The 57,671-nt window shown below is 32.8% G+C and carries 55 protein-coding genes (2 of these 55 running past the window's edge); 30 read left to right on the top strand and 25 right to left on the bottom strand.

Going from position 1 to position 57,671, the window contains the following annotated elements; genetic code table 11:
* Window positions 1-199 carry the start of an SLC13 family permease gene (locus GKP30_RS04730; RefSeq protein ID WP_216828255.1) on the bottom strand. Its footprint begins 1,571 nt before the window's first position, so the window shows 199 of its 1,770 coding nt (coding positions 1-199); the start codon lies at window positions 197-199; its stop codon lies beyond the left edge, outside the window.
* A 722-nt stretch (window positions 200-921) separates the two neighbouring features.
* Window positions 922-1,737: an ATP-grasp fold amidoligase family protein gene (locus GKP30_RS04725; RefSeq protein WP_216828254.1), complete on the bottom strand. Its 816-nt coding sequence runs from the start codon at window positions 1,735-1,737 to the stop codon at window positions 922-924.
* 764 nt (window positions 1,738-2,501) lie between these two features.
* Between GKP30_RS04725 and GKP30_RS04720 the strand changes: the two genes are divergently transcribed.
* The 6 genes from GKP30_RS04720 (at window position 2,502) to GKP30_RS04695 (ending at window position 8,023) form a co-directional block, all read left to right on the top strand.
* Window positions 2,502-3,257, top strand: a complete 756-nt coding sequence (locus GKP30_RS04720; protein ID WP_216828253.1) for a sugar phosphate nucleotidyltransferase — start codon at window positions 2,502-2,504, stop codon at window positions 3,255-3,257.
* Window positions 3,254-4,216: a dTDP-glucose 4,6-dehydratase gene (gene rfbB / locus GKP30_RS04715; protein WP_216828252.1), complete on the top strand. Its 963-nt coding sequence runs from the start codon at window positions 3,254-3,256 to the stop codon at window positions 4,214-4,216. Before GKP30_RS04720 ends, rfbB begins: the two co-directional genes overlap by 4 nt.
* A 6-nt stretch (window positions 4,217-4,222) precedes the next feature.
* Window positions 4,223-5,071, top strand: coding sequence for a dTDP-4-dehydrorhamnose reductase (rfbD, locus tag GKP30_RS04710; RefSeq protein WP_216828251.1), 849 nt, complete (start codon window positions 4,223-4,225; stop codon window positions 5,069-5,071).
* Window positions 5,064-5,519 (top strand): dTDP-4-dehydrorhamnose 3,5-epimerase family protein, encoded by a 456-nt coding sequence (locus GKP30_RS04705; protein ID WP_216828250.1) that lies wholly within the window; start codon window positions 5,064-5,066, stop codon window positions 5,517-5,519. The genes rfbD and GKP30_RS04705 overlap by 8 nt, the downstream gene beginning before the upstream one ends.
* Window positions 5,520-5,589: 70 nt before the next feature.
* Complete coding sequence (locus tag GKP30_RS04700) at window positions 5,590-7,233, top strand: LamG-like jellyroll fold domain-containing protein (protein WP_216828249.1); 1,644 nt, start codon at window positions 5,590-5,592, stop codon at window positions 7,231-7,233.
* Window positions 7,234-7,315: 82 nt separating this feature from the next.
* The gene (locus GKP30_RS04695) at window positions 7,316-8,023 is read left to right on the top strand and encodes a sulfotransferase family 2 domain-containing protein (protein WP_216828248.1); all 708 of its coding nucleotides are present in this window, start codon (window positions 7,316-7,318) and stop codon (window positions 8,021-8,023) included.
* A 271-nt stretch (window positions 8,024-8,294) separates the two neighbouring features.
* On the opposite strand, the gene GKP30_RS04690 is transcribed toward GKP30_RS04695, so the two are convergent.
* From GKP30_RS04690 to GKP30_RS04675, 4 genes are all read right to left on the bottom strand, one after another.
* Entirely contained in the window at window positions 8,295-9,434 is a 1,140-nt protein-coding gene (locus GKP30_RS04690; protein ID WP_216828247.1) for a glycosyltransferase family 4 protein, read from the bottom strand.
* Between the two features lie 2 nt (window positions 9,435-9,436).
* Window positions 9,437-10,393: an NAD-dependent epimerase/dehydratase family protein gene (locus GKP30_RS04685; protein ID WP_216828246.1), complete on the bottom strand. Its 957-nt coding sequence runs from the start codon at window positions 10,391-10,393 to the stop codon at window positions 9,437-9,439.
* 894 nt (window positions 10,394-11,287) lie between these two features.
* On the bottom strand, window positions 11,288-12,016 hold the full coding sequence (locus GKP30_RS04680) for a glycosyltransferase family A protein (protein ID WP_216828245.1): 729 nt from the start codon (window positions 12,014-12,016) through the stop codon (window positions 11,288-11,290).
* A gap of 97 nt (window positions 12,017-12,113) precedes the next feature.
* Entirely contained in the window at window positions 12,114-12,839 is a 726-nt protein-coding gene (locus GKP30_RS04675; RefSeq protein WP_216828244.1) for a glycosyltransferase, read from the bottom strand.
* Window positions 12,840-12,941: 102 nt separating this feature from the next.
* Here GKP30_RS04675 and GKP30_RS04670 point away from each other — a divergent pair, with 102 nt between their 5' ends.
* The 10 genes from GKP30_RS04670 (at window position 12,942) to GKP30_RS04625 (ending at window position 24,967) form a co-directional block, all read left to right on the top strand.
* Window positions 12,942-13,700, top strand: coding sequence for a sulfotransferase domain-containing protein (locus tag GKP30_RS04670; protein WP_216828243.1), 759 nt, complete (start codon window positions 12,942-12,944; stop codon window positions 13,698-13,700).
* Between the two features lie 22 nt (window positions 13,701-13,722).
* Window positions 13,723-14,460: a sulfotransferase gene (locus GKP30_RS04665; RefSeq protein WP_216828242.1), complete on the top strand. Its 738-nt coding sequence runs from the start codon at window positions 13,723-13,725 to the stop codon at window positions 14,458-14,460.
* Between the two features lie 661 nt (window positions 14,461-15,121).
* Window positions 15,122-16,060, top strand: coding sequence for a glycosyltransferase family 2 protein (locus GKP30_RS04660; RefSeq protein WP_216828241.1), 939 nt, complete (start codon window positions 15,122-15,124; stop codon window positions 16,058-16,060).
* 42 nt (window positions 16,061-16,102) lie between these two features.
* On the top strand, window positions 16,103-17,983 hold the full coding sequence (locus GKP30_RS04655; RefSeq protein ID WP_216828240.1) for a glycosyltransferase: 1,881 nt from the start codon (window positions 16,103-16,105) through the stop codon (window positions 17,981-17,983).
* A 1-nt stretch (window position 17,984) separates the two neighbouring features.
* Complete coding sequence (locus GKP30_RS04650) at window positions 17,985-19,214, top strand: glycosyltransferase (RefSeq protein ID WP_216828239.1); 1,230 nt, start codon at window positions 17,985-17,987, stop codon at window positions 19,212-19,214.
* A 37-nt stretch (window positions 19,215-19,251) separates the two neighbouring features.
* A complete protein-coding gene (locus tag GKP30_RS04645) occupies window positions 19,252-19,944 on the top strand; it encodes a sulfotransferase family 2 domain-containing protein (RefSeq protein WP_216828238.1) in 693 nt (230 codons plus the stop codon).
* Between the two features lie 23 nt (window positions 19,945-19,967).
* Window positions 19,968-20,654: a glycosyltransferase gene (locus tag GKP30_RS04640; RefSeq protein WP_216828237.1), complete on the top strand. Its 687-nt coding sequence runs from the start codon at window positions 19,968-19,970 to the stop codon at window positions 20,652-20,654.
* Between the two features lie 21 nt (window positions 20,655-20,675).
* Entirely contained in the window at window positions 20,676-22,064 is a 1,389-nt protein-coding gene (locus GKP30_RS04635; protein WP_216828236.1) for an adenine nucleotide alpha hydrolase family protein, read from the top strand.
* Window positions 22,065-22,363: 299 nt separating this feature from the next.
* Entirely contained in the window at window positions 22,364-23,566 is a 1,203-nt protein-coding gene (locus tag GKP30_RS04630; RefSeq protein ID WP_216828235.1) for a glycosyltransferase family 2 protein, read from the top strand.
* A gap of 30 nt (window positions 23,567-23,596) precedes the next feature.
* Complete coding sequence (locus tag GKP30_RS04625) at window positions 23,597-24,967, top strand: GMC oxidoreductase (protein WP_216828234.1); 1,371 nt, start codon at window positions 23,597-23,599, stop codon at window positions 24,965-24,967.
* A 3-nt stretch (window positions 24,968-24,970) separates the two neighbouring features.
* Here GKP30_RS04625 and GKP30_RS23720 read toward each other — a convergent pair whose 3' ends face one another.
* From GKP30_RS23720 to GKP30_RS04600, 5 genes are all read right to left on the bottom strand, one after another.
* Window positions 24,971-25,966, bottom strand: a complete 996-nt coding sequence (locus tag GKP30_RS23720; protein ID WP_216828233.1) for a glycosyltransferase family 4 protein — start codon at window positions 25,964-25,966, stop codon at window positions 24,971-24,973.
* A gap of 17 nt (window positions 25,967-25,983) precedes the next feature.
* On the bottom strand, window positions 25,984-26,676 hold the full coding sequence (locus GKP30_RS04615; protein WP_236034898.1) for a glycosyltransferase family 2 protein: 693 nt from the start codon (window positions 26,674-26,676) through the stop codon (window positions 25,984-25,986).
* A gap of 95 nt (window positions 26,677-26,771) precedes the next feature.
* Window positions 26,772-27,569, bottom strand: a complete 798-nt coding sequence (locus tag GKP30_RS04610) for a sulfotransferase family 2 domain-containing protein (RefSeq protein ID WP_216828232.1) — start codon at window positions 27,567-27,569, stop codon at window positions 26,772-26,774.
* A 51-nt stretch (window positions 27,570-27,620) separates the two neighbouring features.
* Window positions 27,621-28,664, bottom strand: a complete 1,044-nt coding sequence (locus GKP30_RS04605; protein ID WP_216828231.1) for a YheC/YheD family endospore coat-associated protein — start codon at window positions 28,662-28,664, stop codon at window positions 27,621-27,623.
* Window positions 28,665-29,017: 353 nt separating this feature from the next.
* Window positions 29,018-30,145 (bottom strand): YheC/YheD family protein, encoded by a 1,128-nt coding sequence (locus GKP30_RS04600; protein WP_216828230.1) that lies wholly within the window; start codon window positions 30,143-30,145, stop codon window positions 29,018-29,020.
* 161 nt (window positions 30,146-30,306) lie between these two features.
* On the opposite strand from GKP30_RS04600, the gene GKP30_RS04595 reads away from it, so the two are divergent.
* Window positions 30,307-30,822 (top strand): hypothetical protein, encoded by a 516-nt coding sequence (locus GKP30_RS04595; RefSeq protein WP_216828229.1) that lies wholly within the window; start codon window positions 30,307-30,309, stop codon window positions 30,820-30,822.
* 368 nt (window positions 30,823-31,190) lie between these two features.
* Here the strand turns inward: GKP30_RS04595 and GKP30_RS04590 are convergent, their stop codons facing one another.
* The 3 genes from GKP30_RS04590 to GKP30_RS04580 form a co-directional block, all read right to left on the bottom strand.
* Window positions 31,191-31,490, bottom strand: coding sequence for a hypothetical protein (locus tag GKP30_RS04590; RefSeq protein WP_216828228.1), 300 nt, complete (start codon window positions 31,488-31,490; stop codon window positions 31,191-31,193).
* Between the two features lie 370 nt (window positions 31,491-31,860).
* Window positions 31,861-32,175: a hypothetical protein gene (locus GKP30_RS04585; protein WP_216828227.1), complete on the bottom strand. Its 315-nt coding sequence runs from the start codon at window positions 32,173-32,175 to the stop codon at window positions 31,861-31,863.
* A gap of 243 nt (window positions 32,176-32,418) precedes the next feature.
* Window positions 32,419-32,751 (bottom strand): hypothetical protein, encoded by a 333-nt coding sequence (locus tag GKP30_RS04580; RefSeq protein ID WP_216828226.1) that lies wholly within the window; start codon window positions 32,749-32,751, stop codon window positions 32,419-32,421.
* Between the two features lie 317 nt (window positions 32,752-33,068).
* On the opposite strand from GKP30_RS04580, the gene GKP30_RS04575 reads away from it, so the two are divergent.
* The 3 genes from GKP30_RS04575 (at window position 33,069) to GKP30_RS04565 (ending at window position 36,035) form a co-directional block, all read left to right on the top strand.
* A complete protein-coding gene (locus tag GKP30_RS04575) occupies window positions 33,069-34,352 on the top strand; it encodes a glycosyltransferase family 2 protein (protein WP_216828225.1) in 1,284 nt (427 codons plus the stop codon).
* Window positions 34,353-34,567: 215 nt separating this feature from the next.
* Window positions 34,568-35,221 (top strand): NeuD/PglB/VioB family sugar acetyltransferase, encoded by a 654-nt coding sequence (locus tag GKP30_RS04570; RefSeq protein WP_236034897.1) that lies wholly within the window; start codon window positions 34,568-34,570, stop codon window positions 35,219-35,221.
* Window positions 35,202-36,035 carry a BKACE family enzyme gene (locus GKP30_RS04565; protein ID WP_216828224.1) on the top strand — a complete coding sequence of 278 codons (834 nt, stop codon included), beginning with the start codon at window positions 35,202-35,204 and terminating at the stop codon, window positions 36,033-36,035. Before GKP30_RS04570 ends, GKP30_RS04565 begins: the two co-directional genes overlap by 20 nt.
* Window positions 36,036-36,247: 212 nt before the next feature.
* Here the strand turns inward: GKP30_RS04565 and GKP30_RS04560 are convergent, their stop codons facing one another.
* The 7 genes from GKP30_RS04560 to GKP30_RS04530 all read right to left on the bottom strand — a co-directional run bounded on the left by GKP30_RS04560 (window position 36,248) and on the right by GKP30_RS04530 (window position 42,918).
* Entirely contained in the window at window positions 36,248-37,216 is a 969-nt protein-coding gene (locus GKP30_RS04560; RefSeq protein ID WP_216828223.1) for a CgeB family protein, read from the bottom strand.
* A gap of 379 nt (window positions 37,217-37,595) precedes the next feature.
* Entirely contained in the window at window positions 37,596-38,276 is a 681-nt protein-coding gene (locus GKP30_RS04555; protein WP_216828222.1) for a BMQ_0737 family morphogenetic spore coat protein, read from the bottom strand.
* A 149-nt stretch (window positions 38,277-38,425) separates the two neighbouring features.
* Window positions 38,426-38,917 carry a hypothetical protein gene (locus tag GKP30_RS04550; protein WP_216828221.1) on the bottom strand — a complete coding sequence of 164 codons (492 nt, stop codon included), beginning with the start codon at window positions 38,915-38,917 and terminating at the stop codon, window positions 38,426-38,428.
* Between the two features lie 100 nt (window positions 38,918-39,017).
* Window positions 39,018-39,995 (bottom strand): BMQ_0737 family morphogenetic spore coat protein, encoded by a 978-nt coding sequence (locus GKP30_RS04545; protein ID WP_216828220.1) that lies wholly within the window; start codon window positions 39,993-39,995, stop codon window positions 39,018-39,020.
* Between the two features lie 336 nt (window positions 39,996-40,331).
* On the bottom strand, window positions 40,332-41,063 hold the full coding sequence (locus GKP30_RS04540) for a BMQ_0737 family morphogenetic spore coat protein (protein WP_216828219.1): 732 nt from the start codon (window positions 41,061-41,063) through the stop codon (window positions 40,332-40,334).
* A 172-nt stretch (window positions 41,064-41,235) separates the two neighbouring features.
* Window positions 41,236-41,964 (bottom strand): BMQ_0737 family morphogenetic spore coat protein, encoded by a 729-nt coding sequence (locus tag GKP30_RS04535; protein ID WP_236034896.1) that lies wholly within the window; start codon window positions 41,962-41,964, stop codon window positions 41,236-41,238.
* Window positions 41,965-42,159: 195 nt separating this feature from the next.
* Window positions 42,160-42,918, bottom strand: a complete 759-nt coding sequence (locus GKP30_RS04530) for a BMQ_0737 family morphogenetic spore coat protein (RefSeq protein WP_216828218.1) — start codon at window positions 42,916-42,918, stop codon at window positions 42,160-42,162.
* A gap of 362 nt (window positions 42,919-43,280) precedes the next feature.
* On the opposite strand from GKP30_RS04530, the gene GKP30_RS04525 reads away from it, so the two are divergent.
* The 5 genes from GKP30_RS04525 to GKP30_RS04505 all read left to right on the top strand — a co-directional run bounded on the left by GKP30_RS04525 (window position 43,281) and on the right by GKP30_RS04505 (window position 48,937).
* Complete coding sequence (locus tag GKP30_RS04525; RefSeq protein WP_216828217.1) at window positions 43,281-46,127, top strand: hypothetical protein; 2,847 nt, start codon at window positions 43,281-43,283, stop codon at window positions 46,125-46,127.
* Complete coding sequence (locus tag GKP30_RS04520) at window positions 46,114-46,542, top strand: Mov34/MPN/PAD-1 family protein (RefSeq protein WP_216828216.1); 429 nt, start codon at window positions 46,114-46,116, stop codon at window positions 46,540-46,542. The genes GKP30_RS04525 and GKP30_RS04520 overlap by 14 nt, the downstream gene beginning before the upstream one ends.
* A gap of 209 nt (window positions 46,543-46,751) precedes the next feature.
* Window positions 46,752-46,928: a hypothetical protein gene (locus GKP30_RS04515; RefSeq protein ID WP_216828215.1), complete on the top strand. Its 177-nt coding sequence runs from the start codon at window positions 46,752-46,754 to the stop codon at window positions 46,926-46,928.
* 238 nt (window positions 46,929-47,166) lie between these two features.
* Window positions 47,167-47,937 carry a CsxC family protein gene (locus GKP30_RS04510; protein ID WP_216828214.1) on the top strand — a complete coding sequence of 257 codons (771 nt, stop codon included), beginning with the start codon at window positions 47,167-47,169 and terminating at the stop codon, window positions 47,935-47,937.
* 253 nt (window positions 47,938-48,190) lie between these two features.
* Window positions 48,191-48,937 carry a CsxC family protein gene (locus GKP30_RS04505; protein ID WP_216828213.1) on the top strand — a complete coding sequence of 249 codons (747 nt, stop codon included), beginning with the start codon at window positions 48,191-48,193 and terminating at the stop codon, window positions 48,935-48,937.
* 165 nt (window positions 48,938-49,102) lie between these two features.
* Here GKP30_RS04505 and GKP30_RS04500 read toward each other — a convergent pair whose 3' ends face one another.
* Window positions 49,103-49,405 (bottom strand): hypothetical protein, encoded by a 303-nt coding sequence (locus tag GKP30_RS04500; RefSeq protein WP_216828212.1) that lies wholly within the window; start codon window positions 49,403-49,405, stop codon window positions 49,103-49,105.
* Between the two features lie 436 nt (window positions 49,406-49,841).
* Here GKP30_RS04500 and cysQ point away from each other — a divergent pair, with 436 nt between their 5' ends.
* The 4 genes from cysQ (at window position 49,842) to GKP30_RS04480 (ending at window position 54,227) form a co-directional block, all read left to right on the top strand.
* Window positions 49,842-50,648 (top strand): 3'(2'),5'-bisphosphate nucleotidase CysQ, encoded by an 807-nt coding sequence (cysQ, locus tag GKP30_RS04495; protein WP_216828211.1) that lies wholly within the window; start codon window positions 49,842-49,844, stop codon window positions 50,646-50,648.
* 186 nt (window positions 50,649-50,834) lie between these two features.
* Window positions 50,835-51,644 carry a UTP--glucose-1-phosphate uridylyltransferase gene (locus GKP30_RS04490; RefSeq protein WP_216828210.1) on the top strand — a complete coding sequence of 270 codons (810 nt, stop codon included), beginning with the start codon at window positions 50,835-50,837 and terminating at the stop codon, window positions 51,642-51,644.
* A 136-nt stretch (window positions 51,645-51,780) separates the two neighbouring features.
* Window positions 51,781-53,493 (top strand): glycosyltransferase family 4 protein, encoded by a 1,713-nt coding sequence (locus GKP30_RS04485; protein ID WP_216828209.1) that lies wholly within the window; start codon window positions 51,781-51,783, stop codon window positions 53,491-53,493.
* Window positions 53,494-53,747: 254 nt separating this feature from the next.
* Window positions 53,748-54,227, top strand: a complete 480-nt coding sequence (locus tag GKP30_RS04480; RefSeq protein WP_216828208.1) for a hypothetical protein — start codon at window positions 53,748-53,750, stop codon at window positions 54,225-54,227.
* A 26-nt stretch (window positions 54,228-54,253) separates the two neighbouring features.
* Here the strand turns inward: GKP30_RS04480 and GKP30_RS04475 are convergent, their stop codons facing one another.
* The 3 genes from GKP30_RS04475 to GKP30_RS04465 are packed head-to-tail and all read right to left on the bottom strand — an operon-like array spanning window position 54,254 to window position 57,166.
* The gene (locus GKP30_RS04475) at window positions 54,254-55,075 is read right to left on the bottom strand and encodes an ABC transporter ATP-binding protein (protein ID WP_216828207.1); all 822 of its coding nucleotides are present in this window, start codon (window positions 55,073-55,075) and stop codon (window positions 54,254-54,256) included.
* Window positions 55,076-55,091: 16 nt separating this feature from the next.
* Window positions 55,092-56,153 carry a FecCD family ABC transporter permease gene (locus tag GKP30_RS04470; protein WP_216828206.1) on the bottom strand — a complete coding sequence of 354 codons (1,062 nt, stop codon included), beginning with the start codon at window positions 56,151-56,153 and terminating at the stop codon, window positions 55,092-55,094.
* Window positions 56,150-57,166 carry a FecCD family ABC transporter permease gene (locus GKP30_RS04465; protein WP_216828205.1) on the bottom strand — a complete coding sequence of 339 codons (1,017 nt, stop codon included), beginning with the start codon at window positions 57,164-57,166 and terminating at the stop codon, window positions 56,150-56,152. The genes GKP30_RS04470 and GKP30_RS04465 overlap by 4 nt, the downstream gene beginning before the upstream one ends.
* A 108-nt stretch (window positions 57,167-57,274) precedes the next feature.
* On the opposite strand from GKP30_RS04465, the gene GKP30_RS04460 reads away from it, so the two are divergent.
* Window positions 57,275-57,671 carry the start of an ABC transporter substrate-binding protein gene (locus tag GKP30_RS04460; protein WP_216828204.1) on the top strand. The gene runs 614 nt beyond the window's last position, so only the first 397 of its 1,011 coding nucleotides appear in the window; its start codon is at window positions 57,275-57,277; its stop codon lies beyond the right edge, outside the window.

Raw genomic sequence — 57,671 nt, 5'->3', positions numbered from 1 at the left:
CAATAACCATTAATAAGGCAATGGTATGGACGGCAGGGTTCGCAAAACCTTGAAATGCCTCATCGATAGGGAGAACTCCTAATACAATAAGCAAAGAGAAAGCAGTAAAAACAGTTAGTTCGGGTGTAAACCACTCTTTGATTAGACTTATAAACATTAGAAATAAAACAATACTGACAGCAATTGCAGCAAAGGACATAATAACACTCCATACTCTTTCCAACATATTACTTATTTAGTATGTATTGAATACAAAATTTGTCCTGTCTTTTGCCTAATTTTTGTAAAAACTTCACTATGTAATGTCAAATAGTTTTCCCTAGGAAGTAATTATATTATTTTTAATTGTTCGATATAAATTCTCCTCGGCAAATAAAAATAATATTGAGATTAAAGTTATAGTAATATTCATTGGTTTGGACAAAGTATCTAAAGTAAAGCTTCTAGATACTTTGTCCGTTTAATTTTGTAAGTTACTAAAAACAGGATGATTAGTAAATGAGAGGAACTACTGTTACAGCAATAACAAACAAGCCGAAGATTATGTTATTTGAACCTAAATTAGTCTTTGCGCCAGAAACAGATTATGGAGGTTATTAAAGTTAACAAGTAGTTAGCGACCCATGAAAATTATGGTAGCCATCACATGTGAAATAGGGTTTGTATTGTACATGTGAGTGGCTGTTCAGGTAGTGTTTATGAATGAAGGTGAAATTGTGGAATAGGCAGAGCGTAACAGTTTTTGATCAACACATTATAATAGAATGAAATGTTTATATTCGGAACTTATATTTGTTTTTTAAATAGTTTTGAGAGATGATTGAGGGTTCTGTATAGAAGATCATATCCATATATCCTTCTAAACCTTGTCATGTAGAAAAGTGCTTCATTCATAATTAATTCCGACCTTTAAATAGTCAATTAATAGCGACTTAAATCAAGATGCGACCCTAACCACTTCTGGTATTCATATGGGTGATTTAGGAGACCACCACTTGGTAAAAAGGTCAATTCACCAAAATATATTTTGTTATTGGTATAATACAGATCAACACGAACATAAGCGAAATCCTGTGAAAGTTTTTTTGCAACATCTATCATTTCACTAAAACGCTTTGGACGCTCGGGTGGGATTGAAAACGAATTATTTTGAGTATCAAAAGGAGGTTGTTTCCAATCCATATCTAATATTTGAACTTTTAGGTTACTAAATCGATCCCCCATTACTGCTACAACCATTGGTTTACCGTGGATACAATGAAATTTGTAATCTTTTAAATCGCCAGAAGGGTCCTGTAAGTATTTTTCGATAATTGCGCGCCCTTTTAATGGTTTATAATTGCGTTCTCCAGTTATATTAAAATAATTTAAATTCAACCATTCATTCATTTGTTTCTTTGCTTTGTACCAATCTAAATTGGTCTTGTCTTTTACGAGGATATTCCAACCACAGCCATGGGTGGCTTTGAGTACAAAACTTTGAGGAAGATTATCTATATTTATGTCATCAACATTTGTGTACATACCATACAGTGGAACAAGATATTTTTCACCGATTTTTCCTTTTACATATTGCCGAACCTCATATTTATCTGTATATTTTGCAAATCGTTCAATTTTTCCATTTACCCTTATCCATAAAAGTTTCTCGGACATGACTTGAGGGTTTTCTATGTTAGGTTCGAAACCAAGTATTCTTCTAACCTTTCTTTTCTTCGCATTAAGTTTATGATCCATGTAATAAGCCCCGTCCTTTCAAACTTTAATTTTTAAAGTCGTTTTATATTAAATATGGTTTTATCTCATTTTAGAATATGTTTGAACTTTTATTTTAGTGTTGGCTCCTTAACTTTAAATAAGCAAAAATAGTAATTAAACTGTGTAAATGATAATTTTCCTGTTTATTGTCTGAAATAGGAAGAAGGAGGTCTAATGGTATTGTGCATATAAAATGGTAATAATGATGTTTAATACTTTTTCCTAACTAGTTAGTAATATGAGTTCGATAAATTGACTTTAGAGTAAACGATACTCACAAAGGTTGGACCCGAAAACCTAGCGCCCCAGTGACTTAAAATTTCACAATTGCTTCATCAAAAAAAGTGGAAGCCAAATATCTTATAATACTTTAGTTCAACAGCTACAGTTGTTAAAACTAAATTTCCTCCATTTCCATTTCCACATATTCATTCCAAATTTATCCTTAAAAATATCAATAAAAAACACAATTGGTGGCTTGTGACAATATTTCAGCGTTTCAATTGAAATGGATACAGTCCTAATTATATCTATATAAAAATAAATTTTATTATTCGTATAAAGGCTAGATTATCAATTTATTGTTATAAGGGATAAATGTACTGTCCTCCACACTTAGTAAACATACAATTTTATTAGTGGGTAAAATGAAAGGATCTATAGTTAGCTCCCGCTTCACAAATTTTATGTAGGAACATATTTTATGGAAAAAACATCTTTTGTAAAAGAGGACGTGAATAGCTATGAAAGGAGTTATACTCGCAGGAGGAAAGGGAACGAGGCTTACCCCCTTAACTAAGATAATAAACAAACATCTTCTACCGATTGGCCCGTTCCCAATGGTTTATTGGTCAATCATTAAATTAAGGGAAGCTGGGATAAAGGATATATTAATCATAACGAATGGTACACATTTGAACTCATTTACTACGTTATTTGGTAACGGTGAGGAATTGCAAGTCAATTTATTATATAAAGTACAAGACGGGGCAAAGGGGATTGCAGATGGTGTATCATACGCAAAATCTTTTGTTGAAGATGAAAAATTTATCATGGTCTTAGGAGATAATATTTTTGAAGATTCCATCGTACCGTATATTGAAAGGTTTAAACAACAAAAAAGCGGAGCGAGAGTTTTATTAAAGGAAGTATCAGATCCATCGCGGTATGGCATTGCTATATTAAATGAAGAAAAGAGTATTATTAATTCTATTATAGAGAAACCGAAAATCACCAATTCACCATACTGCGTAACGGGGATCTATATGTATGATCATCAAGTCTTTGATTTTATTAACTCTATCAAACCATCTGCTCGTGGGGAACTAGAAATTACAGATGTAAATAATTATTATATTAGACAAAGTGAGTTGCAATATGATGTTTTGGAAGGCTGGTGGATTGATGCAGGCACCCATGAATCACTTTTTAAAGCTAATACATTGATATATGAACAAATGAACAATCAAATAGAAACAAAAAAGGGGGGAGGAAATTGAGCAAACACCTTCTAATTACAGGTGGTGCAGGTTTTATTGGGTCAAATTTCATCGAATATATGCTAAAGAATTCCGCCTATTCAATTACAAATATTGATGCTTTAACCTACGCAGGCCAGATAGATAATATGATGACTTTCAAAAAGTATCCCAACTATCGTTTCATGCATTGTGATATTGGAAATCGTGATAGTTTAATTAAGGCTTTTGATCGAAACTACGAATTTATTATTAATTTTGCTGCTGAATCTCATGTCGACCGTAGTATTGAGAATGCACAACCTTTTGTTGATACAAACGTATCGGGAACACTTAACCTTCTCTATGCTCTACTTGATGGGAAAGCTAAAAAAATGATTCAAATATCTACCGATGAAGTATACGGTTCTCTCAGAAGTGATGATCTGCCATTTACTGAAAATTCACCACTAACTCCAAATAATCCTTATTCAGCCAGTAAGGCAAGCGCTGATTTGCTCGTTCGCTCCTTCTACCAAACCTATAAATTACCTCTTATAATCACTCGCTGCAGTAATAATTATGGTCCAAGACAACACAATGAAAAGTTTATTCCTAAAGTTATAACCAATGCTTTAAATGAACAAAAAATCCCTCTTTATGGGGATGGAAAAAATATTCGTGACTGGCTTTTCGTAGAAGATCATTGTCGTGCTATTCGTATGGTCTTAGAGCATGGGGAACCAGGTGAAATATACAATATAGGTGGTGGACATGAAAGGACAAATCAAGAAGTAATTACATTTATTCTTGATTATTTAAATAAAAGTCACACCTTAATTCAATTCGTAGAAGATCGAAAAGGTCATGATAGGAGATATGCTATTAACTGGGGGAAAATTCACAAAGAATTAGGGTGGATGCCACAAGTTACTTTTAGAGAAGGGCTAATACGTACGATCGAGTGGTACAAAAATAATAATGGTCAACAGAAAAGGTGATTATCTGTGAGGGTTTTGATTACAGGTTCAAACGGCCAATTAGGAAAAGAGATTACAGAGAAAATGGGCAAAACCATGTCCATTAAAGCCTATGGAAAAGACCAGCTAGATATTACTAATGAGTTGCAAGTTTCTAAAATTGTTAATCATATGAAACCTGACGTAATTATACACACAGCAGCATATACATCAGTGGACCAATGTGAGTTTGCACAAAAACAAGCTTTTGAAGTTAATAGTTTAGGAGCCTTTTATGTTGCAAAAGCAGCGCAGAATGTTGGGGCAAAGATGGTTTGTATTAGTACGGATTATGTTTTTAGTGGTGATAAAAACAAACCATATGTAGAAGGAGATATACCGAATCCAAAGAGTGTTTATGGCATAAGTAAATGGATGGGGGAAAAGCTCGTTCAAGCAACATTAAAAGAATGTTATATCGTTAGAACATCATGGCTTTACGGTGGTGGTGGAAATAATTTCGTAAAAACAATGCTTAAATTAGCGAAGCAAAAAAGGGAAATTAAGGTAGTTGATGATCAGGTTGGCTCACCAACATATACGAAAGACCTTGCCGAGGTAATTATTCAATTAATTGGAAAAAGCTATGGAATTTATCATGTTAGTAATTCTGGGTCCTGTAGTTGGTATGAGTTTGCAAAACATATATTAAAACAAGCAGGTTTTGATGCTAATATGATTAAGTCAATAACAACTGCATCTTATGGAGCACCAGCACCAAGACCAGCTTATTCGGTTATGGCTCATGATGCCTTACAAAGAGAAAGTATACCCCTTCCCAGGTGCTGGGAAGAGGCTGTAAATGATTTTTTACGGGAGGAGTTAAAAGATGATTGAAGGAGTGAAGGTGAAGAAACTGCTAAAGCACTGCGATGATCGAGGTTTTTTTGCTGAATTAATTAGAGATGATGATGATTTATTAGAACAATTTGGGCAAGCGTCTTGGTCAATGAATTATCCAGGAGTAATAAAAGCCTTTCATTACCATGAGGAACAAGATGATGTATGGTTTTTCCCTTCTGGTCATGCTCAAGTTGTATTATATGATTTACGGAAAAGCTCAGCTACTTACGGAGAAACGGATGTTTATTATATGGGTGAAGACAATCCAGTCGTGTTACTAATCCCTAAGGGTGTGGCCCATGGATATCGAGTATTAGGTCAAAAACCAGCAACAATTATTTATTTCACAACGAAGTCTTATAATGCTTTAAGTCCTGATGAGAAAAGAATACCGTGGAATGACCCAACTATCGGTTTTAATTGGGAGACTAAAAACCGGTAAAGATGAAAAAGAAACAGACTACGTCTACCTATTAGTCAAGATGAACGAGGTGAAAAAGGAGGGGATAGAAATGGAAAATAAAGATGATGGCGTACTTTTTACAGGGATAGAAGTTATTCAAACTAAGTCTCTTTTTGAAGAAGTTTCTAATACTTTTACAATTGAATTTTGGGCTCAACCAAGTGCTAGACAAGACATGGAGAAAAAGGAGAGTACGAGTGGAACGGGTGCGATTAACGGCCAAAGGTTCGTTATAGGTCCTGGAAATGCAATGGAGAAAACTGCAGCAGGAGTTGGTGTATCTGTAGGGACAAATGGGGTTATAGTTTGTGAACATAGTGTAAATTACCTTCCACCTATACTTGTATATAAAAGAAATATTTCAGAATGGACCCATGTAGCAATAGTCTATCGAAATAAAACTCCATCGCTTTATATTAATGGCAAGCTTGTTAAAAATGGGTTAACTAGTAAAAAAGTCAATATTTACCCATCAGGATCTATAGGGGGACATAACCCTTATGGCCATTATGAGGGGTTATTAAAAGATGTTCGAATTTGGAATTTTGCAAAAACAGATAAGGAAATAAGTGAACAAATGAATGAATTTTTAGCTGGTAATGAAAAAGGGTTAATTGCGTATTGGAGTTTGACTAAAGATAAAGAAATAACTTCTAACCAAACAAATGCTATCGGGACCAAAGAAATACTAGATAACACAACGAAGGTTGTTGCAAGTACTGAACAAACACTAGAAGATGAGCTTATCTTTTGTACTTCAATATGTGCTAACTATTTACCAAAAGCAAAGGTGTTGGCAAAGTCAATTAAAAAGTTTCACCCTAATTCGAAAGTAATTATTTGTTTAGTAGAATCGGACATACACCCGACAGCTGAAAAGTTTTCTTATTTTGACAAGGTTATTTTGGCAAAGGATTTAGAGATTGAAAATTTCAATAAATTTATTATGAAATATAATGCGCTAGAAGCATCAACTGCTGTTAAAGGAGCACTGTTTAGTTATTTATTAAGAACCTATAAACACAATAATAAATTTATTTATCTAGACCCAGATATTTATGTTATGGATACTTTTAATGAGCTTAATTCCATATTAGAAAAGCATTCGATCGTTGTTACTCCACATACATTAGAACCTGAAGATAAAAATCATATTACAGCCATTAGAGGCAATGAAATTCAATTACTTCAAAAAGGAACATTTAATCTAGGTTTTCTTGCAATAAGTAGAAGTCCTAATTCTGAGAGGTTTATATCTTGGTGGTCTGATCGGTTATCTCAATATTGCTATGATGATACTCCGAACGGGTTATTTACAGATCAAAAATGGGTCAATCTAGCACCTTGTTTTTTTGATGTATTTATTCTAAAGCATCCTGGTTATAATGTTGCTCCTTGGAATTTATCGAAACGTTCTATTCATAGGTCTGAGAATGAGCTCCTTGTAAACAATAAAAGACTGAAATTTGTGCATTTCTCGGGCTTTGATTCAGGAGCAAATTTAAAGGTTACAAAATTATATGTTCCAGATCAATCAAACCCAATATACACGATCTATAATCAATACGTAAATGAACTAATAGAAATGGGACAAGGCAAAATGAAAAATATCCGTTGGAGCTATGAGCGCAATAAAAATGATAAAAAGGTAAAAAAAGCGCCACAAATTAAATATCAGATTAAGAAAAAGTAGAATAAACTTAATCTCCGATAAGTATTATTCTTATGATTGTTAGGAAAGGGAGAATTAATTATGTTAAAAAAAGGTGGAAATTATGATTTTTAATAAAGAAAAAGAGACAAATAGTGTGATCATTTTTTTGCATATTCCAAAAACTGCGGGCTCTACATTTAATTCGTTAATTGAAAAGCAATATGAAAATAATTATACGATGATCTCACCAAAGTATGGCGAAGAAAAAGTTGCGGATTATTTTAACGCAATTGGACCTAAAGAAAAATTAGAAGTAGTGAGAGGACACTTCCCTTTTGGAGTACACAAATATTTACCGCAGAAAAATTTCACCTATATAACTTTTCTTCGTGACCCAATAGAAAGAGTAATCTCAGCCTACTATTATATGAAATCAAACCCTATCCATCCGTATTATTATAAAATGAATCAGACCTCGTTATATGAGTTTGTTTCTGAAAAGGCATTTCATTGGGCAGTATATAATCGCCAAACTTGTTTATTAAATGGGCATGGTTGGAATTACGATTTAGACGTTGCTAAAGAAAATATAACTAAGTATTTTTCGGTAGTGGGAATTACTGAGCGATTTAATGAGTCAATTAAATTGTTAAACGATTCGCTAGGGTGGAATATTTGTAATATATCAAAAGTAAATGTTAACCCTAATAAACCCAAAAAAAGTGAAATAGCTAATGAAGTTAGAGAAGTCATCAAAGAAAAAAATCAGAAGGACATCGAACTTTATCAATTAGCAACTCATTTATTGGATCGAAAACTAAAAAATTAACATGGCCAACACTGTGAGTTTGAGCAAGGGAAGGCTAGAATAAGTTTGAGGAGCGCTAGTGCCAAGACCAGAGGATACGGTGTTGGCACATGGTGCGCTTCTTAAAAGGTTTTATTAATGCCGATAGGGGATGGAATTTAATTTGTTTCAGAAAGTTTAGGGTGGAATATTTGAGTAAATGTAACTATAAAAATGAATATTAAAAATATAAAACAAGGGGATTGTCATGGAGAACGTTTTATAGTCAATCCCTTATTGCTAATTTATTTTATTATACTTTCTTTACAGACTCATAAGCTGTTTCAAGCCTCTTAACGGTATGTTTATATTGAAAATGTTCTTCGACGAGTAATCGACCATTTACAGCAAGCTTTGAAGCGACTGTCGGATTCGATAAATAGTAATCAATCGCATCTGCAAACGCCTCTGGTTGATTGTAATCATCAATAACGTATCCATTCTTTAAATGGCTAATGACTTCGGTGTTGCCGCCTCGGTTTGTCGTTATAATCGGAAGTCCAGTAGCCATAGCTTCATAATGCACTCTGGCAAGTGGTTCCTCCCATTGTGAACTACAAACAAAAAGATCAGCCATAAGGAAGAATTTCGGTATCTCTTGTGCTGGAATAAATTTTGTGAAAATAACTTTGTTCTTTAATGGTTTAGCTAATTGGTGGAGAAAATGTACATAATGGTTAACCGAATTATCACTAAACCATTTCCCGCCAGCTATAACTAAAACGGCATTAGGTTGTCTTTTTAATATACTTTTCATTGCTTGAATTAGCAGGTGGGGTCCTTTAGATTTACAGAGGCGTCCAGCAAACAATATAACTTTTTGATCTTTAACGCCATACTTTTCTCGATAATGTTGCCGAATAGGTTGAATATGAGAAGACCAAACTGGTGAAAAATCTTTTAAGTTAACACCAGAATAGGCAACGGTTGTCTTCTTCTCCCCTTCTGGGAACCGTTTTATGACTTTTTCCTTAATAAAATGACTAATTGTTAAGATTCGATCGCAAACATCGATTACTTTTTTTCCTAGTTCATAAGGTATTTTATCCTCGCGCATCACATCATTATGAAGGCTTAGAATAAACTTACTGTTAGGGGCTACTTCTTTATAGTGAAGTATGGCTTTTGGACGATTGTATACTTGGATAATATCAAACTGGGATTTTGATAAATATTTTTTTACTTCCCGTAAATAATTTTTATAAGGCACTCGGATATAATGAATGTTATCGATGATTTCTTGTTTCGGTAGAATATGATCAGCTACAGAAAAGATCGTAATATCATATTTTTCGCCTAATAAGGGTACTATTCCGTCAATCAAAACTTGAATGGCACCACCTTTTATTGCAGGAGAGGGGAGGTTTTCCGTACATACTAAAGCAACTTTCATAGTTACACCACCCCCTCGTAAAGTAATCTGATATCACCAATTTCTTTTTGTAATCCTAATTTGAGAGAGACCTTTGGCTGGTAGTGAAGTAACATTTGAGCTTTTGAGATATCAGCCCAGGTATGTTTCGGTTCACCACGAGTATTTCCCGTAAACTCTATTTTAGCTTCTTTTTGCAAATGTTTTTCTATTATCGAAATGGTCTCTAAAACAGAGGCTCTTTCTTTTCCACCTATGTTAATTGTTTCTCCAATAATTGGTTTGTTTGTATAAAGTGTAGCTGCAGTTCCTTTAACGCAATCAGAAATATACGTAAAATCTCTAGTCTGCTTACCGTCACCATAGACTTGAATAGGTTGATCTAATACCATTTTTTTTATAAAACGGTGAAAGGCCATATCAGGTCGTTGTCTAGGTCCATATACAGTAAAGTACCTTAAAATTACAATGGGTACACCGTCATTTTCATGATAGACTTTACACAAATATTCTCCAGTTAGTTTTGTCACACCATATGGGGATAGAGGTTTGCAAGTTGCATCTTCAGTCACTTTTCCTGTCCTATCACCGTACGCAGAAGAAGTAGAAGCATAAATGAATTTCTTAATAGGCAGTGTACGGCAGGCTTCTAGTAACCGCTGGGTGACATTAATATTATAAGAAACATAAATGTCGAATTCCTTACCCCAACTAGATCTCACTCCTGGCATCCCAGCTAAATGGTAGATGATATCTATATCCTTTAAATACTCTTCCCAGTTAATATGAAGTAGGTCATGTTTTATCAGTTGGAATCGTGGATTTTTTATGAGATGATGAAGGTTACGTTGTTTGATGGAAGAGGCGGTAAACCCTAAAAAGCCATCCACACCAATCACTTCATTCTCTTTATCAAGTAATAGGTGTTCACATAGGTGTGAACCGATAAAGCCTGCAGCACCTGTCACTAATATCTTCATAATTGCCCCACCCCTAAATAGTGGAAGCCGATGTATCTAATTTTTTTTGTAAATCCTACACACCCTGCTCCAATTTCGTAAGTACTCATCTGCGAACTCCTTCCTTACAACAATAAAAAATACAATTAGTGGCTAATATATCGTATTAATGGGCAGGGGATAGACGTGACAATATCCTAGTGTAACAACAGAAAATGGGTAAAGTCCTAGTTATTTTTTAAAAAATCATACTTTCATCCAAAAATTTTAGGAATATAGTATTCAGGTTACTGTGTAAAACGGGGGGCTTAGAGAAGATTAGTTTTTAAAATAGCTATTTACAGGGATAGCCTTTTTCTTACTAGGACAACTTTCTTACCGTTAAGGTTGGGAATAGTGTACTAACAAGGAAATAGAGGGATGATAAAAGGATGTGAAAAGATAAAGGGGTTAATTTAAGCAGGTGGGGGCGGAACATGGTTAAAACCCTTTACTAATATAATTAATAACATCTTCTTACAGTAGGGCAAAAGGAGTTTATATGCTTGATGAGCATGTTTTTTATGGAGAAAAATCTGTCAACAAGAGACGAATTAGAAATTACCAATGTCAACAATGGGTATATAAAAGAAAGCCATGTACATTTTGGTATATTATAAGGTTGGTGGATTGTACGGGAACTCATAAACCACTTTTAAAAGTAAAACCGTTTAGTTTATAGGATAATTTGAAAGTAAGCAAAAGGTGATTAATAGACTTAAACGACTTGGTGGTGAGAAATTCTTTTTTAAATGTGGTGGTAAGTTCATTGTTGTGCATTTTATTAGGGTTATTAAACTTACCACACTTAGCGCTCAAATGTATAAATCAGAAATTTTTTCATTAAACAAGACAGGAATAATAAAAGAAGACAATTTATTGAATTAAGTCATTAGGCTTCTTGATTACAAAGCTTTCAAAATCCTTAGTTCGTGACACAATTTGGCATCTTTTTAGTATGCTTTCCTCCTTTTCTTTCCAAGTATGGGATGATAAATCGCTCCTTCTAATTTGGACAAAATCGTATTTATTTGTGGAATAGAATTGAAAACCATGCGCTAAACAATCTTTAATAAATTGTGTATCTCCACCTTGATGGATCTTCTTAAACTGTACCCTTTCAAAAATTTTCTTTTTAAATATTAAAGTTGCTCCTTTTACAAGTTGATAATGCCCAAGTAATTTTTTTGTAATAAACATATTCTCATAGTTTGGTGTGTGAAGCGCTAACACATTCTCCCTTTCAAAATAAACGAAAGCTGTTCTTTTTCCAACAACAGAAGCGTTTGTTTGTTTGAAAGAATTCATAGAATGTCTAAGGTAATACGGCCCATAATAATCGTCATCATCAAATTTGGCAATATAGTCAAATTTTGCTTTTGTTATGCCAAAGTTTAAACATTCTCCAAGTGTCAATATTTCTGGTTTTTGATAAATTGTTACATTTTTCATTCTATGAGCTTTCTCTTTCCATTTGTTAATATCCATATCGTCTTTATTTAGGATTACAATTAATTCCTTTGGTTCCCATAGTTGATTTTGAAAGTTTTGAAAAACATAATCTATTTGGGCTTGCCTATTGGTACAAGTAATTATAGAAACCATATTAAAAAACTCCTTACAAATAAATTTCTCTCTAACCCTAAGTTAAATAACGTTGTACTCACCTGTTCATTCTATATACTTATTGAAACACATTATATCAATTTAGGTTTTCGGGTTTTCTTACTACAAATTGCTGATAGTTGTTAGTTTGTGCAATAGTTCTGCATTTTTTTAAAATTTTTTTCTCTGTACCCTTCCAAGTATGATCTGATAAGTTTTTCCTTCTTATATTTACATAATCGTATTTACTAGTTGAATATATTTTTAATCCATTGACCACACAATCTATTAAGAAGTCAGTATCTTCTCCTAAATTCTTTTTTTGAAATTGAACTTTTTTTAATAATTCCTTTTTAAACATTAAAGTTGAACCTTTTAATAGTTGATAGTGTCCAAATATGTTCTTAGTCATAAATCTTTTTTCAAAATTAGGTGTATGTAATGCTAATAAATTTCTGCTCTCAAAATAAATAAAAGCAGTTCTTTTTCCAACAATATCAGCATTTGTTTGATTAAAAGCGTGCATTGAATGATTAAGATAATATGGGCCATAATAATCATCATCATCAAATTTCGCAATATAGTCAAATTTTGCTTTTGTGATTCCAAAGTTTAAACATTCCCCGAGTGTTAGATCTTCTGGCATCTGATAAATGGTTACATTCTTAAATTGTTTTGCTTTTACTTCCCACTTAACAATATCCATTTCATTTTTATTTAAAATTACAATTAACTCTTTAGGTTCCCAAATTTGATTTTGATAATTTTGAAAAACATTATCTATAAGATTATCTCTAATAGTACTCGTTACGATAGAAACCATTATCAAAACTCCTTTAAATAATGTTAACAGCCGTTTCAATTAAAATTAAAGTACATATGATGATAGTAACGTTACTCTAAAGGAAGGAGGTCCATTAATACTATGTTAAAAGATTATTATTTTGATTATGAACAAACTAATCAACTGCCCGACTTCCTAATAATTGGCGCACAAAAAAGCGGAACAACCTCTCTTTTTAGATATATAATTCAACATCCTAATGTTATTCCTGCAGTAAAAAAAGAAATTCATTTCTTTAATAACCCAGACCATTTTAATAAAGGTATTGATTGGTACAAAGCTCAATTTCCACAGTTAGATAAAAATGAAATTAGTATAACTGGAGAAGCAACACCAAATTACTTGGAACACTCTCATATTCCTAAAAAGGTCTTTAAATTAATGCCTAATGTCAAGTTAATTGTTATATTAAGGAATCCAGTTGATAGAGTTTACTCAAATTATCATTATAGAATAAAGAGAGGACTTGAAAATTTATCCTTTGAGCAAGTAATTAGTAATGAAGAAAAACTAATTAAAAAAGGAAAAACAACCCAAGCGAGATATTTATATAGAGGTTTTTATGCTGAACATCTTAAAGAATGGATGAGATACTTTCCAAAAGAACAATTTCTTATTTTACAAAGTGAAGAGTTTTTTAAAGATCCATCTAAAAACATAAATCAATTAATAAGCTTTTTAGAATTACCATCCTCAAATATAGAAACTAGTAGAAAATATAATGTTGGTAAGTATTCCCCTATGTATGAAGAAACAAGAAATCGCTTAAATGAATTCTATAAACCTCATAACGATAGATTGTGTAACTTATTAGGAAGAAACTTTGGATGGAACTATTAATATATTATAAAGAGGTGAAAATATGGATCTTATTATATCATCGGCTACACACCGCTCTGGCTCAACAATGCTGCAACGCATCTTTAATTCAAGAAAACAAACGATGATTTGGGGGGAACATTTAGGTTGTTTAAAGGAATTCTGTATCATTTATAATAAAGTAAAAACCTTTTCCATAAATAGTCGTAGGGAAAGAAGAAATTATTTTGGAAGTAATGAAAATCCAAACCACTGGATTGCAAGGATAACACCCGAACAACATTTAGTAAAAGAATCTATCATTGAATCGGCGAAAGTGTTTTTAAATACACTTTATACTAGTAAAGATCATGATGTAATTGGATTTAAAGAAGTTCGTTATGGAAAAGAAGAGATAACATTGTTAAGAGAATGCTTTCCTAATTGTAATATTATTTTATTGGTGCGTAATCCTATCGACTCTTGGAGAAGCTTATCGAATACAAGATGGAATGAAAGCACAATCCATGAATATATTACAAAATGGAATAACCATGTTTCTTTTTATCTTGAGTTTAGCAAAAGAGATGATAAGGCATTTTTAATAAAGTATGAGGATATCGTGAGTAGGGATAAAGATACGATGGATCTAATTATAAAGCTTGGTAAATTAGATATGAGTATTGTTAACCGTGTCTTAAATAGAAAAATTGGAAGTAGTGAAACTGCACAACTATCACCTAATATAACACAATTAATAAAAAATAGTTGTAGTCAAAATATGATCGAACTAGGTTATTAATAGTGTGGCAAATATAAAATAAATATTTATTATCGAGCACTAGGTATTTTTTGTTTTTACAAAGCATCAATGTCTTGTGCTTTTTTTTGGTAAAAACAAAATAGATTTATAATGTTTGTTCATCTTTATTAAATGGTAACGATTTTTTAGAAGCTACATATTGTAAGTATGGAAAGATATGAAGTTGAAATGAGTAAACACTTACTAGTAACTCGTGGCCAGGATAATTGGTTCTAATTTTATCAATCATTTGCTAAAGAATTCTAATAATTTTATAACAAACAAAGATACATTAACATATGCAGGCAATGTTGATAATATGAATAGTTTTAATCAACCTCCTAATTATCGCTATTTTCATTGTATTTTAAGTAAAAGCGTTGAGTAAGTAAAGTATTTAACCAAGTATAATATGCCATCATTAATTTTGCAGCAATAGCTCATGTCTATATAAAAGTACTCAAAACGCATTATCAATACAAATATAAATATAAATGGAACGCAAAACCTCCCTCAGGCCATACCTAGGGGGAAGGCAAAAAGTATGATTTATATATACAAATGTATGGTTATCTAGATCAAGATTATTTACCATTTTCCGAACTCTCACCCAATATCCCCTATTGGTTAATAAGCAGCCCCTAAGAAAGGATGATATCAAGTGACAACTAATAAAAGAAAAGTATTTTTAATAAGTATGGTAAAAAATGAAGCAGATATCATTGAGTCTTTTATTAGATATCACCAATATATTTTTGACGGAATGGTTATTTTAGATAATAATAGCACTGATAATACAGTCCCAATACTTGAAAAATTAATAACAGAAGGATTTTCTTTAGAGTTAATACGAGATAAATCTATGGAATTTATAAAAGGAAAAAAGACAACTGACCTATTATATAGCACATTTAAAAAATATAATCCCGATATAATTTTTTTGTTAGATGCCGATGAATTTCTAATCTGTAATAATGGAAATCCTAGAGACATTATTAATGTATTAGATTTAAATAAAGTATATTACCTTAATAGATTTAATTATATTCCAGATACTTCAGATAACCACCAAGAACTTTTTATCCCCAAGCGAATAGTAAATACTACAGGTGATATAAATTCCCCTAAAGTATTCTTTACTAGAACGATTGTCGAAAAATATGCACCAAACATAAGACAAGGTAATCATGATATATTGAGCGGTATTAAGGTAGAAAGGGAAAAACTAAAGAATTTATTTATTGCACATTTTCCAATACGCTCAATTGAACAGGCTAAACTTAAAACAGCAATTGGATGGGTAAATAATTTAGCGAGGCATGATAGAGTAAATGGCCAATCAACTCATTGGCAAAAGTGGTTCAATATTATGAAAGATAAACAAGATATTAAACTAAATGATTTTTTTAAAAATATTAAATACAGTAGGAAACCAATTAATTTATCTTTTTGCAAATCAATCAAAATTCAATATACTATGCCAAATGAAGTGAACTTTATGAAGAATTTTTTAGGATACTGTGAAATGTTAGGAATGGAACATGGAAAAATTCGAAAAGATCTCATTGAACTTAAAAATAGAGAAAACGGTTTTAAATAGTCAAAGTGAATCATGAGTGGTGAAGTCGGGAGGTTTTAGAGTATGAACAATGATGAAAAACTCCTCTTTAAAAAAAATCAAATAGTTACTATTAGCTCAACAATTAATAAATTAAAGGAAAATTTCACATACGAATTTTGGGTAAAACCTGTTAACAAAATAATGTTACCTAAAGAAGCAGAAAGAGGATTAAATGGGTCATTAGGACAATCATATTTAATTGCACCATCACACGGTATGCAGAAAATAAATGCAGGTGTTGGTGTTTCGGTTGGTACTAATGGTATTGTCGTAGCAGAACATACTTATAAATATTTCCCAGTTACTTTAGTATATCAAACAGAAATAAATAACTGGACACATATTGCTATCGTTTATCAAAATAAGACACCATCTCTTTATCTAAATGGAAAGTATATTAAAAGTGGTTTAACAAGTACTAAAATTCCTTTTGCATCTAACCAGTTTGGAGGTATTGAAAATTATGATCTATACTTCAAAGGAGAAGTATACGATTTAAGAATTTGGGATCATCCAAGGACGAATCTACAATTAATTAGGAATCAGGCGGTAACTACTAATGAAACAGGTTTAATAATTTCCTCTAAGAAAAACCCAGTTTTTGATCAACTTAGAACTAAAAGTTCTACATTATTGCCATTTAAACACCTTAAAAATAATAAAAAGCCGTCCGTCTCGGTTGTAATACCTACGTATAATGCTATGAGTGAGTATGTCTTTGAGGATTTATTAAAATCTTTGCAAAAACAAAAAGGATTTGAAAAAATAGAAATAATAATAGTTGACTCTGGAAGTATAGACTCTACTGTAAGTAAAGCAAAAGAATACGGCTTAAAAATAATTAAAATTAGTAATGACAAATTCTCACATTCATATTCAAGAAATTTAGGAGCTTCTTTTGCTTCACATGAATATATTCTTTTTACTGTCCAAGATGCCCTTCCGTCTTCTGACACATGGCTTTTTAAACTTTATAAAGTAATTGAAGAACGTCAAGTTGTTGCAGTCAGTTGTTCTGAAATCCCTAGGGAAGATGCAGACATTTATTATAGAGCATGTATGTGGAACCATTTTAAATTTTTAGGTGTATTAGAAAATGATATGATTTTTGAAAAACCTAAAACGTCAACCCCAATTAATTTAAGGAAAAATGCAAATTTATCAAATGTTGCTTGTCTTATGAAAACAAATATATTTAGAAAGTATAGGTTTAGAGCGAAATATGCAGAAGACCTAGAACTTGGATTAAGACTCGTCAAAGATGGATATAAGCTTGCATTTACATCATCAATAAAGGTTATTCATTCACATCTTCGTCAGCCATACTATTTTCTTAAAAGAGGTTATGTTGATAGAATTTATTTAGCAAAGTTATTTTCAGAAAATGTGAGATATAAAGTTGAAATTCAAGAACTTTATGATGATATTGTCTTTAATTATTTTATAATATCTAAATTAATAGAAAGAGAATTGCAAGAAATTAAAACGCCTATTAAAACTAAAAGATTCATAGAACTTATGCAAAACCAACTCCAAAAAGCGAACCAACTGTCATACCCTATTTTTCACCATACCTACAATTTTAATAATGATAATAATCTAGATCCTAGTTTTAGATTATTTTTAGAAAAAATATCCAACAAATACTCAAAGAAATATCCAAATATCCCCTATAAAGGTCAATTGTTAAATTCAAATATAAGTTTTTTAAACATAATTTTTAGATTTTTGGAAGAAAAATATGAGGTTTTAAATGAGCGTAATTTGAAGGAATTCATCGTTTGTATGTACAAAGTTTATGCTCAAATAATAGGCGTATCTTTTGCAAATTATTATTTAGGTTCAAACAAATTAAATCAAGAGATAATTTCTATAAACACTGAATTAATGGGGGGAGTCTAATATGAAAATCCTCTATCTTGTCCATCAATTTTATCCGATGTTTTATACAGGAACAGAGAAGTTTGTTTTAAATATGGCAACGAATATGCAAACGAGTGGTCACCAGGTAAAAGTAATTACCTACAGTTTAGAGGATATTGGAAGTTTCGATCGAAACCTGGATGATATTTTGTTGAAAGAATACACAATTAAAGGTGTGCCAGTAATTGCTGTTAGGCACAAAAAATACCCAAACGAGCTGCATTCATTACTTAAAGATGAAGGGTTATTTAATGCTGCAAAATGTTTATTAGAAAAAGAGAAGCCAGATATTATTCATGTTGGTCATCCAATGAGAATTACGGAATTTATTAATGCTGCAATAAGTTTGAAAATTCCTTATCTAATAACTTTAACTGATTATCATTTTATTTGTCCAAAAACAATTATGTTAAAAAATGATGGAAACCTTTGTTCAGGCTCCGAAAACGGTGAATATTGCATTAACTCATGTGGTTACTCAGAACAATTTGTAAAAAGGCGACAAGAAGTAGGAATGGAAATCCTAAAAAATTCAAAAAAAGTTTTTTCTCCTTCAAAATTTTTGGCACAAATGTTTAATGAGGAAATATCAGAACTTAAAGTGGAAGTAATAAACCATGGTATAAGTGATAAAAATATTTTAAAAAATAGGAAAACTTATAAGAGGAATGATAAACTAACTTTTTGCTTTGCTGGAACTTTTGCTAGTTATAAAGGGCTTCATGTCTTAATTGATGCTTTTAATAGGATTAGGACACCTAGAGTAAGACTAAAAGTTTATGGTTCAGGTATAGATAAAAAATATGCTAATACAATTAAACAAATTTCTAAAGAAGATCATAGAATTAATTTTTGTGGAGTTTTTTCTGAGAGAGAATTAGGAAAAGTATTTAGTCAAGTAGATGTTGTGGTTGTACCATCTCTATGGTACGAGAATTATCCATTAGTTTTACACGAAGCGCTAACAAGTAATGTTCCAGTAATAGCAACAGATTGCGGTGGAATGTCAGAAAAAATAAAAAATGGAGTAAATGGTTTTACATTTAGAAAAGGAGATGTCGTTCATTTGAAGACTGTTCTCGAAAAGGTTATTAATAATCCTCTAATATTAAACAGTATTAAAAATAATATGACAAAACAAATAATACCAACCATTGAACAAGAAGCAGTTAGTTATGAAAGACAATATCAAAAAATAATACAAGAATAATACTCTTGAATTTTAAAAAGTTCTGGGAGTGATTAAGGTGTATACTCATGAAGTTCTAATTTTTATGCATATCCCCAAAACAGCAGGGACATCTTTATCTTTGGTTTTAAAAAAGCAATTTAAACCTCATGAAATTGTTAGGGTAGATGGACCAGTGAAGGATACGAAATATTTTAATGCTCAAACAAAATGTATAATGGGGCATCATGTTTTTGGCTATCATAAGATAAGTTCCAAAGAAAGATATATAACAATGTTAAGAGATCCTGTTGATCGTGTCATTTCAAGTTATTATCACCATATAGAAAGAGTCAAAAGGGGATGGGAGACAGATATTGGGTCGAAAATAATCAATGAAAATATGGATTTACAGGATTTTTTAAATTGCAAAGAGAGTAGATTTAAGTTAGAGACAGAAAATTTAATGGTACATTACTGTTCTGGGGGATCAAGTACTGATCTCACAAAAGCGAAAGAAAACCTAGAAAAGTATTTTGTAGTTATAGGGATTAATGAAATGTTTGATGAGTCCCTTAAGTTAATGCAGAAAAAGTTAAATTGGAATGATATCTCCTATAAAAATGCGAATATTACTAAAAATAGACCGAAGTTGAGTGAAGTACCAAAAAATATTATTCAAAAAATAAATGAAATGAACAGTTTAGATTTACAATTATATAGTTGGGTTAAGAAAAAACTTGAAGATGAGTTAAATAACATCAATAATTAATTTTTATTATTGGGAGGGAGAAAATGGTTACAGTTATTACTTGTACAACAAGGCAAGAGTTTATGAATAATGTGTTTGAGAACTATGAAAGACAAGTTTGGAATAGCAAGGAATTAATTATTATTCTAAACAATGATGACATGGATATTCATACCTGGAAAAAACAAGCTAGACAATTTAAAGATGTTTCTGTTTTTCAGTTGCCTAGTAGCTATTCATTGGGGGAGTGTTTAAACTTTGGGATCGAGAAAGCAAAATATGATACTATAGCAAAATTTGATGATGATGACTATTATGCAGCTTTTTACACTTTTCAAGCGATGGAAGCATTTAATAATACGGATGCTTCAATTGTAGGAAAACATTCTACTTTCATGTACTTTGAAGAGAGTAATACTCTAGCTATTTTTTTCCCGAATAATGAAAATAGGTTTACTGGTTTTATTAAGGGAGGAACAATTGTCTTTAAGAAGGAGATATATAATAAAGTTAAATTTATTAAAGCAGAGGTTTCTACAGATTCGTATTTCTTACAAGAGTGTCAAAAAAAGGGGTATAAATTTTATGCAACAGATAGGTATAACTATGTATGTGTTAGACGAGTTGATAAAAACACTCATACCCAAAAAAGAAGTGATAAGAGCTATTTGAGAGATAGTTTAGTTGTTTGTAAGACTAGGGATTTTAGACCGTATGTGACAAAAAGTTAAAGTAGTAAAAGGAGAGAAAAAATGTTACTTCACCAACGACAATTTATTATTGGACCTAAACCATATTTATTAAACAAGAATTGGTCTTATAAAAAAATAACATCAAAGTACTATTTATCTCATTGTAAAGATCTACCCGTTCTTCTTACTAAAGATGCTAATGAGTGCTCTTGGTTTCTAATAGGGTTAGCTTACCAGTCTGTTGCAGAACGAGCCGACCCTAAAAGCGAAATTCAATTTTCTCAAACAAAAAATGTATCAAAAGCATATACCAGTTGGTCTGGAAGGTGGGTATTAGTTGGCAACGATTCACTTCATATGGATGCGTGTGGTTTGTTAGGTTGTTATTATCAAATTATTAACAAAGGTAAAGCGAAAGAACTCATTATATCAAGTAGTGCAGCTCTAATAAATGAAGTTTCAAACCCATCACCCATAATTGAAAGTAGTTCTTATATTGAACATGCTAGAGGCATGGATTGGTTCCCTCCACCGCAATCTAAGTTTAGAAATATAAATCGACTTTTACCGAGTCAGATATTAAATTTTTCAAATAATAAAGAATTAATTACTCCACGTTCACTCTTATTTCCAATCTCACCAAATTTAAAATATGAAGAAAAAATATTTATATTAAAAGAATGTCTTTCTACTATTCTACGCAATATTGCAAAGGTAAATGAACCGATATGGATCGCGTTATCCGGCGGGTATGATTCACGGTTGTTATTATCTGCACTCCATTATACAGGTTTAGAAGCAAAATCATATACTTATGATAAACCCTCTATTTCTAAAGCTGATCTAAAATATCCACCTCTTCTGTCCAAATTAGTTGGGATTGAGCACCAATTAATAAAAAGAAAAAACTTCTCAAATGAAATTAGTAATTTATTTGATTCTCACACGGCCAAACATTGTGTAGATATTGATAGATCATATTTTGCACACGGGCAGTGGGGGAGCCTCCCAAAACCAGCTTTTATATTAAGAGGAGGAGTAAATTCGGTAGGGAAATGTAATTATTATAGAAAGTTCCCAGAAAAGTTACCTAATTCTCCACAGGAAATAACTCAATTAATCCTAAATGTATTTAAATTTAATCAAAATTCCCAAGCTCATCAAAAGGGGATTTTTGAATTTGCATCATGGATGTTAGCTAACCCTCAAAATCAATTAGATTGGCGTGAAAGGTTATTTATTGAACAAAGAATTGCAGGTTGGTTAAGCTCCATAGAACAAGGAATTGACTTAGCTGGGTATAATAGCCTGCATATTACGAACTGTACTTATTATCTTTCTGTGTTATTAAGTATTTCTGATCAAAAAAGAAAAGCTAAAAAACATATTGTTGACTTAATGCAACTTATGTCACCTAGCCTATTAAAATACCCTTTTAATAGAGTTTAGATAATATTGTGTGAAGGATCTTAACATCCTTTAATAAATGGTGGACTATAAAGTTAATAAAAAAGGAGAATAAGAAGTAGAAAAAGTTATCCTGCATGTGGGGAGGCATAGCAGGGACAATAAGTATCTAAAATGCATTTTGTGTCATCCTGAAAATTATCATGAACGGATATAACAAAGAGAAAATAAAAGTTAATTAATGAAATCCAGAAAACTTAAAGAAATTGACGTAGGTGAGCAGCCCGTATTGATTATTATACTTTTGGCTTTAATAATATCAAGGATTGTGGGTGGTATTTTTGAGTATAGAAATAACAATTATAATCCCAACGTATAACCGTTATCCTCTTAATCACCTCTCTTTAATTTCTTTAGAGAAGCAAGAATTTGAAATGTCAAAAATGGAAGTGATATTAATTGATGATAATTCATCTGATCAAACGAGTAGTTTAAAAAATTATAATCCACCATATTGTTATAAGTATATTAAGAATAAAAGGAATTTAGGGAGAGCTAAAACTAGAAATTTAGGAGTAAGATTGGCAAAGGGAAGCATTTTAATATTTCTTGATGCAGAAGTAATAGTAGAACCTAATTTTGTCAGTGAGCATTATAAACAACACCAGATAAATAATTCTGCAGTCTGCATAGGACGTTATTATAATAAGGTTTACTCTTGTTTACTACCTCAATTTAATAAAAAACAAGTTAAAGAGGTTTGTTTACTAACCAAAAGAGATTCAGATGTAAAAAAAAGAATACAACAAAGGTTGCCGAATAATCAACAGGTTAAAACGAACTTTAACAATATGATAATGAATATAAAACAACCCACTCAATTGTTGTTTGAAGCAGATATACATGCCCCCTTACTAAAGTCATTTTCGTTACGAGCAAGAAATTTTGAACAGATCGTTGATTGTGTTGAAAAGCACGCTAGGATACCTTGGATGGGTTGCATAACAATGAATCTATCTTTACGGAAATCGTTGATAGAGTTGGTCGGAGGTTTTGACGAAACGTTCATAGGTTGGGGACTTGAAGACTATGAGTTAGCGTTTAGGTTATATAAATTAGGAGCTGAATTTGTATTAGCTAATAATGTACGGGTTTCTCATCAAGAGCACCAAATCAGTACAGAAAGGCAAAATGAGTTAGCAAAGAATTTACTTAAGTTTCAACAAAAACATCCTTTTATTGAAATATTTATATTATCAATAAAATTAGTTAGAATTAAAAATAAATATCACCTTATGAATGATATCGTTACAGAATATTATGCTCTCCCAAATGATCAATTTATGGTGTTTAAAGAAGTAATTATTTCGATGTTAAAACAAGTTGCCTTATTGAAAGCTAATGAATTACGTATCACTAATCTTTTACAAAAAACTAAATTTGCTAAAACCGCAAATAAGAACCTTTTGTTGGAGCGAGATAAATTGGAATTCATGGGTCTAAGGAAGATAGTTAAATTATTCGATTATTTAACTAGTCTTTAGTTATTAAGTTAAATCAACTTGGAGGAAATTATGGACAAAACAAATTTTTTATTTACTTTTACTTCAGTACATGAAATGGAAAAGAAAAAGTATGATATGTTAATTATTGGAACAGGAGCTGGTGGTGGTGCTTCTATATGGAGGTTATGTCAAAAATGGAAAAATAGGAATAAACAAATTGGAGTTATTGAGGCAGGTGATATAATCCTTCCAGCTCATGTGAAAGATGTAAAGAATGGTAGGGAAAAAAAACACTTTCAAAATATTGCTAAACCATATGGAGAAGGTTTTTTGCAATTTTCAGGTTCAAGGCAACTTTTTGCTTTAGGTGGAAGAACATTATTCTGGTCAACGGTTAGTCCAAGGTTCCATAACAGTGAGTTTACTAATTGGCCTATTTCTATAAAAGAGATGGATACTTATTATCAAATAGCTGAAAAAAAACTTCATGTTACAAGAGATGCTTTTATGTCCACTGACTCCCATTTGACCCTTCAAAATTTAGGTATAGATGAAGTTCGGAACACTCCCAGGGCTGTTCTTAATGTACAAAAGAATTTTTTCAAACATTATAGCTCACTAATATTATTAAATGAAGCCTATTTACAAAAGAAATTTGATATAGCCATAAATTCTAGAGTAGTAAAAGTACTGATTGATGATAATCAAACCATAGGCGTACAAGTTATGACTGTAGATGATAAAACTGTTGTTATAAGGTCAAAAAACATTATTCTAGCGACTGGAGCATTAGAAACCCCTCGGATTCTACTACAATCTTGTATTAATGGAAATGCTATAGGTCGCTACCTTACTAATCATTCATCTGTTGCAGCACAAATTAGATGTAACCATAAAGCTGCTAAACCATTCCAAACTCGCCTCTTAATACCTCAAACAACTACTCGCCCTTATCAACTCCAACTATTTATATCCAATCGATTTATTTCAATTACTGGCTTTGGAAAAGTAGAGCCCAGAATAGAGAATAGAGTTTATATTGATCCACAACATACAGATGAATGGGGGATTTCGAAAATTAAAGTTGATTTTTCCTATAGTCCACAAGACTATAACATTATTAATCAAATGAAAAAGACAATAGAAGAGATTGTTAGCGCTTTAGACAAATCAATTTCGAAAGAAGAAAGTGCCTTTAGCATTAGTCTCAAACCTCCAGGTGACGATTACCACGAATCGAGTACTTGTAGAATGGGGCTTAACCCATCAACATCAGTTACCAATCCTTTTGGAAAAGTTTATGGTATTTCAGGATTATATATAGCTGATAATAGTATCTTACCTTCTACTGGTGCGGCTAATCCCGTTCTTACTACGGTCGCATTAGCGATGCGTAATGTAGATCATTTTGTTAATATATATGAAAAAAATAAGAGATAATCTTTAAGATTTTAAGATTATCTCTAACCACTGTTCACCAGTTTTATTAATATCAAAATGGTTCTTACAATACTCGATTACTTTTTTCTGCTTTGCCTTATAAACATAGGGATTTTTTTGTAAGTATTGAATGGTTTTCACTATTTCTTGCACATCTTTTTTTATAAATTCCTTAGGATATATCTTATCAGCACCATCCCATCCAGTAATCATAGGAATACTTCCTGATGCCATTCCTTCAGCAACAGCCAGGTGGAAACTTTCGTCATCACTAGTGGATAAAATGACCCCTATTTTTTTAAACCATTTATGAACAGCTGTGTCCCACTGATCAAAAATAATCGAGTCTTTATATGGTGAAGTTTTTATTCGATCGAAGAGTACTTCATAATAATTACGCTGATGGTCTTTATTCCAAACCCATTTTACTTTTGAAGGATGCTGACCTTTAAAATATAAAGTATAACGGTTATCAACCTTTCTTAGTTGTTCAAAAATATCAAGTGCTTTATCGGGCCTTTTTCTTTTTGTATGATAACCTAACATACCGATATTAAAAAAAGAGTGATTTGATTTACTTTTCTTAAATTTATTGACATCAACTGTATTATATATGACTCTTTTTTTTTCTGTTGGTATATTAATAATTTCTTCTACAACTCTTTGATAGTGAGGACCGACAAAGATTAATTTATTAATGTTTTTTATTTCCAACTTTTTTAAGTACTCTGTAGATGTCTCGAAACGGTGAAGTCGAACAAATAATTTTTGATGGGGAAGTTTGTTTTTTGAATACCAGACAGCATTTCCTAAGCACCACTCAGCTACAATAACATCAGCCCAATTTAAGTAATCACGACTCTTTTTTTCGTTATGCTTTTTAAAGCTATCCCAAGTATCAAATTTTATATCAAAAATAAGGTTATCCTTAAAGAATTCGATGATTTCTTTCATAAATTTATAATCGTGGCTAGCAAATAGCAGTTTAATTTTTTTCACAAAATCCCTCCATATCTTTAAGAATTTATTAGTTCCATCATTTCGCTCTTATTTCCATTTGCTTTTCTATATAAATTAAGAAGATTTCGGTTATTTTTTGCATTAGGACTCCTTTCCCATCCGATGCGGGGATGCCACAGATGGTAGATGTCGTGATTAAGCCGTTTTAATGGTCCACATAAAGTATTAACGGCATAACAAAATGCGTTGTCTTCACCACCCCACCCCGCAAAACGTTCATCAAATCCACCTACTAGGTTAAAATTAGTCCTTGAAATAATATTAATTCCTCCAGATATAGCTTTAGGACCATATTTAAATAGTAAGTAGTTACTATTTTCATTTTCTAAGTTAGGTGGCCAGTTTGGCACTGTTTTTAATAATTGATTAGATGTATTCATAGATAAATAGTGGATATTTTTAAAAGGGATGATCCATTTGTGAAAACGCAGTAAGCGTATTGATTCCAAAATACTTGAAGGTGAAATTATCATATCGGCATCAGCAATTACGAATATATCTCTTGTAGCTTTTTTAGCAGCTGAATTAATGGCTTTGCTTTTATTAAAAAGTTTATCATTAGTTATATGAATACATAACTCTGCTTCAGGCATAGTTGTTTTATAAAAATCGGTAATCCACTTAAAATTCAAATCTCTTTGCCCATTGTCAGGTTGAAAGGGAATCAGAATTGATACATTTTTAATCATCTTCTTTTCCTCCAGACATCGAGAAGCATTATTGTTTCCTCTTATTGCGTTTATTTCATATTTTGGTTCTTAAGTTTATTATTGCTAGATTAGGGTTATAAAAAATCTGTATTATATTTATATACCTTAAAATCCTTTTTAAATATTTCTTTTACTAAGTCAATTGTTTCATTATCATAAAAACTGTCGTAGGTTGGTAAGTTTTTTTTCCAGAACTCTTTATCAGGTATCATATCAGCATAATTTCCATCGTGTTTCATTCGTTTTGAATAGTGATGGTGTGAGTCAGTGATTTGTGAGAGGGGTGTTTTTAGAAGACCGTATTTTTCTTCGATTTCTAATATCTGTTTATTAAAATTTTCTAAGTAGATATAATTATTGATAAAAAATTCTTCACCATCAATATATTGCTGAGCAAAGTGACTTTCTACATTTGTAGCGCCTACCTTTTGAATATAATGTAAGAATTGTTTGAACGATATATTATTATTACTATTATTATTTGTAAAAAGAGCTTCCATAATTTTTTCATTTTGTATTTGTGAATAACGACTCCCTTTATTTAAATGATTAGAATAAAATAAATACGAACTAACAGCCCTTTTATAAGGATTACGGACTAGTTTAAATGTATCTTTTTTTGAAGTCATTATTTGCTCCATAATTTCTTTTTTGTAATTTAATTGCTTTTTATATACATTATTTTCGTACTTATGGATCCATGGGTGATATTCAAGTGCCTTCTTTAATAAACCATTTTGAGAAAAGAACCATTTGACTAATGAAGTACACCCACTTTTCTGGCTCCAAAATAGAATTAAAGGGAAGTCTTTATTGTAGAGTGGTGTTCTAAAATTTATTAACTTTTTCAAAGTTTGACCATCTTCTTTCATCATATCGCTCCTTTCTTTTCTACCAATAAAAGTGATTGGAAAGTATAAAGGTTATTCTTTTGAAGCTAAGTAAAAAGCATAATCTAGGGGAAGAGTTAGTGAATGATCATCTTTTATACGGATTGGGTGGGGAAGAGAATTTACTTCAAATATCCACAAATGTCCACTTTCGTCCATTCCGAGATCCAGTCCTAAATCAGCCATATGATGTCCTGATAAATCTAATGCATGACAAATTTTGTAGCCTAGCTCTTTTATAGACCTTTCCATTTCCTCAACTTTTTTTATATCGTATTTTAAGTTGGTTAAATTATTAATAGGAATAATAGCAGTTGGTCCAGGAATTAAATGACTGTTATTTGAAGCAATTCTGAATAATAAAGCTGAAACTTCCCATATACCGCATTTATTTCTATTCAAGTTAAGCCGTATATCTGTCGCTTTCCCATTCCACTTCATCGTTTGAATACCTTGTTGCATAAGATAAGTATTTTTAGATAACCTAGGCATTAACCACTTCCAAAATTTACGTATAGAACTGAAGTTGTTAACTCGCATTCTTCTTCCAGTTCCATAGTGAACTTCGATATTTTCTGTTGGATGCAATGTAACACGAATAACGCCTTTACTACTTGCTCCAAAAATGGGTTTTAAAAAAATGTTCTTATAGGTCGTCAAAAGTGTTTGTAATTGCGATTCACTTTCAAGCTTTTGTGAGTAAGGGAGGTGCCTTTGTAATATTTTATGCTCTTCAAGTAGTTTTGCCTCGGTAAATTTATCGAGTGTAAAAGTATTAAATACTTTTCGTCCGATAACATTTTCCATCTTCTTCACAATTTTGAGGTCAACACGACTTTGAAGGTAGATCACATCAGGAAAAGGTAAGGTACCTTCTTTCCATTCGCCTTCTTTATCTTCCAAATACTTCCCTCTTACACTTAAACTATTGAAATCTAAGTCAGAAAGATAAAATATGACAAAAGTAGCTTTACCATCAAAACAATTAATTCTTTCTTTTACTAAAGTACGTAGTGATACTTTCTGGTCTGATACACAAATTCCTATAATCGGTTGAGTGAAATTGTATTTCTCCATCGTTTCTCTCCTAATATAATAATAAACTATAATATGGTATGCATTAGAGGAGTAAGTGTATGGTTGATTGGCACTGTTTCATAAAAAAGCTGAAGACAAACAAATTTGTCTTCATAAAGACCTTTCTGTCAATTAAGTGTTAGGGGTTTAATGTGGTAATTCGTATAACTTATTTAATTTAAATTCAAGTGGGATATTTTGTGATCTGGGTTACATTTCATTATAAATAAATCAGATCCCACCTATTTTAGCTTTGTTATCGAAGACTAGATTACCGCCTTTTATATGCTATCCGTAAATAGGAACTTTGCTAGCTTCTTATCTATAAAAAAGGTTGTTAACAATTTATTCATTTATTGACGTTCTTCGTTTTTTCTATTAAAAATGTTTTTTATATTCGATATTAATGGTTTTAATCCCTTTGATTTTTGTGTTAAATAATATGCATAGTCTAGAGGCAATGTCATTGACTGATCCTGTAAATTATGAAACGGATAGGGCAGGTGATTCACTTCAAATATCCATAAATTTCCGTTTTGATCTATACCTAAATCTATCCCCAGGTCACCCATATGATACTTTGTTTTGTCGAACGTCTGGCAAATATTATATCCTAATTCAACAATTAAACTATTGATCTTATGCCTATTTCTATTAGGAAATAATTGCTTGAGCATTTGATTTAAGTGAATAGTAATATTACCTCGATTTCCAGCAGAGACAAATATTTGATTCAGCGCAAGCCTTCCAACAAGAAAACTCACTTCCCATAAGCCATGACTATTTTTATTCATGTTTAACCTTACATCTGTGGCCATACCTTTCCATTTGGCTGTATTGATTGCTCGCTGTATCATGTAATTACTCTGTTGGTATCTTTCAAAAAACCAACTAGAAAAGTCGTTAAAACTTTCGAACATTAATTCTTGTCTTTTACTAACACAGCTTACCTTTCCACTTCCCAACAACTTTATAAAAAATATCCCTTTTCCACTATGACCATTAATTGGTTTTAAAAATACTTCATTAAATCTATTTAAAGAGGCTAGAAGATTCTCTTGATTTTTTAGCAATTCAGTTTCTGGTAAATACCTCATTAGTCTTTTGTTTTTAGATAAGATCGAGATACACTCATATTTATTGTAGAAATGATTATTAAACACTTTACCAGGTATGATTTTTTCAATTGGTTTTATTTCCTCATATTGAAGTTCACTCTGAATATAAATTACATCGGGGAATGGATAAGTTCCCTTCTTCGATTTTACTTTTTGTTCACACAAAAAAAGGCACTCTCCAGAGACTGTTAAATCGATTAGGTTTAACTGATCCATGGTGAAGACAATGATAGTATTAAATGGAAGGTTATTATGTTTAAGTAATCTACTTTTAATCAACCGTTGAAAAAGTAACCGTTTTTCATTTTCTTTTCGGCCGATACATACTCCTAATATTGGCTTCTGAAGCTTTTCCTCTGGCATTATTATCACATCCTTTACGTTATCATATGTGGAATGTTTGAGATTGCTTTTTCCAATTGACCTAACTTAAGCAAATAGACGAGTACATAAGCATTTATCCCTTTCAAAGAATATGATATTAGTGTAGAAAAAATCTTAGTGTAGAAAGGATGAATTTTGATATGGCATGTGATTTAGTAACATCGCCTGGAAACGCTTACTATACATTTGAGTGGGAAGGCGATCTTGATCAAAACGTATTAGCATATCGTGTTAGAGGGACTTTGTCAGAGTGTGTTAATTCAACTCAACCTGACCTAAGTAATTTTAATGTAGGTTTTTTATGCCCTCCAGATATATTCGCAGGGCATCAAATGTTAGCTACTATACAATACTTTTTAGATGGAGAGGAGTTTGGTGATCCAGTTTTTGCTGTTGTAGAAATTGAGAATGGAACGCTTAAATTTGAACGACAACAAGATCCAGGTGAAGGACTCGATTTTGTCCTAAAGTCAAGAGCGTGTGTAGAAGAAGAGAACGATGCAACAAATGAAGCTCTTATTACGTTTCAACTGCCAGATGGCCCAATGTACAAACTGTGTCCTGTAGATCTAAGCTGGGAAGGTGGCGGTATGCCTCGTAGAGTGGAATCTTGTGAAAATTGTATTTGTGGCGTTTGTTGTGTTGCAAAAGGGTAATGTATCTATAGAATTAGTTTAACTTTTGGCAAAAATTTAACTTTTCATGAAAACGCCCCAATGAATACAAAAAGAGGTATAATCTCTTATCCGATTATACCTCATTTTGTTGTGAAACTCTCATTGTCCAAAGGTCAAGTATCCACTATAGAATTAAATCTTTTATTATTATGAAGAGTAAAAATTCTTATGCTACTTGCCCAAATAATCGGTTGAGTAAAGTTGGTATTTTTATCGGTCCTCTCATGATATATTAAGATCTACGTTGAGAGTAGTAAGAGTTTAGATTAGTGACTCTGTTTCATAAAAAAAGCTGAAGACAAACAAAGTTGTCTTCAGCAAGCTGTTTAGAAGTACTTAAAATAATATTAAACTGGTGGTGTTCCAAAAACACATTGTCGTAAAACCTCTACTGCATCCAGAATCGTTTGTATTCTTTGTATAGGTCCCTGTCCTGCTGAACCTTCAACAACCGCTGCGAAATCTGCAACACACTGTTGACATGCATTTTGGGGAAAAAATGGGCCTTGAGTGGTACCAAATACACATCGTAATAATTCGTTATAAGCTTCTAAAGCTGCTGCAAGTCTATTGGTAGATGGTAAATTGCGAATTGCAATTAAAAACTGACTAACACATTGCTCACATTGATTTGGTTGTACTCCCATATTGAATACCCCTTTCTTATTTTATTTAGGGAAACAACTTGTAAAAAGTTGCTCTTTTAAGGAGAGCTTTTCATCTCAATAATAGAGTATGTATAAGGAGTTAAACTGTTTGGATGATTTATTCAATGAATTAGTTGAATTTTAGATTTAGTATTCTTGTTATATACTTAAACTAAAAAATAGTCAATTCCCCCAAATAATAAATGACTTAAACTAAATGTATTAGATTTAAGAATTATTTAGGTAATTCTTCTTAGAAATTTACATTCTTTTAATTAGTCGGGAAATTTATTCACTATTTCATAAAAAAAGTAGAAGACAAACAAAGTTGTCTTCTACTTTTTTGTAGCTTATAGCTTAATTGTTAGTTCTAATCAAATACACATCGGAATAATAAATTTCTCTGGCCATCAAGCGCAGCTAGTTTTAAATCCGCTGGTACAAAAGGTGCAGCGATTGTAGCTCTAGCGGCAGTGATAAAAAGGTGAACACACTGTTCACATCCGATGAGTTGCTGTTCGTTTACTGGACCATTTCCACCAAATACACAGAATTGTAAATTGTCAATTGCACTACTAATTTGGTTTAATTGTGAAGAAGCACTATCACCAGAATTTCTTATATTTTGGTAGGTTGTTAAGAACTGGTCTACACACTCTTGACAAGTTAATGGTTGTAATCCCATATTAATTCCCTCCTTTCTTATTTATCTTAAGGGAAACAACTTGTAAAAAAGTTGCTTTTGTATGAGAGTTTTTCATCTCAATAATAGACTATGTATAGGGAGTTAAACTGCTTGGACGATCTATTCAATGAATTAGTTGAATTTTAGATTTAGTATTGTGGTTACATTTTTAAAATAAGTAAGAGTCGAAGCCTAAGTTATAATGGCTTCGACTAAACCTACTAGTCTAATAGTTTTTAAGGGTTACTCAGGTGGTGCTACTATTGGAAATACACATCCATCTAATATATTTACTAGTGTGCCAATATCTGCTAATTTAGCTTCTTCACTTAGGTTATCATCTATTGCAAAATAAGAATTTAGAAAAGTGTCAACACACAATTCACATCCATTTACAGGTTCTTGTTGTATACCAACTGAAGCTATGCCGAAAACACATAATGATAAGTCGACAACGGCATTATTAATTGCAGATAATTTTTCGTCATCGTCTAGAGTATTGTCGTCGCTTATATCAATATAGGATGTAAGAAACTGTTGAACACACTCTTCACAAGATAGTGGACCATTTCCCATTTAAGTCTCTCCCTTCATTCTTTAATTTTGGAAAGTAACTAGTTAAAGTAACATTTCCCTTTTAATTAATTGTTACAATATATTAGTAGTTTATGTTGATTGGAGAAAATGTGCCTGGGGTAACTATTCATTGTATATGTACATTTTTATATTACATATAAAAAGCATAGAAACATGTCAGAGTAATAGCGAATATAATAATAAAGGTGTTAGGAAAATTAACACGAGTCAGATAATAATTATGTTTCTTGTCCATATAGCGAGTTGCTAAAATGACTGTGAAACCAACAATCTTTAAATAGAAAGGAGGAACAGTCATGCCAAAAGTTACGATAATATTAACTTGTTATAATAAACCAGAAACAGTCGGCAAGGCGATCGAAAGTGTAATTAACCAAACATTCCAAGATTGGGAATTACTCATAATGAATGATAATTCTAATTTAAAGACGACAAAGATCATTAAATCGTATCTTAATGATCAAAGAATTCACTATTATAATAGTGAGATAAAAGATGGAGACCGTTATAAAACAACCCGATATGCAACGCTAATTAACGAAGCTATTTCATTATCGACAGGGAAGTACCTTTCTTATTTAACGGATGATAGTGAATATTTGCCTGAACGGTTAGAAGTAATGTCAGAGTATTTAGATACTCATCCTGATATTCATATCGTTTATTCGAAGCAGATTACGCGAAAGTTAAATGAAAATCATACCCTCATCTTTCAAAGTACTAGGCAAACGAAAGGAGTTTTGCGAAAGGCAGCGAACCTAGTCGATCATTGTTCGGTCATGCATACACGAAAAGCGATGGAAGTAGTCAAAGAAAAGTACAATAATTATTGGGATGATGACCCTAAACATTGGCATAATGCAGATGCAGTAGCTTGGGCTCGTTTAAATGAATTTTATTTATTTCATCCCCTCGAAAAAACATTGGATATCAGTTATAAAACTCCTTATTCGTTTCAGACGCTGAATTTGTATATCCCTGAAAAAATACCAGATGGAGTGATAATTAAGGGGTTATCCCCAGATGTATATTTAGTAGATAAGCAAAAAAGAAGAAAAATCACGGAAGGTATGTTTGACAAGTTAAAATATAAAAAAGGTAAAATAATAAAAATCCCGGACCCATTTGTATTTAAATACCCACTAGGATCACCTATTGATGATACTATTTTAAAAAATGGTAAAATACCGAATCAACTTCTTATAAAAAGTTCTAATTCTCCCAATATTTATTATATCCAGAACGGTAAGAAAAGAATGATTGTTAATGCTCAAGCGATGAAAAGATATCATTTTAAGCATAGTGATATTGTCCTTCTTGACCCAGTAGTAATACAAAGATTACCAGATGGGCCACCTCTAGGAATGAAAATTATGTCACATACAAAATTACCAGATGGAGCATTATTTACATGTAAGGGAAAGTTTTATATTAGCGAAAATAATTGTTTGTACCCAATATATTACAAGTGTATTAATAGGTTAAAGTATTCTATGAACGATATTGTTAAGCTTCATCAACACGAATTAGATTATTTTAAACAGGGCCCACTAATAACATGGAATCATTTAAAAAAATGAGGATGCTTCTAAAGGGTCTGCCATCGCCTAATATATACAAAGGTATGGAAACCTGTGCTTGTTTTCAAAACTATATATTGCCTTTGCCTACTAAAGTGCAGACCCTTCACTAAACTCTTACCTTAATTTTCATCATAGGCAATTATACAAACGTTTGAAAAGGCGCTCACATAGTATAGCAGTATTAAAAATGTTGTTCTAAGAAGGTGGAAATTTTGAAGAATCTGTATTTGTTAGGTGCCCATTTTTTTGAAATTGTAAAATTAATAGATGCTATTAATAGCGAAACGCCTACCTGGAAAATTGCTGGCTTTTTAGAAGACAGGAAAAATCCTCATAAAGAAATCATTAATAACTATCCCTACTTAGGTCCCACCAGTAATATTAGCAAAATACCAAAAGATGAAAACAATTATTTTATAAATAATTCAGATGAGATGAAGGTTTATTCACAGCTTCTTCTGCGTGAGAATTGTAATATTCCTAATTTAATACACCCTACCATAGAGATGAAATATGTTGAGATTGGAAAAGGATGTATAATTCCAAAAGGTTGTATTGTAGGTTCAAATACTAAACTAGGGAATTTTGTAACTGCACGGTACAATAGTTTAATAAGTCACGATGTAACAGTAGAAGACAACGTAGTTATCGCTCCAGGGGCAAAGGTTGTCGGTAGAGCAATTCTAAAAAGAAACTGTTTTATTGGTGCAGGAGCAACAGTGTTAAATGAGGTTACCGTTGGAGAAGGAGCAGTTGTAGGAGCTGGGGCTGTCGTAACGAAAGATGTACCTCCAGGTGTAGTGGTTGTTGGAGTTCCTGCAAGCATAATAAAAAAGGGGGATAAAGGTGAAAAAGCTAATTATTAATCTTGCGCCTACTGGAATGATTCCTACTAAAGAAATCACTCCTCATATTCCTATCCATCCACAAGAAATCATTAAAGATGTCCTACATTGTAGTTCTATGGGGGCTTCTATGATACACATTCATGCCCGTGATAGCAAAGGGTTACCAACCTATCATAAAGAAATTTATGCTAAAATCATTTCAGGTATTAGAGAAAAAAGACCAGATTTAATTATAGTCGCTTCAACAAGTGGAAGGAATTTTCCAGAATTTAAACAGCGGTCAGATGTTTTACAATTAGAAGGGGATTTGAAGCCTGATATGGCTAGTCTAACATTAAGCTCCCTAAATTTTATGCAAAGTGCCAGTGTAAACAGCCCTGATATGATTATGCAGTTAGCTAAAGAGATGAAAGAAAAAGGAATAAAACCTGAATTAGAAGTTTTCGATATGGGAATGGTGAATTATGCAAAATATTTAATCAAAAAGGGGTTAATTGATCCTCCTTATTATTTTAATATCCTTCTCGGTAATATTGCCAGTGCCCAGAGTACTTTACAGGAAGCTGGATTAATCCTTTCATCTCTCCCACAAAATTCTATTGTTTCTTTGACTGGACTCGGCGCAAGCCAAAAAGAAATGAATGGATTAGGTGTGATATTTGCTGATGGAGTACGGGTTGGTTTAGAAGATAATATTTGGTTGAGTAAAGAAGAGAATAAATTAGCTACAAATTCTAACTTAGTAGAACGTGTTATAAAAATAGCCAATAGTTTAAATCGTCCAATTGCCTCGGCGAATGAAGTGAGGGAGTTGTTAGGGTTAGATAATTAACTACAATATAAATAAATATCCCACAAACTGAAGTGCCCTAAAAATTAGCTTCAACTTTTCATAAGAGTATATAAGCCAAACAGTATCAGACACAAAAAGATATTCAACACAAAAAGGATAGTCTAACTTCTATTAATTTTTATCTTTAATAGATGTTAGACTTTTTTCTAGTTCTATTTCAACTCTTTGATAGTAAGGAAAGACAACAGAAATTATTTTTTTATAATACTCATCATTTTAATGAGTCGATGAATAAATGTATCATTTTCTAAAACTTTCTGTCTTGCTTTTTTAGCAATTTTAATTCTTTCATTTTCATGCTGATGGTAGTAATTTATTTTCGCTAATAAATCTTCCATTGAGGTAAATGAAACAATTTCTTTTTCTTCATTAAAATGATGATAAAGGTCTCTTTTTCTATCAATAAGTTGAAAGGCTTCACAACAGGCAATATCAAATGTTCGGTTATTTATACTATTATTGACCACTCCTTTTTCATTACGATTATATTTATATTGAAACGGCCGATGTGAGTTTAGAATGATTTTTGTATTACTATAGAAGGATGATACTCTTTTAGGAGTCATCCATTGGTTAATGATTTTTAGGTTTGGTTTTCGATTATAGCTTGGAAGTGCAAGGTGCCAATTGCCTCCAATTGTTAGAATAGTGTATGAAGAGTGGTCAAGAAGGTATTTTGTTAATTTGACTCGTTCGGGATAAGGGTAACCGACAAAACAAAGGTCAAAGAAAGAGTTTTTATTTTCAAGTTGAGGAGAATAAATGTCTGGGTTTGTTCCTAATGGTAGATGATGAATATTTTTGTGACCAGCAGCTGTATAAAACTCTACACAAGACGATTCAATGGTAAAAACGTAATGAAAGTGATGAATGAGATCAATCGTTTTATCCGTATAATAAGGGTCCTCTGTCATCCATATAGCAGTAGGAACCTTGCTTTTTTTAATGATGGATAGTATGGAGGGAGTTAATTTAAATCCGACCATAGTAAGGATAAGATCCGGTTTAAAAGAACTAATCATTTTTTTTAGAGCTTCATCTCCATATGAGACATGAAAACTTTTAACTTGATAATCTAATTGTGAAAGAGATTTAAGGATTGATTGATCAAAATACAAGTATATCCGTTTAAACCCAGAAGGTATATATAATATTTTCAAATGGTTCACCCTTTTCTCAACTGGAATTATGAGTTGACTTATAATGTTATTAACTATATTTATGTAATAAAAAAACAGATGATATAAAAATAAACCAAAAAAGTTATTGGACCAATGGGTTAATGTTTGCATAGGATAAGGTATATAGGTAACTAAATAAAAAAAGTTCTTTCTTAAAGAATGATGTTTTTTGTTCTTGGGCTGTTATCCAAGCGTAAGCTTGGTTCTTCACGCTTTAACGTGAAGCTTTTTGAAGTAAATTAACCAGATGGTCAAATGAATTTGTCCATTAGGGCTTATTTATTTCAAAAAAACGGTCCAATTGCAAAAAAAAGTTTCGAAAACAACCAAAAATAAAAAGGGAAGACCCCTTTTTATTTTATGAATTCGGAAAAACTGTTGGACATTGTGGTGGTGGGGAAACAGCTGGACAAGTAACCGCTATTTCCTCACGAGGCTCACAAAACTCCGCTCTAATTCTTATTTTAACTGGAGCTTCCATTTGTACGTTTAAACAAAAATCTATTGTAACAAAAAGACTTTCGAATGAAGAATTGTCACACCGTAAAATAGCATTACAAGAAAAAGTTGATAAATGACAAACTACTCTTGTACCTTCTGGGGCGCAAAGGATAAATTGTTGAGGTCGACTTGTGAATTGTTGTGGGTCTGAAACACAAACGACACGATTTAAATTATCTCTGATTTCAACTACAAAAAAGCCACGAGCAATTATTCTAACTCTTTGCAGCATAATCGTTTGCCCAGAAGGGAGGGAAACGGGTACATCTTGCCGTTCTCCAATTTCTTCACAAATAATTGCTTTTGGGTCGGTAAAGTCAAGTCTATTTCCGTTACTATCGGATAGGAAACAGGTGGCACGGTTTCCGAAAAAACAAGGGTTGGCTGCACTCCCTGTAACATCATTGCATTCAAAGTTAAGTTGATTTAAACCATCATTACCAACATAATTTCTTGAAACTTCGATTTGCCGGGTTACCCAGTCGTACACTTTTTTTACACTAATACATAAATCTTCTTGTATAGGTCTAATTTTCATTGTTCTATCCCCTTTTCATTCAGATACTTCATCCTATGGTTTAACCTATTACTTGGACTAGATGAATGCATTGCTGCAAATATGGAGTTTTAAAGGGAAAAAAATTAGTTTCGGTCTAACTCTAGTTAAAACCTATACAAATATGCTAGTTAAAAGTTAATAATAATTTTATTTAAAGCAGGAATTCCTTGTTGGAGTTCTTTAAAGTAAATAAACCCTTCTACAATGACTGAATTTTTTTCTTGAGGCTTATTAAGTTTTAAGTCAAAGTTGGAGAAAAAAAGTTTTTCGCCAGGCTTTAATTCATTACTTTCCTTTGGACGTAACCAATACTCCCCAGATTCTTTTGCTTTTTCTTTGAAATTTTGATTTAAATACTGCCACTCCAATGAATTTGTGGCGTCTACAATCATTTCACTACGTGGAGTTGCTTCAATTTTCCCACCAAGCATTCCAGAATGTGCTGGCTTAATTTTTATACAAACCACGGGTATGTTTAGTGTATCTTCTCCCATATTTTCGATAATAAAATTTCCCATTATAAGTACTTCTTTTTCTTGTTCTTGCTCATCTTCATCAGGTAATACAACAGAGTAATTAAAAAATGCTTGACATCTAATTCCTTTTTGTTCATCTGACATTGTATAACCTCCTTAAAATCTAATATCTAACTCATATGTATGTTAAAGGTATCGACAATATTTGTTTAGAAAAAGAAAAAGACAGCGTTTTGGCTGTCAGTTACGTACATATTATTCGAAGGGTGACATTTCTTATTTGATTCGTTTGATTATTTCTTACCGTTAGAACAGCAGTAGCATTACCAGGATTTTTACAATGAACCCGTACCCCATCTTCACGATTTCTAGTTTCTAACGTTACTTTAGCTATTCCAGTAGGTGATACAGAGTTTATTTGAGTAACTGTTTGATTAGGTCCAAAACTTACAAATACTGGTTTGCATACTTTCCCCTGTATATCTCGTACATCACTTATTGGAAAAATATTAGGACATTGAGGCGGAACAAGGGGTGAGGGGCATTCAAATGGAATTTCTTGACGTGGTTGACAGAAATCAGCTGTTATTGCTAGTTTTACGAAAGCTTCCATTTGAATGTTTTGGCACATACTTATATGGACATCAATTTGATTGAATGATCCGTCTGAATTACAACATTGAATAGCTTCACATTGTAGGTTTGTTATTTCACATTGAACTTTTGACCCTTGTGGTGCACAGAGGAAAAAACTTTCAGTAATTGAAAACGGTTGTGGATCAGAAATACAAACAACCCTATTCCCGTTAGAGATTTGAATTACATAAAATCCTTTTTTTAACACTTTTACTTTTTGCAGAGTGATAGTATTTCCATTAGGAAGTTCAAAGTTAATATCTGTACGATTTCTTGGTTCAGTTAATTCTTGACATAAAATAGCTCCAGGTTCTTCAGGGTTAATGGGGTTTCCAAAGGAATCTGTAATGATGCAATCAATCGTTAAATTGTTACAAACGATTCCAACAGTATCGTTACAGATATCGTTGAAAAAATGACATGGATCAGTAAAAACTTCTGAAAAACCATTACATTTGAAATTAAGTTCCCTTAAACCCTTTGTTCCATTATACATTCTTGAAAAATCGACTTGTCGAGTTACCCAATCATAAACTTTTGGAACGCGTATACAAAGTGCCTCACTTATTGGGCTGCTTTTATTCATACCAATCATCCTTCCATATTTTGGACTAATATATAGTATGTATTAGCCTTAATGGTTGGATAAGTCATTAGTTTAGTAATCGAATTATTTTGGATAAATTGATTATTTCATCTAATAAATACCCTTTTACTTGGGACGAACAATGGTGGAGAATTAAATAAAAATAAATAAATAAAATTCCACGCATACTTTGGACTTTTGTCATATACTTAAAATTTGAAGTTGAGTATATATAAATTAGAGAGGTGAATAAGGAGGTCTACCTTATCATTTTCATCATATATATAAGAAAAAAAGGAGGGGTTAACCTCCTAAAGAAGATGAATATGATTAAACTTAATAGTCGTCGTTCCCTGGAAAAATTTCAGGGCATTGTGGTGGGAAATCAAGTGGCGGACAAGAAAACGGTACTTCAGGGCGAGGTTGACAGAAGTCTGCTGTAATTTCCAGTTTCACAATTCCTTCCATTTGAATGTTTTGGCACATGTTAATGGAAACATCGATTTGTTGAAAGACTGGATCTCCTTCTTCATCCTCTTTACAAATTAAATTGACATCACATTCAATATCGGTAATTTCACATTGTAAGAATGTTCCTTCAGGAGCACAAAGGAAAAATTTCTCTGCGACTGCAAAGGATTGAGGTTCAGAAGTGCATACAATAGATCCGGAAGCATTAGATATTTTCACGATAAAATATCCCTTTTTTAAAACCTTCACTTTTTGTAGGGTAATGATTTCGCCATTGTGAAGAGTGATGTTCACATCTTGTCGACCATGCTTCTGTGGAATTTCAGTGCATAAAAGAGCACCATCTAATAATGGATCAATAGGATTCCCATAAGAATCTGTTAATATGCACTCTATCGATAATGGACCCATTCCGGCTAATGAAGTACAAGGATCGACACAATGATGACCGTTGCAGCTAAAGTTTAACGTTTTTAAGGCTTCCATGCCTGTAAATGATTGTAGTGGAACATCTACTTGTCGAGTCACCCAGTCATACACTTTAGGTACTTTAATACAAAGAGTTTCTTTTCTTTTCTTCTTAGACTTTTCAAACATGATGACCATTCCTTTCATTGCTGATTGGGCTAATGTCTTGGGCTAATGTCTAATTTCATAGTATGAAATAACAAATTTTATGTGCCAGTCTTAAGATATTTTTTGTGTGAAAAGGAAGGTGCATTTTCAAACAAACAAAAAAAGAGGGGGGCGGCCCTCTTTTTTTGTTTGTTTATGATGAAGGGAAAATTTCAGGACATTGTGGTGGGAATTGTAATGGTGGGCATTCAAACGGCAACTCTTGACGAGGTTGACAAAACTCTGCCGTAATTTCTAGTTTTACTAAAGCTTCCATTTGAATATTTTGGCACATGTTAATGGAAACGTCGATTTGTTGAAAAATAGGATCACCATTTTCATCTTCTCCACAAATTAGGTGAGCATCACATTCAAAGTCTGTTATTTCACATTGCAAATGAGTTCCTGGAGGAGCACAAAGGAAAAACTTTTCTGCAACAGCGAAATGTTGTGGAGCTGAAGTGTATACTATATTCCCTGCCGCATTTGTAACCTGAACAATGAAGTACCCCTTTTTCAATACTTTCACTTTTTGAAGCGTGATCTCTTCACCGTCTGGGAGAGTAATTTCTACTTCTTGTCTCCCACCTGTTTGTGGAATTTCTGTACAAAGGATGGAGCCGTGTACTAATGGGTCAACAGGATTCCCTTGAGAGTCAGTAATAATGCATCGAACTGATAATGCCCCCATTCCAGCTAGCTCCGCACAAGGATCTAAACAACCATTTTCATTATTATTTAAATGGAAGTTTAGTTGCTTCAACCCATTCTCTCCATTAAAAGCTTGAAGTGGAACATCGACTTGTCGAGTCACCCAATCATAGACTTTAGGTACTTTAATACAAAGGGTTTCTTGTTGTCCCTCAATTGGTTTAATTTCCATAATGTAAAACTTCTCCTTTCAACACATTCTGTTATAGGGTGTATTCCCAATGTTATATTATGTGGGGGCTATTTTTTTGTGATGAAAATTTTTGGAAATGTCATGAGGAAACTTACCAAGTAATTAAAAAGTACATAAAACTTTTATAAAAAAAGCTGTTGACCGAAGAGTCAACAGCTGAATTAGTTTGCTATGTTAGCTACCTGGGAAAATTTCAGGACATTGCGGTGGAACTTGAAGAGGAGGGCACTCAAACGGTAGTTCCTGGCGAGGTTGACAGAAGTCTGCCGTAATTTCTAATTTTACCATTGCTTCCATTTGAATGTTTTGGCACATACTGATTGCGACATCAACTTGGTTAAATGTTCCATCTGGATTACAACAAAGAGTTGCATCACATTGAAAATCTGAGATTTCACATTGTAAATGAGTACCTGGAGGTGCACAAAGGAAAAACTTTTCTACAAGTGCAAATGATTGGACATCAGAAGTACATACAATACCATTGCCATTCGTTACTTGAATGATAAAAAATCCTTTTTTAAGCACTTTTACTTTTTGGAGAGTTACAGTGTCTGGTGTAACTCCATTTGGAATAGTAAATTCAAAACTTTCACGATTTCTAGGGTCTGTTAATTCCTGACATAAGATCGCACTAGGTTTTTCAGGATCAACTGGATTACCCATTGCATCGGTAATAATACATTCAACTTGTAAATTATTACAAACAATCCCATGTTTAGTATTACAATAACTATTGCTATTCCCATTTAAAAGTTCGCAAGGGTCAGCTGCTATTCCTGTTACACCATTACATTCAAAATTAAGGTCAGCTAAACCATTTGTACCATTAAATGATCTAAAAAAGTCAGCTTGACGAGTCACCCAATCATACACTTTAGGTACTCTAATACATAAAGTTTCTTGACAACCTGTAATTGGAGTAATTTTCAATTCAATCTTCCTCTCGTAAAAAGTTTAGTAGGTGTTTACCACACTGTATAGTATGTACGCCCTTATAATTTGTTTGGGTGCCTGCACATTTTCCTCAATATTTATCTAATTTTTTTTCATAAAAAAGAAACAATTCATCATTCGCCCATATACATAATACAGATGGATAATATCTGCACTTAATTAGAAATGGTTTGTTTTATGCGGATCTAGTTGTCTTTTCAAGTCAGAAGGCCAATTGTAAATGATACAACCATTCAACAGTTAAGTTTAAAAATTTAATATAGTGATCTTAATGAATTCATAAGTTTACGTTGGCAGTAGAAGTAAAAATGAAGTTTTACTCGAAAGGAGAGATTGTTTTGAGCCGCCAAACAAAAAGCGATTTCAATAACATTCAACAGAAACAAATGTTGTTACATTTGAAATCGGAAATAGCACGCTATCAAATTAATGAAGAACGGTTTGAACGTTTGGTAGAAAAACTAAAAAAGGAAAAAGGTGAATTACAGCGTGCATTTAAAGAAAAGATCTCTCAATTAAATGAGGCAACAGAAGAAAATCGAGAATTTTATAGCGAAAAATTAGCATTGTTATCTCGGTTGGAGGAATTAGGGGAAAAGCAAGTAGAACTCCAAGAAACGGTTTCTAAATATGAAGAGGAGAAAACGCACTTACTACAACAATTAAACGAATTACAATTGACTCTGAATCAAGGTCAAGAACCACTAATAGAAGAATTGGATAAATTGAATGATGAAAAATTGGAGCTTCAAAATGTGTTAGAGGAACACGCAAATGAGTTAAATGATTTGATGGAGCTTAATAATGAATATTTACAAGAAAAAGAAGCTTTAATAAAAGAAAATGATGAAATTATTCAACAGTTAGAAATATTAGAAGAAAAACAAAAATCGTACGAACAGGAAATTTTAAATTACTCTCAATTAAATGAGCAACTTCAAAATGAAATACAACTTGTTAAAGAAAAAATCGACCTTGATCAACTTCATATCATTGAAGAACTTGAGCAAGTGACAAAAGAAAAGAACCAACTACAGCAAGAACTTCAAGAAAAAATAAACGAACAAAGTATATTGGAACAGGAAATGGAGCTCTTTAAACGAGAAAAAGAAAGTTATGTTGAGCAAATAAAACGATTAGAGGAAGAAATAATAAATTACCAAACTACTATCCAAGAAAGTCAGGAAACGATTCAAACTTTAAATGCAAAAATTAATCAAGATCAGAATGAGTTATCCCAGCAGCTTAAACAAGCTGAAAACCTAATTCAAGAGCAGGAAACAACGATCAAAGATTTAAAGTTAGAAATACAAGAAGGAAATGAAGAATTAGAACATTTTAAGGCAGAAAAGTTGACTTACGAAGAGCAAGTTTCAAACTACGAAGCGTTAATACGTGAGCTTGAGGAAGAAGTCAGTCTTTATAACCAAAAAACAGATGAAGATCAAATGAAATTAATTAAAGAATTAGAAGAGGCAACAACTCATAATACGAAATTACAAAATGCTTATGAGGAGAAAGTTGCAAGTTTTATCCAGTTAGAGGAAGAGTATTTTCTTTCCCAAGAAAAAAATGAAAATATTGCCCAACAATTAAATCATGAAAGATCGGAAAATGAATCCTTAAAGAATAGAATAGTTGAATTAGAAAATAGTTTAAAAGACTATGAAGGTAAAATGAGTCAAGATCAATTAACGTTGATGCAGGAGTTAGAACAAATTACAAATGAAAAAGATCAATTAAAATATAGCTATGAACAGGAATTGGAAAAAATAACAAAATTTGAAACAGAGGCAAAACAAACGAGGGATGAAAACAATCGCTTACTAGAGCAACTTCAGCACCATGAAGAAGAAAAAGATGAAGAATTAATCCAAATAACGAAGCAGTTAGAAGAGCAAAAACTTACGAACGTTGATTTACAGGATAAGTATAAAGAAAGTTCTGCTGAAAATGAACAATTAAATAAGGATAAAGAAACTTTAATTAGTAAACTTGGAAAACTAGAGCAGGAAAATAACCAGATACATGAACAATTGCGTGAACAGTCTAATCAGATAGAAGTTGAGAATACAGCGATAACCGAGCAATTGGCAAATTACAAAAATAAACAACAAGAAATCGAAAAACAACTGAAAGTTATTCAGGATGAGAAAGAATTAATACAAAAGAACTTAGAGAACAAAAATGAAGAAGTTACAAAAATTGTTGTTCAGTTAGAAGAACGAAATGCAGAATTAGTAAAATTACAAGATGAATTTAAAGAAAGTAGTATGATCAATGAAAGACTTACACGTGAAAATGAAACATTAAGCAATCAACTTGAAAGATTAGAGCAGCAAAATGACAGTATTTATGAGCAGGTCAAATATTATGAAAGCTTAAATAAAGAATTGAAGCAAGAAATGAAGGACGTAACGAGAGAAGTTAATGAAATTCACTCTGAATTAAAAATAAAAATGAAAGAAAATACTCGTTTAGAAAATGAGTTAGAGAAGCAAAACTCTGCTTTGAACCAAATAAAACAGCAATATAAAGAACATGTTCAAGAATTTGAGAAGGTATTAAAAGAAAACAAAACGCTGCATAGTGAAATCAAAACACTCCAAACAGAAAATAAATCCATTGATAAAAAGTTTAAGAGGCTAGAAGAAGAAGTACGTAAAGCAGATTACAAAATGAGTGAATACAGAGAGGCGTTGTTACAATCTGAAAAAAGCTTAAAAGAGATCAAGAAAGAGCATCAGCAACTTGAACATCAATTGGAAGTACAAACAGCAGAATTAAATCGTACAAAAGAACAAAGAAATGAGTACCTGGAAGATAAAAAACTTTTAGTAAACATCCTAAAAAATTCAAATGCTGAAGCTAAAACTGATAAACGGGTAGATCCTAATAATTATGGGCAACAAACGAATGAAAATGTGGTTAAGCAACAGTATGATGAAACTGTTAATAATTCATGGTTTTTACGAAACTTGAGAGATCAGAACTCCGTAAAAAGCAAGGGGAACCAGGCGTTTCATCCAAGGCCTATACCAACGCCAACACAAACGAATCAACGGAAATCAGTTGACTCCTTTTTATCGTTAAATAAACGTTCCCAGCAACAGCAAAAACAAATCAATTACCCCGCACCTAAAAAACAATTAGACCAAGTAGAAAATCAGGATGAAAAAGAATAAAGAAATTAGAACTAGTTATTATTATATAAAAAAAGAAGTGTACCAAGAGATGGTGAAGTACTGTAGAAAAGAGTCACCACTCGAAGCTTGTGGATTAATTTCGGGGGTAGGTAATAAAGGGCTCACTTTTTGGCCAATAAGAAATGAAGAAAAGAGCCCTAATCGTTTTTCTATAACAGAAGAAAATATGAGGAAAACCATTAAACAAATAATCAAAAAAGGAGAACAATTGAACGGAGTGTTTCATTCACACCCCAGAACAAGGGCTTTTCCATCCTATCATGATATAAAAAACCATTCCTATCCTAATTTAGCTTATATTATTGTGTCTTTGTTAAAAAAAGAGACTACAGTCGGAGTTTTTAATATTACAGCAAATAAAAAGGTAATTCGTTTAAAATTAGAACTTATATAAAGTACAGTACAAAAAGCTCTCTCTTAATGAATGGTTTTATATCCATTCAAGGGGGAGCGTTTATTTTTCCTAACGGAAAGAAGATTAAAGGATAAAAACTAATGGTTTAACTAAATTTTTATTGGGAGTGTTATCGCGGAAACAACTTTTTAAATCATGCATATTATATCGTATTAATGACATGTTTTAACCCAAAGGGAGGGATCTACTTGAATTCGAAGAAAAAACGGTTAGCACCTGGATCGTACCATACGAGTGGATATGTTCATGTAAATCAACCAAGTGGAAATAATAGTTCTCCGTATCAAATTTTTTCATCATCAAATAAACCAGCTCAACCAAAAAGTGGTGGGTGTGGTTGCGGAAATAAAACAATCAAAAGATAACCAGGCAGAGTCTTTGTTGCCTGGTTTTTTACATATGTATCGATTTTTAGTGTTTTTTACGATTTTTACATTAACGATTACATTAAAACCTTAAGGTAAGGTCAAATGGTTAGAAAAGCGAGGGCGGATGACTTAATTTTATCTAGATTATTAATATTAGACTCTTGTCCGTTACAAACAAACACCCGTGTGCATTTTATATAGGGAAACAAACTAATTAGTAGAAAGGTGGATCAATATGAATTTTCATTCTAAAAGTAAGTTCAACAAAGTTCATAAGTCTACAAGCTGTAAAACAGCAGATGAAGCAAAAACATTGAATTGCGAGAGGTTTGGATTCGGGAATGGAACAGATGATGAGGGAGCAACTGTCGGATATTTTAATATACCAGTCGTCATTGCCGATGAGTGGATCCAAGTCGATGTTGAGTCGGTTGATAGATTACCAAAGTTAGCTCGAGAAATTAAACGTATTCGCAAAAATGTTCATATCACACAATGTAAGTTAGTACAATCACAATTTACAAATCAAGACCCACTAAATGATAATGGGGTTTTTACTCCAGGTGTTTTAAAACTGTTCTTAGCTGGTTTTGTTCGTAAAAATATTGAATTTGTCCCAAGTTGTTCAGGAGCAGTCGAACATCATACAGTAGATGTACCGTTTCATTGTGTACTACCTATTCCAACACCAACAGATTATGATGATCAACAATTAAGCGTTAAAAACGGGGTTAATGAACTCGTATTTAATGATAAGCATGGGATGGGGATGGATTCAAAAGTACAAGGTTTTGCGACATATGAATTTTTTAATAATAAACCGTACTGTAGATTAGAGTTTGCAGGAGTAACTGAACTGGATATTTCTGAAGATTGGAAGCCACATTGCCATACATTTAGAACGGTGAGAGAAAAGATGATTGTTGAGATGCGCTTAAAAGTTTTACAACTTCAACAAGTCCCGCCAAATGGAAATGGTACTCCTGCCCCTCCTGCCTCTGAATAATATTAAGCCAGAATATAAAGGATCTTTTACAACAAAGGATGTTGACTACAAGCGTCAGCATCCTTGTTAGTTAAAATGTAAAAAAAATGAATAGTTGTAATTCATTTATATAAACGCTTATTCGAAAAATCAATTAATAGGCTAACATTAGCAGTTAAAAAGTGTAACTTTAGACTTTTGTAAGTTACCAAAATCGACCACTCCGCATTCTATATAATGTAGTATTTATTAACCGATAGAAAGGTGGAGTAATATGCATTGTCACTCAAAGGGGAAATTAAGAAAGATTCAAAGAACTACGTCCAGTTGTAAAACTGCAGATGAAGCCAAAACATTAAATTGTGAAAGGTTTCCATTTGCAGATTCGACTGTTGGAAATTTCAACATTCCAGTTGTAGTTGCTGATGAATGGATTCAGGTTGATATAGAATCGGTAGACAGATTACCAAAACCAGCTCGCGAAATTAAGCGTATCAAAAAAAACGTACACTTAACACAATGTAAAATAGTCCAATCACAGTTTTCGAATCCAACTTCAGCATTACCAAATAACAATAACAATGTATTCGAGCCAGGAGTAATTAAATTATTTTTAGGTGGATTTGTCCGAAAAAATATTGAGTTCGTTCCAAGTTGTTCAGGCGCTGTCGAACACCATACAGTAGATGTTCCATTCCACTGTGTTGTGAGAATTCCTCCAAATGGTTTTATCGAACAACAATTAAGTATGAAAAACGGGGTTATGGAATTAGTATTTAATGATAAGCATGGATTGGGGATGGATTCAAAAGTACAAGGGTTTGCCACATATGAATTCTTTAATAATATGCCTTTCTGTAGGCTCGAATTTGCGGGAGTTACTGAACTTGATATCGCAGAAAACTGGAAGCCGCATTGCCCTGTTTTTAGAACAGTCAGAGAAAAAATGATTGTTGAAATGCGCTTAAAAGTATTACAACTACAACAAGTGGAAGTTCCTTCACCTGGAATGTTTGAATAGTTATCAAACTATCTTTAAAAAAGTTTTTCAGTTGGTTATGAATATGTTTGAAATGAATTACAATTTGATTAAATAAAAAGGATGAGAAATTTTTTCTTCATCCTCTTTTTTTCTTTTGTACAAAAAGGTATTTTACAATGTAATAGTGATATTAACTAGAAACAACTAGTATTTTTGTTGTAGTGTATTTTCATAGATTTTAAGTGTATTAATGTCATTTATATCGGTAAAATGTTGTACTCCTTTATGATTGTTGTTTTTTCTAGACTGCTTCTCAATTTTTTCTGTTAAATTTTTCTTTCTTTCTATAAAGCTTTTCATTTGGTTATGAATATGTTTAATTATACGCTTTATTTCCTTTTTATCTTCTGTGGTTAAGTCTTGTTTCATGTCAATATTGTTTTTTTTAAGTTCTGATGCAATAAACAATTCAACTAATTTTTTGTTCGAGACATCGCTAGACTTCATTAATACCTCCTCCTTTCATTATATTGAAGCCTAATATTACGGTATTCATAGCGAAGTAATTAGTGTAGGCATCTAACTACGAATAGTCAAATGTATGATAATAAATTTAAAGTATTGATCAAAATAAGTCCAAATACTTGTAGATATTTTAATACCTTGTTTGTTGCACCTGCCCATGTTTGCCCCACTAAAGCTACAGTTATGGACAGTCATTTCTAAGTAGGTAAAACGTAGATGAGCTTTAATTAAATGAGGTAATGTCGTTAACGGTTAAAAGAATTGAAGGGAAATCCTCTAGTGAAAAAACGATTATACGTAGGAAAGTTAAGTGTTATTTTTTCGTATAATATTATGAGTGACTACGTTGATGTTAGAAAAAATAAAGTGCAAGAAATGGGTATAACCAATCCTAAAATATGTAAAGGTAGGTTAAAAGATGTTTAATAAGATAGAGTTGAAAGACATTGTTAAAATTGCAATTAATGCCGGTGGTCGTATATTAGACGTTTATAAAGATGTAGATTTCAAAGTGGAAAGTAAACATGATAATTCACCGTTAACTATTGCAGATAAAGTTTCAAATGAAGTTATTACGCAAGGATTGACTAAGCTATATCCTAAAATCCCCATTTTAAGTGAAGAAGGAAAGCACCTTTCCTATGAAGAAAGAAAAAAGTGGAATTATTTATGGTTAGTTGATCCTTTAGATGGAACGAAGGAATTTATTAAGAGAAACGGTGAGTTTACTGTTAATATTGCTTTGGTTAAAAATGGTAAGGTTGTACTTGGAGTGATTTATGCTCCAGTATTAGATACGGTTTATTTTGCCAAAGAAGGTATAGGAGCATTTAAATTAGAAAAGGTTATGGAATATCTTAACCATTCTAGTCATCTTATTCAATCAGCTAGTAGGCTACCATTAAACGTAGCAAAAGTAAAAACTACAATCATCGCGAGCCGATCGCATATGTCTAAAGAAACAGAGGAATACGTGAATGAATTAAAGAAAACAGTTGGGGAAGTGGAGATATTATCGGCTGGAAGTTCATTGAAGCTTTGTAAAGTTGCGGAGGGAGTAGCGGATGTTTATCCAAGGTTTGCGCCAACGATGGAATGGGATACAGCAGCTGGGCAGGCTATTGTTGAACAAGCAGGAGGTAAGGTTATTCATACTGATGATGCAAAGCCACTTCTATACAATAAAGAAAGTTTACTAAATTCATGGTTTATAGCAAAAAGGTAGCGTCACAGCGTATAAAAATAGATCTGTGAAGAAATGTCTGCAAGGGGAAGACATTTCTTTTTTATTGAGGGGGAGCTAATGACATCTTGCTATTTTTGTTACTCCTGCCCTTTTTTAATGGACAACTTCCTTTTCTTATTTGGACGAATATTTTAGTAAAAGGAACAAGTTTTAAGGGGGAGCGATATGAAAATAAAAAAAGCTATAATCCCAGCTGCAGGGTATGGAACGCGAAGTCTCCCGATAACGAAAGTTCTTCCAAAAGAAATGTTTCCTATTAACGGAAAGCCAGCCATTCATTATGTCGTTGAAGAAGCTGTCGCCTCTGGAATTGAGGAGATATTAATTGTCGTTTCTAGAAATAAAAATATGATTTTAGATTATTTTGATCGATCTCTTGAATTGGAAGCATTCTTAGCGGAAACGAATAAACAGCACTTATTAAAAAAGTTATCGGTTCCAAAAGCACATATCCAATTTGTTCGTCAGCCTTTTGCAAGGGGACTAGGTGATGCGATACAAATGGGGAGACCTTTTATTAATGACGAACCTTTTGCTGTTCTATTACCAGATGATATTTTTGTTGAAAAAAAACGAAGCCTAAAGCAATTAATTAACGTATATGAACAACAGAGTAGTAGTGTAATAGGTGTGAAACAGGTCAAAAAAGAATTACTCCATAATTATGGAGTGATTAAGGGGAGAACGATTTCTTCTGGCTTAAATCAAATTGTCGATATTGTTGAAAAGCCAAAAAGTTCACCTCCTTCTGATTTGGCTGTTGTCGGTCGTTATGTTTTACATCCTGATATTTTTACTTTTTTAGAACAAACGAAGCCTGGAATTGGTGGAGAAATTCAACTAACAGATGCTTTAAAAGCAATGTTACAGGTAAGAAAGTGTTATGGTTATGAAGTATCTGGCGAGCGTTTTGACATTGGCTCACACAAAGAATATTTTAAATTACTAAAAAAACTGTATTGTGATGAAGGTTAGACTTCTATAATCATAAATTTAATTAAACTAGTTTTTTCAAGGCTAACAACTATACCTAAATTATTTTAAAGAATACGATAACTACTAGCTAGGTTAGTGTCGTATTCTTTTTTTGTTGGAAAGGGGAAAAGAGATAATGAAAGTTTTAATGATTTGTACAGAAAAACTCCCAGTCCCCCCGGTAAGAGGTGGCGCCATTCAAACATATATTGAAGGAGTTTCTGAAAAATTATCGTCTCATTATGAGTTAACGATCCTAGGAAGAGATGACTCAAGCTTACCTAATGAAGAGACAATTAAAAATATAAAGTATGTTCGAGTTCCAGGAGGATTGTTCGAAATTTATAAAGAAGGTGTGATTGACTATTTAAAAACAAATACATTTGATGTCATTCATATTTTTAATCGCCCTCGTTTAGTAACGAGTGTGAGGGAGGTTGCTCCAAATTCTCGTCTAGTTTTAAGTATGCACAACGATATGTTTAAGCCTGAAAAAATTGCTGCAGAAGAGGCAGAGAAGGCTATTGAACAGTTGGATCAAATAATAACGGTTAGTGATTATATTGGAAAGACGATAGCTGATCCTTTCCCACAAGCTGCATCAAAGTTAAAAACCATCTATTCAGGCGTAGATATCGAACGCTTTGCGCATCCTCATTCAGATCAAGCTCGAAAAATGCGTAAACAAATTCGCCAAGAACATAATTTAGAAAATAAAAAAATTATCTTATTTACGGGCAGACTTTCTGCGAATAAGGGTGCAGATATTTTAGTAAAAGCGATGCCAAAATTAGCGAAAAAGCACCCTGAGATTGCTCTAGTAATAGTAGGAAGTAAATGGTTTAGTCAAGATGACATTACTGATTATGTGGCGTATGTTCGAGCTCTTGCTAACCGCTTACCCATACCAGTTATTACTACAGGCTTTGTTGCCCCTGATCAAATCCAATATTGGTTTGCGGCGGCAGATATATTTGTATGTCCATCTCAATGGCAGGAACCACTTGCACGTGTCCATTATGAAGCGATGGCTTCAGGACGTCCAATTGTAACAACCGCTCGAGGTGGAAACCCAGAAGTAATTGAGGAAAAAGAAAACGGGATTGTTATCCAGAATCCAGAAGACCCACAAGAAATTGCTGATCAAATCTCATTCCTGCTCTCAAGTCCTAACTTAGCTAAGAAAATGGGGGAGTACGGACGTAGTCTGGCAGAAAAAAACTATACGTGGTCACGTGTAGCAGACGATATTCTTTCTGTTTGGCATGAGATTGAGTACAAGATCAAAAATAATATTGCTGTTACTAGTAAGGATGAAGACCAAAGGGAAGAGGAAGATGTTGAAAATATTAATGAACAATTAATTGAAATTCTTGAAGAGCAGGAATTTGATACGAGTGAAACAACCACTGATACCGAAGATGTTGAGGAGGATAAAGGAACTGTAGAAACAGATACTGTTGAAGAAGAAGTTGCGGAAATTACTCCACCAAAACTTAAATCGAAAAAAGAAAGAATACGCGAAATCCTATTCCTAGAATTGACCAAGAATAATGAGTATATCAAGTCATTACTGTCAGCAGCAGAGGAGCAGGTTCAAGATTCGAACGAGAAGGAAATTGAAAAAGTCATAAAAAATGTAGTAAAGGATATGGAAAAGCAGATTCCAAACCAGGAACTTAAAGAGCAGGAATCTAAAGAGCCAGAACTTAAAGAGCAGGAACAAAAAGAACTAGTCGAAAAGCCATCCAATCTTGTCGAAGCCGTAAATGATATTACAACAGCGAAACTATTTATGAATGTACTGGAATTTAAAAGAAACAGAAAGAAACGTAGGAAAAGCTCGTAACCTAAGGATAAAAGAAAGAAGTTGAGCCGCACAATCAACTTCTTTTTTTACTGAGCCAAAGCAAGTTTTTGATAGGTAATAAAATTAGGTTCTACACAGTAAATTTCAGAGTGAACTCTAATTAACACTTGGTGTTTAACAAATTTTTTATAAAAAATCCCATTTACCTATTCAAATACCTATACCAAACTAAACGAATTACATACAGTATATCAGTGCAATAAAAATAATGATATATAACCAGGAGGTTCCATATGAAAAGTGAATTACATGAATTAACGATTGAACTTGAGCTTCAAGGGGACACATTCTATGAATTAGAATTTGATGGTGAAGTGGGAGAGTTAACCATCCATAAAAAAACAGATTTAGGTGAGGAAGTTGTAAGTAGCGCTGGGTCAATTATTAACCCTAACTTTATGGACGATTTATCTATTTCATCTGATATGTCAGAAGAAAAGTTAATCAAGAAAATTTTAAAGGCATTGGGCAATGATTCTTTTATCGAATTAGATGTTGAAATCTCATTTTTAGATGGAACAGAAGTAGAGTTTAAAATAGAAAATGAAGGCAATGAAATTGACGATGATGATGACGATGATGACGATGACGATGATGATGACGATGATGACGATGACGATGAAGATGACGATGATGACGATGATGACGACGATGAAGAAGATGAAGAAGATGATGAAGATGACGACGATGACGATGAGGAAGAAGACGATTAATATAAGTGGTGACAGGCAGCCTTTAGTTAACTAAAGGTGCCTGTTGCTGTTTTTGCAAAGGGAACCACTTTCCCGTAAGGAATGCACATAGGAGTATGGAAAAGAGGGTCATTAATAATTTGACATTTTAAGTTAAATACATCTTCGATAAGAGATTCATTAATTATTTCATGTGGTGAACCTTCTGCGTAAATGGTTTTATCTTTAATGGCAATTAAGTGGTGAGCGTAACGACATGCTAGGTTAATATCATGTAGAACCATAATAACTGTTCGATTTTCGTTAGCGTTTAATTCAAATAGTAAGTCTAAAATTTCAATCTGATGAGATAAGTCTAAATAAGTCGTTGGTTCATCGAGTAGAATGGTTTCTGTTGCTTGAGCAAGGGTCATCGCTATCCAAACACGTTGACGTTGCCCACCTGATAATGAGTCAACTTGTTTATTGATTAAATCTTCTAGATTCGTTACTTCCAATGCTCTTTTGACAATTCTTTCATCTTCTTCTGACCATTGTTTCCGCCAAGATTGATACGGATATCGTCCTTGCTTAACAAGTTGCAGCACTGTTATTCCATCAGGAGGAGTCGGACCTTGTGGTAGTATCGATAATTGCTTTGCTATTTCTTTTGTAGAAAGAGTGTTAAGCTTTTCTTGGTTAAGTAATATGTTTCCACTCTTAGGTTTTAGTAATCGAGCAAGGGACCGTAAAAGTGTTGATTTTCCGCAGCCGTTACTACCGATTAAAACAGTAATTTTTCCTTTTGGTATTTTCATATCCAAGTTCTCTATAATTAAGTTTTCGCTATAGCCAATTGATAACTGTTTGGTTTCAATCCCTGGTGTCATAAAAGAACCTCCTTAATTAATTTTTTTGACTTTTAATAAGTAAGTAGATAAAGTAAGGTGCACCAATCGCTGCTGTAAAAACACCTGCTGGGATTTCGAGCGGTGCAAAAGCCAGTCGACCAATCAAATCTGCAACTACAACGAGAACCGCCCCAACACAGGCTGTAACAGGTAACAAAAATCCGAAAGAGGGTCCGACTAGTAATCTAGATATATGTGGAGCCATTAATCCAACAAAACCGATAGCACCCGCTAAGGCTACAGCAACACTAGCTAAACAAACACTTAGGAAAAGTAATACAAAACGTTGCTTTTCAACGGAAGATCCTAGTCCAGTGGCAATTTCATCTCCAAGATAATGGACGTTTAAATGTCTTACATAGAATAAAACAATTGGAAAGAGAATAATGAGCCAAATTGAAAATGTTGAGATTTTCTGCCAGTTTGAACCGTACACACTTCCAGTAATCCATGTTAGTGCCTCATTTGCATGATATATAGTTGGACTCGCTTTCATAAGAAATGTTGTTAGTGCTTGCATAACAGTTGCAATTCCTATTCCAATTAAAATAAATCGTAAGGAAGTTACACCATTTTTCCAAGCAAGTACGTAAACAATTAAACCTGATAAAAGGCCTCCAATAATGGCTGCAAAAGGAAGATAATGAATGCTTACAGTCAGTGTATGGCTTAAAGGATCGCTAAATGTAATTAAAAATGCGATAACACCAGCGGCTGCCCCTCCAGTAATCCCAATTAGTTCTGGTGACGCTAGGGGGTTTTTTCCGACGCCTTGAATAATTGCCCCTGAAACGGCTAACGCTGAACCCGCTAATATGGCAGTAATGATACGAGGTAATCTAAAATTAAAAATTACGAGGTGTTGTTTATCTGTCCCGTATCCTAATAAAGTTAATATCGTTTCGTATGGTGTTAATTTAAATTCCCCTAATGATAAACTAACAATTACCGTAAAGGACAATAAAAAGAAGGAGACCAGAAGAATGGTCATTCCCCTTTTACTTATCAAATAAGAAATGGAGTTGTTTTTAAGGCGAAGCATGATATTCTGTTTCATAGTTTATTAGCATACTCCTTCCGAATCACATAAATAAAAAATGGTACACCAATAAATGCAGTCATGACGCCTACTGGAACTTCTTTCGGCAAAATAACAAGTCTTGCTAAAATATCAGCTATCAGTAATACAATGGTTCCCATGACACCTGCAAAAGGAATTACCCAACGGTGATCGTTTCCGACGAGGTAACGAGCTAAATGAGGTACAATTAAACCAATGAATCCTATCGGACCAGCAACTGCTACTGAAGTTCCTGCTAATAGCACGACAACGACTGAAACTGTAAAATACAAGAGGCCAGTTCGTTGTCCTAATCCTTTTGCGATGTCACTGCCTAGTGCAAATGTATTTAATTTTGTACTTATGATCAGAGCCAAAAACCACCCGATAACCATATATGGTAAAACTGCAATTAGAAGATCTAAACTACGCCCTTCAATTGAACCAGCTAACCAAAACATGACTTCGTCCAATGTTTTCATATTAAGTGAGAGAATACCTTGAGTCATTGATGAAAAGAAGGCAGTAATTGCAGCACCTGCTAGAACAATTCGAAATGGAGAAACCGTGTTATTATTTAGCCCCCCACCAATCATTAAAACTAGAACGGTGGCTACCGCAGCTCCTAAAAATCCAACCCATACCATTTGAGTAAGAGAAGTCACGCCAATAAAAGTAATGAAACTGACAATAAAAAAACTAGCCCCTGCATTGATCCCGAAAATTCCAGGACTAGCAAGAGGGTTTCGCGTTAGTGTTTGCATAAGAACACCTGCGATCGCCAGACTGAATCCAATGCATAAAGCGATGAGCGTCCGAGGTATTCGAGTTGTATGTATGACAATATGCTCGGTTGATTGATCATAAGCAGTGAAAGATTGTATGACCATTTCGAGATTAATAGATGTTAAACCTAGAAGAAGACTTTGTACAGAAATAAATAATAATAAAACGAGCAAGCCAATTAAAGTAATTATGCGAGCAGAAGTTGTATTAATAATGCCTTTCATCAATGGTGACTCCAATCTAAAAAAAAGTAATTGACAACGATTATCAATTTCAAATATATTATAATCTGTAATGATAATCATTCGCAAGTGAAAAAGGAGAGAAATGTGATGAAAGCTAGTAAACAATCATTCTTTAAACTCGTTTCATTTTTGTTTGTTATGATGATAACTTTAGCTTTAACCGCTTGCGGTTCAAGTAAAGACACAGCAACTGATCAAACAGGAACTCAACCAGATAATCAAGAGCAAGAGGAGCAAATTTCGGATACATATGAAATTGAACATGCAATGGGTACAACACCTATTGAAGGGACTCCAGAGCGAATTGTCGTTTTGACAAATGAAGGAGCAGATATTTTAATTGCACTTGGAGTAAAACCTGTAGGAGCAGTAAAACATTGGACAGGTGACCCTTGGTACGAATATTTAGCCGACGATCTAGAGGGTGTTGAGGTAGTTGGTGAAGAAACAGAGCCAAGCCTTGAAGCAATCATGAATGTAGATC

The sequence above is a fragment of the Alkalihalobacterium elongatum genome, from assembly GCF_019024285.1.
Classification (GTDB): Bacteria; Bacillota; Bacilli; order Bacillales; family Bacillaceae_F; genus Alkalihalobacterium; species Alkalihalobacterium elongatum.
This window is presented reverse-complemented; position numbering and strand designations above follow the sequence as displayed.

What these genes read in the sequence shown, in the direction of transcription:
- GKP30_RS04725 (WP_216828254.1), bottom strand. Translation starts at nt 1,737, where the DNA reads ATGGATCATAAACTTAATGCGAAGAAAAGAAAGGTTAGAAGAATACTT.
- GKP30_RS04720 (WP_216828253.1), top strand. Translation starts at nt 2,502, where the DNA reads ATGAAAGGAGTTATACTCGCAGGAGGAAAGGGAACGAGGCTTACCCCC.
- GKP30_RS04705 (WP_216828250.1), top strand. Translation starts at nt 5,064, where the DNA reads ATGATTGAAGGAGTGAAGGTGAAGAAACTGCTAAAGCACTGCGATGAT.
- GKP30_RS04700 (WP_216828249.1), top strand. Translation starts at nt 5,590, where the DNA reads ATGGAAAATAAAGATGATGGCGTACTTTTTACAGGGATAGAAGTTATT.
- GKP30_RS04695 (WP_216828248.1), top strand. Translation starts at nt 7,316, where the DNA reads ATGATTTTTAATAAAGAAAAAGAGACAAATAGTGTGATCATTTTTTTG.
- GKP30_RS04690 (WP_216828247.1), bottom strand. Translation starts at nt 9,434, where the DNA reads ATGAAAGTTGCTTTAGTATGTACGGAAAACCTCCCCTCTCCTGCAATA.
- GKP30_RS04685 (WP_216828246.1), bottom strand. Translation starts at nt 10,393, where the DNA reads ATGAAGATATTAGTGACAGGTGCTGCAGGCTTTATCGGTTCACACCTA.
- GKP30_RS04680 (WP_216828245.1), bottom strand. Translation starts at nt 12,016, where the DNA reads ATGGTTTCTATAATTACTTGTACCAATAGGCAAGCCCAAATAGATTAT.
- GKP30_RS04675 (WP_216828244.1), bottom strand. Translation starts at nt 12,839, where the DNA reads ATGGTTTCTATCGTAACGAGTACTATTAGAGATAATCTTATAGATAAT.
- GKP30_RS04670 (WP_216828243.1), top strand. Translation starts at nt 12,942, where the DNA reads ATGTTAAAAGATTATTATTTTGATTATGAACAAACTAATCAACTGCCC.
- GKP30_RS04665 (WP_216828242.1), top strand. Translation starts at nt 13,723, where the DNA reads ATGGATCTTATTATATCATCGGCTACACACCGCTCTGGCTCAACAATG.
- GKP30_RS04655 (WP_216828240.1), top strand. Translation starts at nt 16,103, where the DNA reads ATGAACAATGATGAAAAACTCCTCTTTAAAAAAAATCAAATAGTTACT.
- GKP30_RS04650 (WP_216828239.1), top strand. Translation starts at nt 17,985, where the DNA reads ATGAAAATCCTCTATCTTGTCCATCAATTTTATCCGATGTTTTATACA.
- GKP30_RS04640 (WP_216828237.1), top strand. Translation starts at nt 19,968, where the DNA reads ATGGTTACAGTTATTACTTGTACAACAAGGCAAGAGTTTATGAATAAT.
- GKP30_RS04635 (WP_216828236.1), top strand. Translation starts at nt 20,676, where the DNA reads ATGTTACTTCACCAACGACAATTTATTATTGGACCTAAACCATATTTA.
- GKP30_RS04625 (WP_216828234.1), top strand. Translation starts at nt 23,597, where the DNA reads ATGGACAAAACAAATTTTTTATTTACTTTTACTTCAGTACATGAAATG.
- GKP30_RS04615 (WP_236034898.1), bottom strand. Translation starts at nt 26,676, where the DNA reads ATGATTAAAAATGTATCAATTCTGATTCCCTTTCAACCTGACAATGGG.
- GKP30_RS04610 (WP_216828232.1), bottom strand. Translation starts at nt 27,569, where the DNA reads ATGAAAGAAGATGGTCAAACTTTGAAAAAGTTAATAAATTTTAGAACA.
- GKP30_RS04605 (WP_216828231.1), bottom strand. Translation starts at nt 28,664, where the DNA reads ATGGAGAAATACAATTTCACTCAACCGATTATAGGAATTTGTGTATCA.
- GKP30_RS04600 (WP_216828230.1), bottom strand. Translation starts at nt 30,145, where the DNA reads ATGCCAGAGGAAAAGCTTCAGAAGCCAATATTAGGAGTATGTATCGGC.
- GKP30_RS04595 (WP_216828229.1), top strand. Translation starts at nt 30,307, where the DNA reads ATGGCATGTGATTTAGTAACATCGCCTGGAAACGCTTACTATACATTT.
- GKP30_RS04590 (WP_216828228.1), bottom strand. Translation starts at nt 31,490, where the DNA reads ATGGGAGTACAACCAAATCAATGTGAGCAATGTGTTAGTCAGTTTTTA.
- GKP30_RS04585 (WP_216828227.1), bottom strand. Translation starts at nt 32,175, where the DNA reads ATGGGATTACAACCATTAACTTGTCAAGAGTGTGTAGACCAGTTCTTA.
- GKP30_RS04580 (WP_216828226.1), bottom strand. Translation starts at nt 32,751, where the DNA reads ATGGGAAATGGTCCACTATCTTGTGAAGAGTGTGTTCAACAGTTTCTT.
- GKP30_RS04575 (WP_216828225.1), top strand. Translation starts at nt 33,069, where the DNA reads ATGCCAAAAGTTACGATAATATTAACTTGTTATAATAAACCAGAAACA.
- GKP30_RS04555 (WP_216828222.1), bottom strand. Translation starts at nt 38,276, where the DNA reads ATGAAAATTAGACCTATACAAGAAGATTTATGTATTAGTGTAAAAAAA.
- GKP30_RS04550 (WP_216828221.1), bottom strand. Translation starts at nt 38,917, where the DNA reads ATGTCAGATGAACAAAAAGGAATTAGATGTCAAGCATTTTTTAATTAC.
- GKP30_RS04545 (WP_216828220.1), bottom strand. Translation starts at nt 39,995, where the DNA reads ATGAATAAAAGCAGCCCAATAAGTGAGGCACTTTGTATACGCGTTCCA.
- GKP30_RS04540 (WP_216828219.1), bottom strand. Translation starts at nt 41,063, where the DNA reads ATGTTTGAAAAGTCTAAGAAGAAAAGAAAAGAAACTCTTTGTATTAAA.
- GKP30_RS04535 (WP_236034896.1), bottom strand. Translation starts at nt 41,964, where the DNA reads ATGGAAATTAAACCAATTGAGGGACAACAAGAAACCCTTTGTATTAAA.
- GKP30_RS04520 (WP_216828216.1), top strand. Translation starts at nt 46,114, where the DNA reads ATGAAAAAGAATAAAGAAATTAGAACTAGTTATTATTATATAAAAAAA.
- GKP30_RS04510 (WP_216828214.1), top strand. Translation starts at nt 47,167, where the DNA reads ATGAATTTTCATTCTAAAAGTAAGTTCAACAAAGTTCATAAGTCTACA.
- GKP30_RS04505 (WP_216828213.1), top strand. Translation starts at nt 48,191, where the DNA reads ATGCATTGTCACTCAAAGGGGAAATTAAGAAAGATTCAAAGAACTACG.
- GKP30_RS04500 (WP_216828212.1), bottom strand. Translation starts at nt 49,405, where the DNA reads ATGAAGTCTAGCGATGTCTCGAACAAAAAATTAGTTGAATTGTTTATT.
- cysQ (WP_216828211.1), top strand. Translation starts at nt 49,842, where the DNA reads ATGTTTAATAAGATAGAGTTGAAAGACATTGTTAAAATTGCAATTAAT.
- GKP30_RS04490 (WP_216828210.1), top strand. Translation starts at nt 50,835, where the DNA reads ATGAAAATAAAAAAAGCTATAATCCCAGCTGCAGGGTATGGAACGCGA.
- GKP30_RS04485 (WP_216828209.1), top strand. Translation starts at nt 51,781, where the DNA reads ATGAAAGTTTTAATGATTTGTACAGAAAAACTCCCAGTCCCCCCGGTA.
- GKP30_RS04480 (WP_216828208.1), top strand. Translation starts at nt 53,748, where the DNA reads ATGAAAAGTGAATTACATGAATTAACGATTGAACTTGAGCTTCAAGGG.
- GKP30_RS04475 (WP_216828207.1), bottom strand. Translation starts at nt 55,075, where the DNA reads ATGACACCAGGGATTGAAACCAAACAGTTATCAATTGGCTATAGCGAA.
- GKP30_RS04470 (WP_216828206.1), bottom strand. Translation starts at nt 56,153, where the DNA reads ATGAAACAGAATATCATGCTTCGCCTTAAAAACAACTCCATTTCTTAT.
- GKP30_RS04465 (WP_216828205.1), bottom strand. Translation starts at nt 57,166, where the DNA reads ATGAAAGGCATTATTAATACAACTTCTGCTCGCATAATTACTTTAATT.